Raw genomic sequence first — 57,671 nt, forward strand, 5'->3', positions numbered from 1 at the left:
GCGAGGGAGATGCATGAGCGCGTCAACAAGAGCTTCGATTCCCTCTCGGACCCGGCTCATCGCCTTGCCAATGGCATTCGATTCTTCATTCGCCGAGCGCACGAAGACTCCCAGTGGGGCGCATTCATCCATAAATTCGCCATGAGCAATGCCTCGTTGCGCGAAATGTTCAGCAGCCAAGCGACCAAGGATCTTCTGAGCGGGCTTGGCACTGGGCGCTACACGTTTGCGCAGGAGCAATTGCTCTCAGTACTGACGCTGATATCGAGCAGTGTGCTCGGCTCGATTTTCCTGGTACTGGAAGGTCACAGAACGTGGCGCGAGTCGGGCTCTGATACCGCCGAACTGGTACTGCGGGCATTGGGTGTGCCGTCAGAGGAGGCTCGTGCGTTGGCGACCAAAGAGTTGCCGGCACTTCCAACTCTCGACTGAGCTCCTAACTGACTTAATTGGCTAAACCCCTGGATTTTCAGGGGTTCGGGACAGCTTTGCCCTAAAAAACCGGAAAACAACAATGAACAACAAAATCGAATTGCACCGGTTGGCGACACAACAACCTGCCCGGCATCCGCAGCCGACGGTAAAAGCCCAGGATCTGACTCACCTGATTTTCCAGCGGCCGGACTTGAATGAGGCGGCGCGTTTCCTGACCGACTTCGGCCTGACGGTAAGTCGGCAGGACGCCGATACGCTCTATCTACGTGCCACCGACGCCACTGCATATTGTTACCGTGTCCAACGTGCTGAACATGCACGTTTTATCGGGTTCGGACTTGCCGTGCAGTCCCTGGAAGAACTGGAAAAGCTCACTCGAATCCCGGGTGCGTCTTCGGTCGAGAAATCGGAACATCCCGGTAACGGGTATTGCGTCAGGCTGACGGATCCGTCCGGTTTCATTGTGGAAGCCGTCTGCGACCAGATGCCAGGCAAGACGCTGGCACATAGAGCTCCTTTGCACTGGAATCTGGCGCACGAGCAGCCACGAATCAACGCCACGCAACGCCCGCCGATTGCTCCCCCTGAAGTCCTCAAGCTTGGCCACATCGTCATTGAAGTGGCTGAGTATCAAGCGACCTGTGCCTGGTATACGCAGCATTTCGGGTTTATTCCCAGCGATGTGCAGGTACTCCCCGACGGCACGCCTATCGTCGCTTTCATGCGCCTTGATCTCGGTGACATTCCCGCGGATCACCATACGCTCGCGATTGCGCAAGGGTTCATGGCCACCTACAGCCATAGCGCCTATGAAGTCGTCGATGCAGATGCCATTGGTATGGGGCAGCGCGTCTTGCGCGAGCGCGGTTGGGCGCACTCATGGGGTATCGGCCGGCACATTCTGGGCAGTCAGATCTTCGATTACTGGCAAGACCCTTGGGGTGACAAGCACGAGCATTACTGCGACGGGGATATTTTCACGGCCACTCGGCCGACGGGCATTCACCCGGTGAGCCCCGAGGCAATGGCGCAGTGGGGGCAGCGCATGCCCAAGAGTTTTACCAAACCCAAGATGAGCCTGGCCAATCTGATTCTGCTGATCCGCAATCTGCGACGCAGCCCGGACCTGACCATTCGAAAGTTGGTAACACTCATGCGGATGTTCGGGTAGAGCTGCCGCCATGTCGGACAACTCCACCCGGTTTGGCCGGCGGGACCTGCTTAAAGCCGGCGCTTTGATTGCTGGCAGTGCGTGGGTCTGCACCGTTGCCAGCCCCGTTTCAGAACAACACCACAGTTCCCGCGCCACCGAACGCGGGACAAACGCCGCTCCAGGAGTACCTTCAATGTCTGCTGTACACGTAGTCCGCTTTGAATTTCAGAACGGTATCCACTGGGGCGTGCTTCGCCAGGGCCGTATCACAGTCATCCCCGGTGTTTTTGAAACCACCGGTGACTTCATTCGCCAGAACAGTATCGACGACCTCGCGCAACTCAAAGGTACGGAGCTTGCGGAGGGCGAAGTAAAACTGCTGTCGCCGGTGACCCGTAACCAGCAGTTCCTCTGCCAGGGTGCCAACTATCGTCAGCACATGATCGAGTCGGGCATGGACCCGGATGCGAAGAAATTCAACATGATCTTCACCAAGGCGACGAGTTGCCTGGTGGCGGCTGACAGCGACCTGATCAAGCCGCGCCACGTGCGCTTCCTTGACTACGAGATCGAACTGGGCCTTGTGATGAAGCGCTCGGTCAACGGCGCTGTTGCTGTCACCGACGCCAATCTGCATGAGTTCATTGCAGGCGTCGTCATTGTCAATGACTACTCGGCGCGTGACATTCAGATTCCCCAGATGCAGTTCTACAAGGGCAAGAGCTACCGCACTTTCGGCCCGGTCGGCCCGTACCTCTGTCTGCTGGATGCCAAGGACATGCATTACCTCAAGGCACTGCAGCTGAAGCTGACGGTCAACGACCAGGTGCGACAGAACGACAGCACGGCCAACCTGGTTTACGGCCCCGCTGAAACCCTGACCGAACTCTGCGCCCTGCAAGATCTCGCCGCTGGAGATCTGATTGCCACCGGTACGCCTGCCGGCTGCGCTCTAACGATCCCTTCGCCTGGCAAAATGCGCATTGCAGCCCTTTTGCCAGAGGCCACCAAGTGGAAACTTTTCCTCAAGGCGCAAGAGGGCCGGACGCAGTACCTCAAGGCCGGTGACGTGGTTGAGGCGCGCATTCGCAGCGCCGATGGTGTGATCGACCTCGGTGTGCAACGCAACCGAGTCGTGGGGGAAGTCTGATGGTGGTGCAGACCCTGAGCGACATCGAACATCTCGAACGAGTCCCCTTGTCGGAGCGTGGCCTGGCTTGCAGCACTTATGAAGCGCTGCGTCAGGCGGCCGAGCGCACCCCCCAGGCGCCGGCGCTGAGCTTCTTCGCCGATGCCGCCGATTTCAAGCGCACCTGCGAGTGGAACTACTCCCGGCTCTTTGCGGATATCACCCGCGCGGCAAATGCCTTCGATGACCTTGGCATAAAGCCGGGCGAGGTGATTGCCTTTGTTTTGCCCAATCTGCCGGAAACCCATTTCACGATATGGGGCGGGGAGGCGGCGGGGATCGTCATGGCGATCAATCCTCTGCTCGAGGCCACGCAGATGGCTGGCTTGTTGAATGCCGCGAAGGCATCCGTGGTGGTGACACTCGCGCCGACTCCAGGCAGCGATCTGTGGCCAAAACTGGCTTCGCAGCTGGATCAGTTACCCGGGATCAGGTCTGTCGTTTGGGTCAGCATGGAGCCCTATGTCGACGAACCCGTGCGTGGGGTCCTGAAAGCCGTGGCACTGAAGGAACGAGACTTACACAGCGATATTGCGATCCACGATTGGCAATCGCTGATGAATGCTCAGCCGCACACCCACCTCAAGAGCGGTCGGCAAATCCGCCAGGACGAGTGCTGCTCCTACATCTGTACGGGCGGCACCACCGGGCTTCCCAAGATCGCCGCGCGTACCCACGGCTCGGAAGTCTTCAACGCATGGGCTATCGCCGCTCACATGCAGCCACGCAGTGGTGTCCAGGTCATGTTCTGTGGCCTGCCGCTATTTCATGTCAATGGCCAGCTGGTGACTGGACTGATGCCTTGGATGCAAGGCGACCATGTGATCCTCGGCACGCCTCAGGGGTATCGTGGCGAGGGCGTGATCCCACGATTCTGGGAGATGGTCGAGCACTTCGGTATCAACCTCTTTTCCGGCGTGCCAACTGTCTATGCAGCACTTTTGCAAAATGAATGGCAGGGCCGGGATCTGTCCAGTCTTCGCTATGCAATCTGTGGCGCCGCACCCATGCCGGCTGAGCTTTTCCGGGAGTTCGAGCGCCGTACCGGGCTAAAGATTCTTGAAGGTTACGGCCTCACCGAGGGCGCCTGCGTTTCCTCGATCAATCCGCCCCATGGCGAGCGCCATATCGGCTCCATCGGGATACGGATCGCCTACCAGAATATGCGCGCGGTCTTGCTCAATGATTCTGGAGAGTACCTGCGCGACGCCAGCGTGGATGAGATCGGCCTCATCACGATCAGCGGTCCGAACCTGTTCAATGGCTATCTGGAGGAGCGTCATAACCAGGGCCTTTGGATCGATATCGACGGCCAGCGCTGGTTGAATACGGGCGATTTGGGTCGCCAGGATGCGCAGGGTTACTTCTGGCTGACCGGCCGCAAGAAGGAGTTGATCATCCGTGGCGGCCACAACATCGATCCCAAGCAGATCGAGGAGGCTCTGCAGGCGCATCCCGCCGTCGCCCTGGCCGCTGCAATCGGCAGCCCCGATGCCTACTCGGGCGAGGTGCCGGTCGCCTACGTTCAACTGCGCCCGGGCCAAGTTTGCAAAGCCGAAGAGCTTGAGGCGTTCGCTCATTTGAACATCAGCGAGCGGGCAGCCGTTCCCAAGCGCATTGAAATCCTCGATGCATTGCCACTGACTGCCGTGGGCAAGATATTCAAGCCCGCTTTGCAGCAGCGGGAGATTGCCAAAGTAGTCCTGCAGGAAGTGGAACGCCTGGGGCTTTCGGATATTGCTGTCGAGGTCGTGCAGGACAATCGTCGCGGGCAAGTTGCCTGCGTCAAGGCCGGAACTGGTCAGGAAGTCCTGGCTCCGCTCCTGGGCCGTTACAGCTTTCAAGTTGAGTGGGTTAATTGAGTTTCTGATTCGCATCGGTAGTACAGCAATGATGCCCTAGTGCTGTTCAGCCAGGGCCTTTTACACAACGTCGATCAACTCCAACCGGCACTGGGAAGTGCACAGGACGGCGAAGCCTTGCCTGCGTGTAATCAACAAAAACAATAAACAAGAGGTGGAAAATGCAGCTGAACAACCGTGCGATCCCGTGTCTCTGCGCTCAGCGAAAATGTGCTGTATGGATTAAATTCACCAGTGCCATGGCACTCCTCAGCGCCTCTACAATGGCAGGCGCCAATGGCATTGGCCTTAACGAACAAAGTGCCAGCAGTGCGGGGACTGCGTATGCGGGAAGGTCGTCATCCGCGCTGGACGCCAGCACCATCTTTGGAAATCCTGCAGGCTTGACCAAGTTGAAGCGTAGTGAGATTTCCGGCGGCGCCGGGATCATCTCGGCGAGCGACGACATCAGTGATGCGCAGAGCAGTGCCTCTGGAACGAACAAGGGGGACTCGGTACCTTTGGGGGGCGTGCCCTTCGCCTATATGTCGACGCCGCTTGACGATCGTTTTTCGATTGGTTTGGGTCTCTATGCCCCGAGTGGTCTGATCAATGATTATGAGGGCTCTTTTCAGGGGCGCTACCATGGTTCCTATAGCACGACCAAGGAAATAACCCTGCAGCCGACCATTGCCTATCGGATCAATGATTACGTGTCCATTGGTGGTGGACCGACCATAAACCATTTCAGTGCAAAGCTTCAGAATTACCTGGCTACCGGCGCCCTGAACAACGGCGAGGACACACTGGTCACCATCAAAGGCGATGACACGGCCATTGGCTACAACATCGGCCTCATGGTTGACTTGAGTGAGGCAACTACCTGGGGGATTACCTATCACTCGAAGGTGAAGTATGAACTCGAAGGGCATACCGAGGTTTCCGGCTCCCCGAGCGTTATCCCGCTGGACGGAAAGTATGACAACAAGATCGATATCACGATGCCCGAATCCGTGGACACGTCCATCACCCATCATTTCGATAGTCGCTGGACGGGATACCTGGGAGCCACCTGGACACGTTGGAGCCGGATCCAGAAGGTCGAGGCAGTCAACAGCGGTCTTACCCCGCTAGGCCAGGCGGCTGGCCTGGGACGTGTCACCGAAGAAATGAACTGGCGCGACACTTGGGCCGCCGCAGTTGGCGCATCCTATCAATTGAACCAACAATGGCTGTTGCGTGCAGGCTACGCCTATGACCCGTCGCCCATTAGAAATGCCGATCGCAGCGTGCGTGTTCCGGTTGGGAATCGCCAGGCCGTGACCTTGGGTGGCGCTTATTCGCCGAATGCCGATCTGACGATAGACTTTGCTTATGGTTATCTCTGGGATTCCAAAGTCTCGGTAAAGCAGTCGAACAACTCCGGTCTTCAACCTGAATACAGCGCCAACTACGAAAACAGTGCGAATGGCATTTCAGTGCAGGCAACCTATCGGTACTGAGGTAAGCGCGAGATCTATCGAGGGGAGACGCGCCAGGGGATGGGCTTCCAGTTCGCCGAATGGCGCGGCGAAGTGCTGTTGCTGCAGGGGGCTAGCAGGCTGCAGTGCTCAGGCAGTCTGCATCAGGCTGCGCAATTGGAGAATCGCCTGCGCAATCGGGGAGGTTGGCAGGCAGGGCAATCGCTAGCTTAGGGCCCATCCAACAACAAGACCTCGCTTAAGGAAGGCTTATGCAATTCAGGCTTGCCATCTCCCACCGTGTGCCCTGCGCCTTTGAGTCGACTAAGGGAAACCTTTAGCCGGGTTGAAGTTTTCCCCCCAACGGATGCTGTTCATCTCGATATCGGCGCGGCGCCTACTCACTTACCTTGGGTAGACAAGAGGCGTGTCGTCTTGGCGGGCTGTTCCACTGAGCCCGCCTGGCGCTTTACCCCATAACAACAATAGGTCTGACAATGCTCGAACCCATCGTCCTTTATATCCCTGATGCAATCCGCCTTGCTGCTCAAGAGGGCTCGGTGTTCGGCTGCCGGCATTTTTAGTTTTAGTTCGAATCTGCTCCTATAAATACAGTGCCCAGCACATACAGATGTGGAGAAGTTAGATGTATCAGGTAAAGCAATTTTGCCGTGGGCTCGGTATTGCCGGCGTGTTGGGAATTATCTGTTCGCCATTGACAGCCTATGCCGATGTTGTTGATGACAGTCACTTGAAAGTGGATACGCGAAACTTCTACTTGCACCGTAACTACACCAATACCAATGCGCCGGTTTCTGAAGTGCATAGTTGGTCCCAGGGTTTCGATGCGCAGTTTACCTCCGGTTACACCGATACGGCCCTGGCAATCGGCCTTGATGTGGATGCGCAGTACGCCGTTCGCCTGGATTCGTCGGGCAATGACGGTTCGCTGCCGTACAGCGTCCGCGACCAGCAGACGGCCGATGACTACAGTCGCGCCGGTGCAACCTTCAAGATGCGCTACAGCAAGACCGAGTTGAAGGTTGGTGACCTTCGTCCACAACTGCCGGTGGCGTACGATGACACCAGTCGGCAACTGGATACGATCTATCAAGGCGCCGTGGTCGAGTCCAGGGAAGTCGATGGGTTGACGATGACCGGTGGCCGGTTCTGGTCTGCCGTGACACGGGAATCTTCCAACCACGAGAAGCTGTACAAGTTTGGTTCCACCGATAATCTCGACAGTGACGGCCTGGACTTCGGCGGCGCAACTTACGACATTACCAAGAACCTGCAAGCCAGTTATTTCTACGGCGTGTTGCACGACATTTATCAGCAACACTATTTCGGCCTGATGCATATGGCTGACCTGGGCAGTGGCTACAAACTTAAAACCGACTTGCGCTACTTCAATAACAATGAAGATGGCAATGCCTTGAACGGTGAGATCGACAACCGTTCCTACGGTGCCTTGTTCACCTTGCTCAAAGGCGCCCACATGTTTGGCCTCAGTTACCAGCGCATGCTCGGTGACAGCGTGTTCCCGACGATGAACGGTTTTATCCCGCAACCTTACCTGGTGCACTGGTCATCCCTGGGGTTTGTCCGCCCGGATGAAAAGTCCTGGGGGGCGCGCTACAGCTATGACTTTGCCGGGATGGGCGTGCCTGGGCTGAAGCTCTACACCCGCTATATCAAGGGTACCAACTGGGACCGTGGCAACAACCTGAGCGACAACCAGGAAAGCGAACGCTTTCTGGGGCTCAGCTACGTGGTCCAGAGCGGGGCGCTGCAAGGCCTGGGGCTGGACCTGCGCAACATCGACGTGAAACAGAAATACGGCTACGACTACAACGAATTCCGTGTCGCCACGACCTACACCTGGAAGTTCTGGTAAGCCCGGTCCACCCGGGATTTGCCCCCATAACAATAAGAGGCCTGACCATGTTCGAACCCTTTGTCCTTTGCATCTGCCCCGCAACTTTCCAGTCGTTGTTCTGCGCACCGCTGCGCGCATGAGCGGATTCCAAGAGGAGCAAACACTAGTGAATATCCAGGTCGATAACGCGGTCCTGCAGAAGAAGAAAACCTACATTTACGAGTGGTACGTGGTCGGCCTGTGCATGATCGCCTACATCTTTTCATTTGTGGATCGGCAGATCCTGGCGCTGATGATCGAGCCGATCAAAGCCGACCTGCAGATCAGCGACACCCAGTTCAGCTTGCTGCACGGGCTGGCCTTTTCATTGTTCTACGCGTTCATGGGCATGCCCATCGCCTATCTGGCCGACCGCTTCTCCCGACCGAAGATCATCGCCGTCGGCGTCGTGTTCTGGAGCCTGGCGACTGCAGCCTGCGGCCTGAGCAAGAACTTCCTGCACATGTTCCTCGCCCGCATTGGCGTCGGTGTCGGCGAGGCGGCCCTGTCGCCCTCGGCCTACTCGATGTTCAGCGACATGTTCCCCAAGGAGAAACTCGGCCGCGCCGTGGGCATCTACTCGATCGGCTCGTTCGTCGGTGGTGGCCTGGCCTTCCTGGTGGGCGGCTATGTGATCGCGATGCTCAAGGACATGAACACCATCGAGGTCGCCTTTCTCGGCGCGATGAAGGCCTGGCAGCTGGCGTTCTTCGTTGTCGGCCTGCCCGGCATCGTGGTCGGCCTGTTGATCTGGCTCACCGTGCGCGATCCGGCGCGCAAAGGCCTGCAGGTGGATGCGCAGGGGCGGGCCAAGAAGGTCGGGATGGGCGATGGCCTGCGCTTCCTCGCTCGCCACCGCGCCACCTTCACCTGTCATTACCTGGGCTTTTCATTTTACGCCATGGCCCTGTTCTGCTTGATGAGCTGGAGCCCGGCGCTGTACATCCGCAAGTTCGGCCTGTCGCCGATGGAGGCGGGCTACATGCTCGGCACCGTGCTGTTGGTGGCCAATACCGGCGGGGTGCTGTTCGGTGGATGGCTCACCGATTATCTGGCCAAGAAAGGTCATCAGGACGCTGCCATGCGTACCGGCGTCATCGGCGCCCTCGGCATGGCGGTGCCGGCCGTGCTGTTCTCTCAAGTCGATCAACTGTGGCTGTCGGTGACCCTGTTGGTGCCAGCGATGTTCTTCGCCTCGTTCCCGATGCCGGCGTCCACGGCGGCGATGCAGATCCTCGCACCGAACCAGGTGCGCGCACAGGTCTCGGCCGTGTTCCTGCTGATCAGCAATCTGCTGGGGTTGGGCCTGGGCACCACGCTGGTGGCGCTGTTGACCGACCGCTATTTCGGATCGCCCGCGGCGGTAGGGTCGTCGATGTCGCTGGTGATCGCCGGTGCATCGGCGTTGACCGTGCTGCTGCTCTGGCGTGGTTGCCGTCGTTTTCGCGAAAGTTATGCCCGGGAGTATCCGACCCGGGCTTGATTGGTCATAGTCCACGATCGGCGTCTCGGCCTCGCTCCTGTCAAAGGGAGCGGGGCCGAGACGCTCCACGTCAGGAGAACCCTTGATGTTGAATGACGTACACCTGCTGGAACGGCACAGCCTGCTCAGTTCGGCCGATTACCGCGAGATCAAGGACAAGGTCAGCCAATACCTGTGCCCGCACAGCTTCAACGTGCTGCGTGACGAGCCAATCTACACCCGGCTCAACGGCGTATTCTTCGGCGATTCGGCGCTGCTCGACCTGCGTTATGGCGCGCCGGTGGAGATCACCATCGGCGACATTGCCGATCAGTACCTGTTTCGCATCACCTTGCAGGGGCATTGCGAAGTGGCCCACGGGCGGCGCAGCGCGGCGATGCAGTCGGGCTACCTGAGCGTTTCCTCGCCGTTCGCGCAAAGCCGCATCGTCACCGATGGCGAGTGCCGCAACCTGATCCTGCGTGTCGACCGTGATGCCCTGGAGACGCAGCTGCAACGCCTGCTCGGCCGCAGCCTGCGCCAGTCGGTGATCTTTGATGTCAGCGTCGACCACCTGGGCGCCGGCGTCGTCAGCCTCTATCACACCCTGGACTACATCTGCCGGCTCTACGGCAGCGGCGTTGACGGTTCGCGCCTCGCCAGCGGCCTGTCCGAATACCTGATGCAGTTGCTGCTCACGCAGCTGCCGCATAACTACTCCGCGGATCTGTTGATCGATTCGCGCGTGCCGCTGCCGCACCACGTGAAAAAGGCCCGTGACTACATCGAGGAACACCTCGACGAACCGATCAGCCTGACGACCCTGAGCGAACTGTGTGGTGTCTCGGTGCGCACCTTGCAGAACGGCTTCAACCAGTTCCTCCAGCAGGCGCCGGTCGAGTACATCCGCGACCGGCGCCTGGCGGTCATCCACGAGTCGCTCAAGCAGGGCAGGGCCGGCGAAACCGTCACCGATATCCTGTTGCGTCATGGCATCAACAGCTTCGGGCATTTCTCCAGCGCTTATCGGCAACGCTATGGTTGCCTGCCGTCGGACACCCTGCGGCGGCAGAAGCATTGAGACACCTGCGCAATCGGTCATTCGGCTGCGCAATCGGAGGAGTCTGTGGCGGTGCGGCTCGATAGGATCGAGTCTCTGACAAAAAGGAGTATCTGCATGAATATTACCGTGCTGGGTGGTGGTCACGGCTGTTACGCCGCTGCTGTCGAAATGGCTGAAAAGGGGCACCAGACCCGCCTGTGGCGTCGAGATTCCACAGCGCTCAAAGAGCTGCTGGCCATCGGCAGCCTGACCATCAAGGACTACCGGGGCACTCGCCAGTTGTCAGTCGGCCAGAAGGGCGACAAGTTGTCGTTCACCGACGACCTGGCCGAAGCCCTGGGCGACGCGCAACTGGTGATCATCCCGCTGCCGTCGACCTCCCACGAAGACCTGGCCAGACATGTTGCGCCGCACCTGCACGACGGTCAGGTGGTGTTCCTGCCGCCGGGCACCTTTGGCAGTTTCGTGTTTGCCAAGGCCATGGCCGATGCGGGCAACCGGAGCAAGGTCGCCTTCGCTGAAACCGGTACGCTGCCGTACCTGGTACGCAAGCATGGCGCCAGCGACCTGGTGATCAGCGGCTATGCCACCCGCCTGCCGACCGGTGTATTCCCCAGCAACCTGTCCGAGCATGCTTTTGCGGTGCTGCGTGAAGCCTACCCGAGCGTCGAACCGATTGAAGACGCCCTGAGCGGTGCGTTGATGAACGCAGGACCCATCATCCATCCGCCGCTGATCATGATGAACGCGGGGCCGCTGGAGCATTTCGAGGCCTGGGACATTCACAACGAAGGCACCCAACCGTCGATTCGTCGCGTGACCAACCAGCTTGATGCCGAGCGCATGGCCGTGCGTGAAGCGCTGACCTACGGCGCGCCGCACTTTCCTCTCGCCGACCACTACAACACCACCGAAGGTGATGAGTGGATGTACGGTCGCGGTGCCCATGGCAAGTTGACCGACAGCGGTGACTGGCGCGAGGACATCGACCTGCAGAAGCATCGCTACATGCTTGAAGACACCCGCCTGGGCCTGTCCTTCCTGGTGTCCGTCGGCCGCTGGGCCGGTGTGCCCACCCCGGTCGCGCAGGGCCTGCTGAGCATTGCCTCGGTCGTCGCTGCACGGGATCTCTACGCCGAAGGCCGCACCCTGGAAAACCTCGGTCTGGCCACGCTGAGTCGGGCGCAGATGACCGAACTGCTGACCAGGGGCTACAACTGATGAACGCCGCGCTGCCCCAAGTCAGCGTGGTCGGCGCCGGCCGGATGGGCGAGGGCATTGCCCTGGCGTTCATCCATGCGGGCCTGCCGGTCACCCTCATCGATATCAAGGATCGCGCCGAGGATGAGCGGCACGGCTACTTCGAACGTGTGCGCAACAACATCCGCAGCGAATTGCAGATGCTGGTACGCCTCGGCATGCTCCGGCTGGAACAGGCCGACATCGCGATAGCCCGGTTGACGCTGCAATCCAGATACCAGGCCGTAGAGGCATTGCGCAGGTGCGACCTGGTGTTCGAAGCGGTGCCGGAAGTCATCGCGGTCAAGCAAGAGACCTTCGCCTGGGTCAGCGAGCATGTGCCGGTGTCGACCATCATCGCGTCGACCACCTCGACCTTCCTGGTCACCGAACTGAGCGAAATGGTCAGTGAGCCTGCGCGCTTCGTGAACGCGCACTGGCTCAATCCCGCGTACCTGATGCCGCTGGTGGAAGTCAGCCGCAGCGAAGCGACCTGCCCGCAGGTGGTCGAACGGCTGCTGCAACTGCTCAAGCGCATCGGCAAGGTGCCCGTGGTGTGCAACCCGGTGGCTGGCTACATCGTGCCGCGCATTCAGGCATTGGTGATGAACGAAGCGGCACGGATGGTGGAAGAGGGCGTGGCCAGCGCAGAAGATATCGACACGGCGGTACGCGTCGGCTTTGGTTTGCGCTTCTCGGTGCTGGGCCTGCTTGAGTTCATCGACTGGGGCGGCGGCGACATTTTGTACTACGCCTCGCGTTACCTGAGTGGAGCGCTGTCACCGCGTTTCGAGTCACCACAAGTGATCGCCGACAACATGCAAAACGGCCGCAATGGCTTGCGCGATGGCCAGGGTTTCTACGACTACCGTGACATGGACGTGGACGCCTACAAGCAGCAGCGTCTGGGCGACTTTGTCCGCAAGCTGGAGTTGTCGGGGCTGACGCCTGCGTTCGATGGCGCCTTGAAGCAGGCCTGAGCACCAGGGCCCGGAGGCCGGGCCCTGACACGCTTGACGATTTTCCGGTCCTACAGGCAGTACTGACTGGTGGGCAGCACGTCGATCTTGTCGAAATCGATGAAGCGGCTGCAACTGTCCATCATCGCCGCCAGGTTGCGCTGGAATTTCGCTTCGTCGCCCGCCGCATCGAAAAAGGCCATGGGATCGGTCATGGCCGCTGGCGGGAAACATTCTTCGACGATGGCATCGATCCGTGGAGCGCCGTGGGTCAGTGCCGAGACCACCAGGTTTTGCACGTACTGGAAGTTGGCTTGGGTGTCCACGGCCACCGTCGTGTGATGGTTGCGCCAGATGTCCAGCCAGGCCTCGGGAGTCAGGCGTGGAGGGCGGGTCAGCAGGGCCAGTTGGGCAAACCCGTGGGTACGCTCACCGGGTGTTGCAGGAAAGCGGGTATTGGCGATGGCGACCGACTCGCAGACCAGGTAGGCGGCCATGCGCGCCGTTGCCGCGCTGATCAGGTTATCGAAAGGGCGGCGAGCCGGCCCGTTGGCACTGTCCAGCCACAGCGACAGGCTGCCATCGGGCAATGGTCGGTTGTTTTCCTGGCGCAGGCCGGCGGCTGGTTGCACATCGGCATCGGCCAGGTTCAATTGCACACCACGGGCGCCGAGTGCCTGCAATTGCCCGGCGACCTCACTGCGCAGGCGATGGGCGAAGGTTTCAGGACTGACTTGGGTATCACGCCACAGCAGATAGATGACTTTTTCCATAGCTATCAAACTCCTCGTTGCGGTTGATGGATGGAGCGGCGGTCGTGCTGCCTGGTCCATCCGGATGACCGAAAATCCCTGGCGTCATAGTCAATCAAGGTCAGCGTTGGGTAATACCTCAAACAGACTATTGACCCACACTATGAGGGCAACGGCTGACGCTTCTGGTTCGGGCTCGGCGCCGGGCAGGTCCGCAGAACAGCAGCTAAGCTCTCTTGCGCTGGGGCGGCGCTGGAAGTGTTGCCTCGGGATGTCCATTTCCGGCAAGGGAGCCATCCGCCATGAGTGCCGAACAGAGTCATTACAGTCCGCCGACCCTGCTGGTGGTCGATGACACGCCCGACAACCTGATGCTGATGACGGATCTGCTCAAGGATCGCTACCGGGTCAAGGCTGCCAATAGCGGTGAAAAGGCGTTGCGCATACTGCAGGGCGACGCACTCCCTGACCTGATCCTGCTGGACGTGATGATGCCCGGGCTGTCCGGCCATGAAGTGGCGCAGCAGCTCAAGCGCGACCCGCGTACCCGTGACATTCCCATCATCTTTCTGACGGCCATGGCCGACACCGAAGACGAGATCCATGGCCTGGAACTGGGGGCTGTCGACTACATCACCAAACCAATCAAAGCGGCGCTGGTCCTGGCGCGGGTGGATACCCAGCTCAAGCTCAAGGCGGCTGCAGACTTCCTGCGCGATCACAACGACTATCTGGAGAAGGAAGTGGCGCGTCGGACCCGCGAGGTGATTGCGATCCAGGATGTGGCCATCCAGGCCATGGCTTCACTGGCCGAGACTCGCGATAACGAAACGGGCAACCATATCCGGCGGACCCAGCATTACATCAAGGTGCTGGCCGAGCATCTGCGTGCTCATCCGCGCTTCAGTCACTTTCTCACCGAGGACACCATCGAATTATTGTTCAAGTCGGCGCCGCTGCACGACATCGGCAAGATCGGCATCCCCGACCATATTCTCCTCAAGCCGGGACGCTATACCGAGGAAGAATTCGAGATCATGAAGACTCATACAACGCTGGGACGTGACGCCATCCAGCATGCCGAGGATCAGCTCGGCATTCGCGCCGAGTTCCTCAGCCTGGCCAAGGAGATTGCCTACAGTCACCAGGAAAAATGGGATGGAAGTGGGTATCCGCAAGGGCTGGCGGGTGACGACATCCCCGTCAGCGCCCGGTTGATGGCAGTGGCGGACGTCTATGACGCATTGATCAGCCGTCGGGTCTATAAAGCGGGGATGCCCCACGCGCAGGCCGTCGAGATTATTCGTCAGGGGCGAGGTACGCACTTCGATCCCGATATCTGCGATGCCTTCCTCGATTGCCTCGAACAGTTCCAGACCATTGCCGAGCGCTTCGCCGATACCGACCAGGACATGGCCGGCAAGCGGGCTGCTCTGGAACGTATCGGCCAGACTCCGTGAACCCGCCATTGCCCCTTCGTCAGTGTTTTCATCAGGTCCACGAGGATAGTCATGGCCGGATTGCGTACCCTGCTTGAGCGCCTCGCGCTGCTTCACAAACTGATCCTGGGGTTCTCGGCGCTGCTGCTGTTGGTGCTGGTGCTCGGTGTGCAAAGCCTGCGCACCCAGCAATCGCTGAAGCAGGACATGCAGAACCTCTATCTGCAGGAACTGGTCGGCATGGAGCACTTGCAGGAAGCCCGTGTGCAATTGCCCCATATGATGCAAGCACTGCAGCGTGCGGTGGGCACCGACAGCGCGCAGATTCGCGTCGAATCCCTGCAGCAACTGCATGATATCCGCGAAGGCCTGCAGCAGGCCGTGGCCCGCGCCAAAGTGACCTTAAGGCGCGCGGATAATCTGGCGCGCCTCGCCGAGCTCGACCTGCTGCTGCAACAGTTGCAGCGTCATAGCGACCAGGCCTTTCTATCGATCGACCAGGGCCAGCAGAACAAGGCGTTGGTACTGCTCAATAGCAGTGAATTCCAGCAACTTGCCCGGCAGGCCGACGGCCTTTTGTACGCGATCGTCCAGATCAAGGAAGCCTCGATTCGCGACACGGCCAAGGACATTGCCGAGTTTGCCGAACACAGCACCAGGTTGACCTACGTACTGTTGTTCGGTGGTTTGTCGCTGGCGTTGCTGTTGTCCTGGGTCGTCAGCCAGTCGATCCGCAATCCACTGAACCGGGTGCGGGTGGCGGTAGACCAATTGGCCGAGGGGCAGCTCGATCAACCGATTCCCCACACCGACCTGAACAACGAAACCGGCGATCTGGCGCGGGCCATCGCCAAACTGCAGACCGAATCCCAACAGCTTGAGCGCCAGCGCTGGATCAAGGCGCATACCGCCCAATTGCAGGTCGATCTGCAGCAGGCAGAAACCCCGGCCGAACTGGCGCACGTGTTCCTGCAATGCATGGCCAGCCTGCACGGAATCTGCCAGGGGGTGCTGTACAGCGCGCAGGAGGATTCCGGCACGCTGCTGTTGATGGGGCGTTATGCCACCGATTCCGAGCGGCCACCCGAGGCGCAAGTCATGTTCGGCGATGGCCTGTTGGGCCAGTGCGCGGTGGATCGCGTGCCGCGTCAGTTTCAGGCGATGCCGGATCAATACTGGCGTTTGCGCTCGCCCCTTGGCGAGGTCCCGGCCCGTTGCCTGCTGCTGCAACCCATTGTCCGTGGCGAGCGGCTGCTGGGGGTGCTCGAACTGGCCGGGCTGGAGCCCCTGGGCGAGCGTGAACTGCTGCTGTTGCAGGAAGCCACCCCACGTTTGGCCGCAGCCATGGCGATTCTGGAGCGCAATCAGGCGGTCAAGACCCTGTTGGCGGAAACCCGTCGCCAGGCCAATGAAATGGCGGAACAGGCGCTGCAACTGGAGCAGCAGGCGCAGGCACTGGAAACCCAGCAATCGGCGTTGCGCGCCACCGAGGCCTGGTATCGCGGGATTATCGAAGCGGCGCCGGACGGCATGCTGGTGGTCGATGCCCAAGGACAGATCCTGCGCACCAATCGCCAACTGGATCAGCTGTTCGGCTATAGCGCCGGTGAGCTGCTCGGCGAGTCCATCGATCGTTTGGTGCCGTTGGCCAGCAGAGGGTGCCACGAGGCGCTGCGCAAGGGCTTCATGGCCCACGGCGCCACTCGCCAGATGGGGGCCAACCTGGACGACCTGCAAGGCGTGCGCAAAGACGGAAGTCTGTTCTCGGCAGAGATCAGCCTGTCGCATCTGCCGAGCCTGGAAGGGGACGGCGTATGCGTGTGCGCGTCGGTGCGCGACGTGAGTGAACGGCGTCATCTGCAGGCGGCACTCAAGACCAGTGAGGCACAGTTGCGCGCAGTACTCGACAGCAGCCCGGTGGCCATGGTGATCAGGGACGTCGATGGCCGTCCGACCTACTGCAATCCGCAGTTCGACAGTCTGTTCGGGACTCGTCTGGCTGAACTCGAAGGTGCGGATCCGGCGCAGTTCTGGGTCGACCCGCAGGCACACCAGCGCTTTCTTGAAGCGGCAGCGCAAGGTGCAGTGCTGAACTTCGAGACCACCCTGCAGCGCGCTGGAGGCGAGCGCTTCGACGTACTGGTTTCGGCCGTCACGATGACGCTGGGGGAGCGGGGCATGGGGGCCAACTGGTACTTTGACATCACCGACCGCAAGACCGCTGAGGCCGAGGTGCAGCGCGCGCGGGAGGCCGCAGAAGAGGCGACCCGGGCCAAGAGCAACTTCCTGGCCACCATGAGCCACGAGATCCGCACACCGATGAACGCCATCATCGGCATGAGCTACCTGGCATTGCGAACCGAGCTCGACCACCGCCAGCGCAACTACATCGAAAAGGTCCATCGCTCGGCGGAATACCTGTTGGTGATCATCAACGACATCCTCGACTTCTCCAGGATCGAGGCCGGCAAAATGCACCTGGAGCACATTCCCTTCCACCTCGAGGCCGTGCTCGACGGCTTTGCCAGCATGATCGGCCTCAAAGCCGAGGACAAAGGCCTGGAATTGCTGTTCAACACCGATGCCGAGCTGCCGACCGCCTTGATCGGCGACCCGTTGCGCCTTGGCCAGGTGCTGATCAACCTGGGCAACAATGCGACGAAGTTCACCGAGCAGGGCGAGATCGTGCTCGGCGTAGAGCACCGGGGCGCGGCAGGAGAGCAGGCGCAGCTGCATTTCTGGGTACGCGACACCGGGATCGGCATGAACGCCGAGCAATGCTCGCGCCTGTTTCAACCCTTCAGCCAGGCCGATAGCACCACCACCCGCAAATACGGTGGCACCGGGTTGGGCCTGGCCATCTCTCGGCATCTGGTGGAATTGATGGGCGGGCGCATTTGGGTAGAGAGCGAGCCGGGCCTTGGTTCCACTTTCCATTTCGAGGTGAGCCTGGGGGTGCAGCGCGACAGCCATTTACGGCGCATGGTGACCGCCGACGAATTGCTGGGCAGCCGTGTGTTGGTGGTCGATGACAACGCCAGCGCGCGGGAGATCCTGTCCAGCATGGCGCGCAGTTTTGGCGTGGAGGTGGACGTCGCGCAAAGCGGCCGGGCCGCACTGGCCATGCTGGTGGACGCCGAAGCGAAGGTGCTGCCCTATGATCTGGTGCTGATGGATTGGCGCATGCCTGGCATGGACGGCGTGGAAACGGTGCGGCAGATGCAGGCCGCCAAACTGGCGCAAACGCCGTCGGTGATCATGGTCACGGCGTTCGGTCGCGAGGAAGCCCGCGAAGAGGCCAGTCGGTATGGCATTCATTTGCCGGTGGTACTGACCAAACCGGTGACGCCGTCCACTTTGCTTGAGGCGCTGGGCACGGTGCTCGGCAAGATCCCCCAGGCCAATACCCGGGCCAGCTCGCGACTCGGCCAGAGTGCCAGCGCCATGGCCAGCCTGCGTGGCGCGCGACTGCTGTTGGTCGAAGACAATGAGCTGAACCGCGAGCTGGCCTGTGAACTGCTGGAGAGCGCCGGGATCGAGCTGTGCCTGGCCGTTCACGGCGCAGAAGCGCTCGACAAACTGGAGCGTGACGCTGACTTCGATGGTGTGTTGATGGACTGCCAGATGCCGGTGATGGACGGTTATACCGCGACCCGCAAGATACGTGAGCAGCCACGCTGGGCGAATCTGCCGGTGATCGCCATGACTGCCGACGCCATGGCGGGGGACCGCGAGCGGGCGTTGGCCTGCGGCATGAACGCCCACATCTCCAAACCCTTGAACGTCGACGACATGTTTGCCACGTTGGCCAAGTGGATACATCCGCGAGCTGACCGAGGCGCGATGTCGGCCGACGTTTCGCCGGTCACCACGGAGTCAGCGGCGAGCCTGCCAGCCAGCCTTCCCGGCATTGATTTGAAAGCGGGCCTGGGCACCTGCATGGGCAAGGTCGAGCTCTATCTGCGCCTGCTGCGCAAGTTTCGCTCCAGCCACCAGGCTTTTTACGCCGAGTTCCTGGCTGCCCGAGGCCAGGGCGATCGTTCGACGACGGTCAGGCTGGCCCATACCCTGCGCGGAACGGCGGGCAACATTGGTGCCGTTGAAGTGGCGAATGCAGCCGCCGCACTGGAGCAGGCGTGTCTGAACGATGGGACGAGCGATGGGGTGGAGCAGGACCTGGCTGACCGGCTGGTGGAGGTCGAGCGTTGCCTGACAACGGTGCAGGAAGGCTTATCGGTGCTCGGCGAGCCGACGTCGTGCGCAGACTCATCAAGCGTGCCACCGGGCAGCGAATGGCACGCGCAATTGGCCCACGTCCGGTCTCTGCTGGCCGAGAGCGACACCCAGGCGCTGACGGCCTTGCTCAAACTGCAGGGGCTGGCTTCAGACCCGCGGATGACCGAGCAATTGCTTCGGGTTGTGCGGCAAGCGGAGTGCTTCGATTTTGATCAGGCGCTGGAGCTGCTTGAAAACCTGTCCTGAGGAATCAACGCAACTTCAGCGGATCGACCATCTGCGCCGCGATGGCCATGCCCACCAGGTCCGGCAGCGTGTTGGCCTGCATGCGTTTCATGACGCGCGCGCGATACAGATCAACGGTTTTTGCACTTACGCCCAGTTGCTCCGCGATTTCGCGGGTGGTGTAACCCTGCACCAATGGCAACAGGATATCGCGCTCGCGCGGGGTCAAAGTCAACAAGCGCGCCTGCAAGGCTTCGTGGCCCTGGTTGCCCGAACGGTTGGCGGCACAGTTGCTGAGCGCCTGTTGCACGCTGTCCAGCAACAGCTGTTCGTTGTAGGGCTTCTCGATAAAGTCATGGGCACCGGCCTTGAACGCGCGCACCACGATCGGCACATCCGCATGCCCGCTGACGAAGATGATGGGCAGGTTCAGTTGGCGCACACGCATTTCTTCCTGCACGTTCAACCCGCCCATACCGGGCATGCGAACGTCCAGCAGCACACAAGCATCGAGGCTTGCATCGCAGGCATCGAGGAACGCGACGCCACTGGTAAACGGCAAGGCCTTGAGCCCGACCGACTCCAGTAACCAGACCGTCGATTCGAGCATGCCCTGGTCATCATCGACCACGTACACAACGTGCTCCGTTACACCTGCCATTACCTGATTCCTATTGTTGTTTTGTTGGGCCGGCAAGCGGCAAGCGGCAACACATCAGCAGCCCGACAGGCTGGCGCCGGGCATTCAATTCGCCACCGAAACCTTCGATGATGCTGCGGCTCATGGACAGACCGAGCCCCAGGCCATCGGCCTTGCTGGTGTAAAACGGGGTAAATATCTGTTCCAGTTCCGGCTCGCTGACGCCCGGCCCCTGGTCTCGCACACTGATTTCCACGCAGGCGCCACTGCCATGCTCCACGGCCATCACGATCACAGACGGTTGCCCGGGATGTTGCTCACGGTTGGCATCGATGGCATTGCGCAACAAATTGAGCAGCACCTGTTCCAGTAACACGCGGTCGGCATAAACGGGTGGCAGATTATCCGGCAGTCGATCCTCGATTGTCACTTGGCAATTACTCGCCTCCCAGGCACACAAACGCACGGCTTCGCGGGCGACGTCGGTCAAGTTCAGCGCCTGCATGCGACGCTGTCCCTTACGCAAAAAGGAGCGTAACCGTCGGATCACTTCGGAGGCATGGGTGGCGTGATGGGTAATGCGTTCCAGGCCCTGGGTCACTCTGGCAGCGGCCTGGGGATTGGAATCCAGCGTTTGCAGATAGCGCTGGCTTGCATTCGCATAGTTGACCACGGCAGCCAGCGGCTGGTTGATTTCGTGGGCGATCCCCGAGGCCAGTTCACCGAGAGTGACCAGCCGTGCGGTGTGTGCCAGTTCGTCCTGATGACGGCGCTGTTGCACTTCCCGCAGCTCGCGCTCGGTCATGTCGCGCGCGACCAATGAGTAATAACGCTCACCGCCGGCGGAACGGTGTGCCAGCAGTACCAGCGACACCGGCACCGATGTGCCCCCGCCCGGTGGTTGCAAACGCGCATCGGTGCTCCAGACACCGTCGCGCTCGGCGCGCTTCCAGCCATCGCGTTGCAGGCGCGCAAGGTCGCCGCTTGCGAACAACGTGGCCAGGGCCGGCATGGGTTGTTGCTCATCAATCCCGAGGATGCGTCGCGCGGCTGGATTGAGGTAAGTGACCTGGCCCTCGGGAGCGATGAACAACACCGGGTCAATGTTGGCCTCGACCACTTCGGCCAGGCGTCGCTTGTTCTCCTCGGCCTGCACCCGGGCCGTGATGTCCCGGGATATGCTGACGATTTCGACCACCGCCCCGGTGTAGGTTTCGCGGATCGCCCGGCTGGCGGTTTCGAACCACAGGTAGTGGCCGTCGCGATGGCGAATGCGATAGGTCATGGTGTGATAGCCATCCTGCTCCAGCGCATCGCGCGCGCGCTGCACCAGAGCGGCCAGGTCCTGGCTATGAAACAGGCCCTGGGCCATTTGCCCGCGCAACTCTTCGGGCCAGTAACCGAGCAGGGTCCAGGACGCCGGTGATGCATCGATAACGCGACCTTCGGGGGTGTGACGGGATATCAGGTCAGTCGTGTTTTCGATGATCAGCCGGTACAGCCGTCGTGCGGTGGCCGCTTCACGCTCCGCCAGCACTTGCGCCGTGGCGTCGCGGCAACGGGCGAGCACTCGGTTGTCCTGGGGATCGGGAATGAACGTCCAGATCAGTATCTGCGTTTCAAACTGAGCCTCGACACCTTCGACGGCGCGTTGCTGGTCCAGGCAGGCACGCACCAGCACCCGATGATTGACCGGTAAAAAGCCCAACACATCGGTCAGTGACTTCTCGGCGAGCAGCGCCATCAGTGCCGCGTTGAACTCCAGCGGTCGACCTTGCGCATCGAGCAACAGGCTCGGTTGCGGATCGTGACCCAACAGTGGCGAACCACGCAGCAGGCCGTTGACGCTGCTCAGCAGCGTCGTCAGCAAATCCTGCACCCAGCCCAGCCAATCGAGACTCACGCCCTCGCGCACTTCCACCAGCAACAAGCCCGGCTGCCCCGGCTGCAAGGCCAGATCAAATACCTGGCCATGGCTGATCGCGGCCCGGCGCAACCGGCCGGACAACCAGCAATCGAGTTGACGGACTTGAGCCAGGTCCAGGCGGCCTGCCTCGACCAGATGCTCGAAGAGCAACTGGTCGCTGGCCAGCGCCGGGTCGCCAAGTCCCGGCGGCAAATGCTGGGCGGCGCCCTCATGGCTGTAGATCCGCGCATTGGGCTGCCAGCTCAGGTAAACCGCCCGCTGCACCTCAGGGCAATCCTGCAGCGCCCGACACAACGCATCGGCCCGGGCGGCCAGAGACACACCCTCGCGCTGCAGGCGCAACCAACTGTGCAATCGAACGGGCGTCAGGGTCATTGCGGGTCCACTTTCTCAGGGAAACCAAGCATATACCAGCCTTGGAGCGTTGGCGGCATTGATTCGGACTTAATAGAAATAGATATAGTACAAGTACTATACGACGTAGGTTCTACTTCCATATTGATGACGCGGTGTTATATAAAGTCATCCGGACTTTGAAGGTGACTGCGGCGACTACGCTGCAAGGTCAACCATAGAGCTAACAATCAGCCATCGAGTACCCGCACATGTCTATCTATGACCAAGGCCTTGGCCCTTCGGCTGTCAATCACATTGCCTTGTCTCCGCTGAGTTTCATCGAGCGCACCGCCAGCACTTATCCCGATCACCTCGCCGTAATCCACGGTTCGATTCGCCGCACCTGGGCGCAGACCTACACCCGTTGCCGACGCCTGGCCTCGGCGCTGGCCGGTCGCGGTATCGGCAAGGACGACACGGTGGCGGTGATGCTGCCCAACATTCCCGAGATGCTTGAAGTGCATTTCGGTGTGCCGATGATCGGCGCCGTGCTCAACCCGCTCAACGTGCGCCTCGATGCCGAGGCGATCGCATTCATGCTGCAGCATGGCGAAGCCAGGGTGTTGATTACCGACCGCGAGTTCCATGATGTGATCCAGGCGGCGCTTGGCATGCTGGATCACCCGCCTTTGGTGATCGACGTCAATGACCCGGAATACGGTGAAGGTCAGGCCGCGAGCGACCTTGACTACGAAGCGCTGTTGGCCGAAGGCGACCCGGCATTCGACTGGCAATGGCCGGGCGACGAGTGGCAGGCCATTTCGCTGAATTACACTTCAGGCACCACCGGCAACCCCAAGGGCGTGGTCTACCACCATCGCGGCGCTTACCTGAGCGCATTGGGCAACCAGATGACCTGGGCCATAGGCAACCATCCGGTGTACCTCTGGACCCTGCCGATGTTCCATTGCAATGGCTGGTGCTATCCATGGACCATCACCGCCCTGGCGGGTGTGCACGTTTTCCTGCGCCGGGTCGATCCACAGAAAATCCTCACGCTGATCCGCGAGCATCAGGTCACTCACCTGTGCGGTGCGCCGATTGTGCTCAATGCACTGGTGAACATGCCCGAATCAGCGAAAGCGGCCATCGATCACCCGGTCAATGCCTTGGTCGCGGGCGCAGCGCCACCGGCCAAAGTCATCGGTGCCGTCGAAGAGATGGGCATCAAGGTCACCCATGTGTTTGGCCTGACCGAAACCTATGGCCCGGTGACGGTCTGCGCCTGGCACGCCGAATGGGATGAGTTTTCCCTGGAGGAGAGGGCGCAGATCAAGTCGCGACAGGGCGTGCGCTACCCGACGCTGGAAGGCTTGATGGTCGGCGATAGCACAACGCTGGAGCCAACCCCGCGTGACGGCCAGACTATCGGTGAGATTTTCATACGCGGTAACACCGTCATGAAGGGCTACCTGAAGAACCCGAGCGCCACTGCCGAAGCGTTCGAAGGCGGCTGGTTCCACACCGGTGACCTGGCCGTCTGGCATCCTGACGGTTACGTCGAAATCAAGGACCGGCTCAAGGACATCATCATCTCGGGCGGCGAGAACATTTCCACCATCGAACTTGAAGGGGTGCTCTATCGCCACCCGGGTGTGATGGAAGCAGCCGTGGTCGCCCGTCCCGATGAGAAATGGGGCGAAACGCCCTGCGCCTTCGTCACCTTGAAGGCTGATCACCAGGACGTTCGCGAGGCTGACATCATCAGTTTCTGTCGTGAGCATCTGGCCGGATTCAAAGTACCGCGCACGGTGATCTTCACGCTCTTGCCAAAGACTTCCACAGGCAAGATCCAGAAGTATGTGTTGCGCGAGCGGGCCAAGGCGCTCTGACCCGATCTGACATTGCATCCATCTGGCAGCAGGTGTTTGACCTGCTGCTGCGGGTTCGTGCAGGCCGAGTTCGGCTGTGCCCTGCCCATGACACAACCGTGCCAACGAGGTTTACGTTATGCCCGAATTCAAAGTCCCGCTGCGCGACATGCGCTTTGTGCTGCACGAAGTGTTCGATGCTCCGGCCATGTGGGCGCGCCTGCCGGCCTTGACCGACAGCATCGACACCGATACGGCAGACGCCATTCTCGAGGAGGCGGCCAAAGTCACCTCGCACCTGATTGCGCCCCTCAATCGCAGTGGCGACGAAGAAGGCGCGCAGTGGCATGAAGGCCGGGTCACCACCCCCATCGGTTTCAAACAGGCTTACGCAACCTACATCGAAGGCGGTTGGGTGGGACTGTCCGGCAACCCCGGGTTTGGTGGCATGGGCATGCCGAAAATGCTGGCCGTGCAATTCGAAGAGATGCTCTACGGCGCCAACTCAAGTTTTGCGCTGTATTCCGCATTGAGTTCCGGTGCCTGCCTGGCGCTGGACGCCCACGCCAGCGATGCCCTGAAAAACCTCTATCTGCCGCCGATGTATGAAGGCCGCTGGGCCGGCTCCATGTGCCTCACCGAGGCCCATGCCGGTACCGACCTGGGGCTGATCCGCACCCGCGCCGAACCTCAGACTGACGGCAGCTACAAGATCACCGGCAGCAAGATTTTCATCACCGGGGGCGATCAGGACCTGACTGAAAACATCGTTCATCTGGTACTGGCCAAACTGCCGGACGCGCCTGCTGGCCCGAAGGGCATTTCGCTGTTTGTCGTACCTAAAGTCCTGGTCAATGCCGACGGTTCCCTCGGCGCGGCCAACGCCGTGAGTTGCGGTTCGATCGAACACAAGATGGGCATCAAGGCCTCGGCCACCTGCGTGATGAACTTCGACGGCGCCAGTGGCTGGCTGGTCGGTGAAGAGAACAAAGGCTTGGCGGCGATGTTCACCATGATGAATTACGAACGCCTGTCGATTGGCATTCAGGGCATCGGCTGCGCCGAGGCGTCTTACCAGAGCGCCGTCACCTATGCTCGCGAACGCGTTCAAGGTCGGGCTCCCACCGGTGCCTTGGCCCCGGACAAACCGGCCGACCCGATCATCGCTCACCCGGATGTGCGGCGCATGCTGCTGGGCATGAAAGCCATGACCGAAGGCGGTCGCGCATTCGCCTGCTATGTCGGGCAACAACTGGATCTGTCGAAGTTTTCCGACGATGCCAGCGAGCGCGATTGCGCGCAGATCCTGGTTGCGCTGCTGACGCCAGTGGCCAAGGCGTTTTTTACCGACACCGGCCTGGAAAGCTGCATCAACGGCCAGCAGGTTTTCGGCGGCCATGGCTACATTCGCGAATGGGGTCAGGAACAATTGGTCCGTGATGTGCGCATTGCACAGATCTACGAAGGCACCAATGGCATCCAGGCATTGGACCTGCTCGGACGCAAAGTGCTGGCCAACGATGGCGTCGCGCTACGCCTGTTCGCTCGGGAAGTGCGCCACTTCGCGCTGCACCACGAAAGCGCGTATGGCAGCGAACTGCTGAAGGCCCTGGAACGCCTGGAGGGCCTCAGCAACTGGCTGCTGGAGCGGGCCAAAGCCAACGCCAACGAAGTCGGCGCAGCCTCCGTGGAGTACCTGCACCTGTTCGGCTATGTCGCCTACGCCTACATGTGGTCGCGCATGGCCGCCGTGGCCCGGTCCAGACTTGACCGGGACCCGCCGTTCTACGCTGCCAAACTGGCCACCGCCGAGTTCTACTTCGCCCGCCTGCTGCCACGGACGCTGAGCCTGGAAGCCAGCATCCGCGCCGGCAGTGCACCCCTGTACGGCCTTGCTGACGAACAGTTCTGACGATTGAGCGTTGCGCGGCGCCTTGCCACTCCCCGGGCCCGCGCTTTTTATTCACTGGCCCTCTCAAAGTACGGCAGGAAAGCCTGATGAATATGCAAACAAGTACAACGCAAGGTCACTTGAACTGGGACGACATGCGCTTCTTTCTCGAGGTCGCTCGTGCCCGCACCGCCAGCGGTGCAGCCCGCCGCCTGGGGGTGGACTACACCACGGTAGCGCGACGCATCCGCGCCCTGGAGCAGAGCCTGGGCGCCATGTTGTTCGAGAAATCGCGAACCGCGGGCTTCGTGCTGACCGTGGAGGGGCAGCGCCTGGTCTGCCACGCCGAAACCCTGGAAAGTACACTGCTGGTAGCCTGCGAACAGGTTTTCGGCACCACCGGAGGGCTTGCCGGGCACCTGCGCATCGGCTGTACCGAAGCCTTCGGGTCCTGTTTCATCGCAGCGCAGATGAGCCACTTCCTCGAGCACTACCCGAATATCTCGGCGGATATTTTGCCGGTCCCGCACTTCGTCAACCTGTCACGGCGTGAGGCGGACATCGCCATCACCCTGGAACGGCCCGAGCGCGGTCCGTACGTGTGCTCGCGGCTGTGCGATTACCGCTTGCGTGTGTATGCGACGCCGGAGTACCTGGCCAGTCATCCGCCGATTGGCTGTCGCGAGGATCTGGCCGGTCACCCGTTCGTGACCTACGTCGATGATCTGGCCTTCAGCTTCAAGCTGCTCTACCTGAACGACCTGATGCTCGGCGCGCGCAGCCGCCTGCGCAGCACCAGCGTGGTCGCCCAGTACCATGCGGCTCTGGAAGGGCGGGCGCTGGCGATCCTGCCTTGCTTCCTCGCCGGTCCCGACCCGCGCCTGTGCGAGGTGCTGCCGGATCAGGTGGAGGTCACGCGACAGTTCTGGATGTACTACTGTGAGGACCTGCGCAACCTCAAGAGGATTACCCTGGTGGCCGACTACCTGCGCACCTGCGCGGAGCTCAATCGTCCGCTGCTGATGGGCGAGTCACACGAGATGGTCTACCCGCCGTTGCTCTGAGTTGCAGGTCTGGCCATCGATTGGACCCTAAAAAAATAAAAATCAGGTGTCTTTATGCTTCTCGAACATGCGTTGTTAACCGATGCCAGCGGCAAGCCGATTCACCAGCATCACAAAAGTTTTTCAACCGAGTGGGATGAAATCAGCGACTGGTCGGATCGCATGTATATGCCCTACCGTGTGGCACCCAAAGGGCAGGCCATCAAGCCGCACGCCACCATGCATTCGTCCAGGATTGGCGAGTTGACGCTGACTCGTTTTGCCTATGGCGTGCCGGTGAGCGTCGATGAATTTTCGCCCGAAGCCGGGAATGCGCTACTGCTTACCACGATTCGCGGCAATGCCCGGCACTGGACCCGGCGTTCCGTCACCGAGGATACGGCAATGGGTGAATCATTCGTTGCCGATTGCAGTCGTGTCGATTACCGGATCGACCTCGACCCTGATCACCTGCAACTGAATCTGACCATTCCTCATGCCGTATTGGAGCGGATGGCGCTGCAGTGGTTTGGGTTCGTGCCCGATGATCAGTTCTGGAGACACAAGTGCGTCATCGGCGGAGTCGGATCAAGCTGGCTGAGTTTGCTGGAGTACACGGTTCGTTGTATTGCCGAAGCTCCCGCACACATGGCTGAAGGGCGTATGGGTACTCACCTGGAGCAAAGTCTTTGCGTTCATATGCTGCAAGAATGGGCTGGCCGCGCCGGGCGGGCAGGGCTTGATTTGAATAGTCCACTGAACCGGATTGCACCCCGTTATGTCAGGGCTGCCGAAGAGTTCATGAGTGCCAATGCTGCGAGCCTGCCGACGATGGGTGAGATTGCCAGTGCGGTAGGGACCAGTGTGCGGACATTGAGTGGTGCCTTCGCGCGTTTTCGCGGCATGACGCCCGGTGCGTTCCTGCGTGAGCAGCGATTGCAGGGGGCGCACCGCGATTTGCTGGCGGCGGACCCGCAATCGGGAACCACCGTTTCGGCCATCGCCTTTCGCTGGGGTTATCTGAACCTGGGTGAATTCGCGGGGATCTATCGCAAGCGTTTCAGTGAATTACCCTCCCAGACCTTGCAGCGCCGGCTGCGCTAGCGATTGGAGGCGGTACGAGGGCACCGAGAGCGGTGTCCAGCCCGCTCTCGGTGCCATTCACTGTGGGTCAGAACACCCACAACAGCCTTAGGTTAACCCGCTGGTTTTCCTTGAAACCGTTGTCGACCGAGACGTCCTGGCCGTAGTTGAGCAGGGCCTGGAAGGAGGGGGTTATCCAGTATGACGAGCCGACACGGTATTTGCTGGTGTCGGGTTCATCGTTCTGATCCTGACCGTCAATGCGCGTCTCACCACCCCAGAGTCGAGACGCACCGACATGCACCGAAAGCTTTGGTGTCACGGCGTACCTCAGGTAGGTCTGGGCTTGCCACTGCGGCTTCTGGCGCAACGTCAGGTCTTGACTCGTGAGGTCGTCATTTTTGCCAAAGAAGGTCACATCCGCGGTGAGGTCCAGGGAAAGTTTTTCAGTGAGACCGGTCACATAGCCTGTCTGCAATGTCATCTTCCAACGGTTTTCGCCAAGGTTGAGTGCATCGTTGCGGTCATAGTTACCGGTCGGCACGTACAGGTAGGGTGCAATACCCCAGTAACGATTTTTCGCCGGGTCATTCACGAGCCATAGAGTGGACGCCAGAATCAGATCGCCCATACCACTGGTTTGTCCCAGCGAGTCGTTATCGCGTGTTCCTTCCAGGCGACCGAAGGGCAGCAGGAACTGTGTATTGATCGTGTAGTCGCCCAACTGCTGGTAATGCGCGGCGCGCAGTATGCCGATATCCGAGTCGAGCCCCGCTTTGATCGCAACCTTGTGACCATCACTGTAAAGCGACCGCCGCTGCGCATGCTGCAGGTATAGCAAACCGATATTGCTGCCGGCTGGTAGCGCAGCGGTATATTCGCCGGCGTCCACATCGATGGCCTGGGCGTTGCCCGCCAGAATCGCCAGCACGAGGCTGGCACCGATCGTTGAAGTGTCAAGTGCGCGCACCAGGGGCCGAACGCGCGCAGGGGTACGTGTGGAGATCTCCATGAATCACCTGTTTTGTTTTTGTTGGTTTTTGGAGAGGAATTTTTTCGTGCAGCATCGCCTGGAGCCCCGGGGGGCTCTCATGCGATCTGCATCGAATCAGTGCCGGGTCAGCGGGTCAGATAGCGGTAGGCCGCCGTTTCGAAATCCAGATAGGCATTGACCGAAACGGAATCGGCGAACGGCAATATCTGGGTGGCCCAAAAGCCGCCGATGCCGTTCTTGCGGTCGATCCAATAGAAAAGATTGGCCAATCCGGCCCACGCCAAAGAACCCGCAGGGCGACCGGTGGGGGCGTCTTGATCGTTGATCATGAAACTCATCGCCCACGACTTGGGCATGCCCGGAAAGAACTCTGCGGTATTGGTGAGACTGGGGATAACGCCGGGGAGGGCTTTTACTTTCAGGTTTTCGAGACCATTTTTTTCAGCGAAACAAATCGTTTCCGGTTTGAGAATCCGTCCGTGATCCCCCTGTCCATCGTTAAGCCAGGCACGGATAAACTGACAGTAATCCTTCACGGTCGAATACAGGCCATGGCCTCCCATGTGCACTTCGGGGGCCTGTGGCAGGATGAAATCCTCGAGTGCGCAAAGCGATCCATCCTCTGCGCGTTGGTGCAGGCTGGCTCGCCGCTGGAGCATCGACGGGGTCATGGTAAAGGCGGTATCGGTCATGCCCAGCGGCTCGAAAATACGCTGCTGCATGACTTCACCCAGACGCTTGCCGGTAATGGCCTCGACCACCAGGCCGGCCCAATCCATGTTGGAGCCGTATTCCCACTGTTCACCCGGCTCAAACAGCAAGGGTGTTTGAAGCGCCGCCAACGACCCGCTGATGATGCTGGGTTGTCCTTGTTCCTGGGCTAGTCGGTTGTAGTTTTCGTTGAAGAACTCATAACCCAGACCTGCCGTATGAAGCAGAAGCATTCGAGTGGTGATGTGTTTTCTGGGGGCGCGAAGGCGAGGCGTTCCGTCGCTATCAAACCCCTCGAGCACCTTCAGTTCGCCGATCATCGGCACATAGTTCCTGGCAGGCGCATCGAGATCCAGTCGGCCCTCTTCGAACAACTGCAGCACCGCCGTGGCGGTTATCGCTTTGGTCGTGGAAAACATGGCGAAAACGCTGTCGGTCGTCATGGCAGGGGCTTGACCCTGCGTCCGTTGACCTGACGCACCCTCATAGACCAGACCGTCACGCCCGACTAATGCCGCGACTACGCCTGGGACGCGCTGCGATCCAGCCGTGGCAGCATCGAGCAAGTGGTTGAGTGATGATGTAAAACCTGGATTCATTATTTTTATTCTCCTTACACCCGACCCATAGCCCGCTGGGCTGGAGCTTATGGTGGGGTGTGCAGTGGCAGGACTGATTGGCCCGACGTGATGCGATGAACATCGGGGCCAGTGGAGAGTAAGAAAATAAAATCCGAGGGTTTGTCGGGTGTCGGCAGAGGGTGTCGGAATCAGGTACTTATTTAAGTGCCTGGGAGGAGGGCGATGCGTGAACGACTGCCGTCTCAGTTGCCCGCAATGCACCCTGCAGGGTACTCATCACCATCTCATGCAGCAGCTTGCGGCGTGCTCCAATGCCGGCCTTGGGCTGCCCAACCCAGGCCGGTAGTTGATTGAGCAAGGACACGATGCCGCTAACGGTCGCGCGCCGGGTGACGCTAGCCGGTTTACCGGTGAGTTGGTCTATGGTCTCCACCAGATGCTGCTCGTAGCGTCGGCGCAGGGTCAGAATCGAGGCTTGCTGTTCGCAGCTCAAACAATGGAGGTCGTACTCAGCCAGGCGGAAATGCGCGGCCATACGCTCGTGGAGCCGCAGGTGCGCCTCAAGCAGGCCGTGCAGTCGTACAGTGGGGGCGGATTTGCGACGGGTCACCAGGCTGGCGCCGTCAAGCAACGCTTCGTAGAGCTCCTCGATCAATTCAAACAGCAGTTCCTCTTTGCTATCGATGTGGTTGTAGAGGGAGCCGGCGGTGATCCCCAGGCAAGTGGCCAGGTCGCGCATGCTGACTCGGCTGAAACCATGCCTGGCGAACAGTTCGACAGCCTTGTGCCGGGTTTCCAGGTAACGCGTGTTGCGTTCTTCGTCGACAGGCACGGCAAAAAGGGTTTTGGAGGGCTGCATGTGACTCATCGACCTCATACGCGAAACTGTCCCAATAGCCGATTGAGCTGACCCGCAAGTTGGCCCAGTTCCTGGCTCGCCTCGTTGGACCGGTCTGCTGCCTGGGCACTTTCGTGGGCCAGGGAGGCTGCGCGGGTCACGTTCTGATTGATGTCTTCGACCACGTGTGACTGCTCCAGGGTGGCGCTGGCGATCGAGGCGTTCAGTTCAGTGACATTGCGTAGTGCGCCGAGTACGTGGTGCAGGCTTTCAGCCGTTTGGTGGGCCTGTTCCACGGTTTGTCGAGCGGCTTGGCTGCTGGCATTGATGACATCTACTGCAGCTTCCGAGTTGCCGTGCAGGCGTTCGATCATGTCCTGGATTTGCGCAGTGGACTGCTGGGTGCGCTGGGCCAGCAGGCGCACTTCGTCTGCTACCACAGCGAAGCCGCGACCCTGTTCGCCAGCGCGCGCCGCCTCGATGGCGGCGTTCAGGGCCAGCAGATTGGTCTGCTCGGCGATGGCGCGGATCACTTCCAGCACGCTGCCGATCTGGGTGCTTTCCCGGGCCAGGCTCTGGATCACCTCGACGGCCTGGCCGATGGTATCGGACAACTGGTCGATCTGGAGCAGACTGATGTCGATGTTGTGCTGGCCTCGACGTGCCTGTTCTTCGGCCTGGCGAACTTCGTTGGCAGCGTGCTCGGCGTTCTTCGCCACTTCCTGCACGGCGTAGGAGACCTCGTGGATGGCGGCGGCCACCAGTTCCATCTGCTGCGATTGCTGCTGGCTGTGGTTGTGGCTATCGGCGGCGATTTCACCGAGCGACTTCGAAGCCTGGTCCAGGCTGTCAGCGGACTGTATGGACTGACCGATCACGCCGCGCAGCTTGTTGGTGAACACGTTGAAATGGCCGCTCAAGTCTGTCAGTTCATCGCGCCAGCGGTTATCCAGATTGCGGGTCAGGTCGGCTTCGCCGCTGGCGATGTTCTCCATCGCATCGACCACCCGCGCCAGTGGCGAGGCGATACTGCGGGCAATCAGCAGGATCAGCGCACTGAGCAGCAGGGTGATCGTCAGCAATATGACGCAGGCCTGAATCAGCTGGCGGCGGAACTCGACGTGCACGTCGTCTATGTAGATCCCCGAGCCGACAATCCAACCCCAGGGCTTGAACAATTCGACGTAGGAAACCTTTTCCACCGGCGCGTCGGAACCCGGTTTTGGCCAGCGGTAGTGCACCAGGCCGGCGCCATCACGTTTGGCCGTGGCGACCATTTCGTCGAACAGCGCCTTGCCGTCCGGATCGAGTGTACCGGCCATGCGCTTGCCCTCGAGCCCGGCGTTGGGGTGCATGATCATTCGCGTGTCGAGGTCTTCGAGCCAGAAGTAATCCTCGCGGTCGTAGCGCAAGTCGCGCATGACCGCGATGGCCTGCTGCTGCGCCTGCTCACGACTGAGGCCCTGGCCTTCCAGGCTTTGGAAGTGACGCAGGATGCCGCTGGCGGTCTCGACCACGTGGCGGGTTTTCAGCGCCTTGGCGGTATAAAGGTCGTTATAGCTCTGCTTGAGCATCAGGCCGGCGAGTATCAGCAGCATCAGGATGGATGTCAGCAAAATCAGCCACAGACGGCGGCTAATGGAAATATTGCGCAAGCCGGGCATGGGCAGCTCCACAAGGGGCAAGACAGGGAAAAGCCGGACGCGGCAGTCGCGTCCGGCTGGAGGAGGTCAGAGCGCGTAGTGGCTCAGTTCGCGGGCGATCAGCAGGCGCTGGACTTCACTGGTGCCTTCGTAGATCTGGGTGATGCGCGCGTCGCGGTAGTAGCGCTCTACCGGGTAGTCTTCCAGGTAACCGTAGCCGCCATGGATCTGCATGGCGCTGGAGCACACGCGCTCGGCCATTTCCGAGGCGAACAGCTTGGCCTGGGAGGCTTCGGACAGGCACGGTTGCCCGGCGCTTTTCAGGCGCGCCGCATGCCGGATCAGCAGGCGGGTGGCGTTGAGTCGGGTGTGCATGTCGGCGAGCAGGTTGGACACGCTCTGGTGCTCGATGATCGGCTTGCCGAACTGGATGCGTTCGCGGGCATAGCCCAGGGCAGCCTCGAAGGCGGCGCGGGCGATACCCAAAGCCTGGGCGGCGATGCCGATGCGGCCGCCTTCCAGGTTGGACAGGGCAATGGCCAGCCCCTTGCCGCGTTCACCCAGCAGGTTGGCCTCGGGGATGGTGCAGTTGTTCAGAGTCACCGCGCAGGTATCGGAGGCCTTGATGCCCATCTTGTGTTCGCTGCGGTCGACCACGAAACCGGGGTTGTCGGTCGGTACCAGGAAGGCCGACAGCCCCTTCTTGCCCAGTTGCGCATCGGTCACGGCGAAGACGATGGCCAGCCTGGCGCGCTTGCCGTTGCTGACGAACTGCTTGGCGCCATTGAGTACCCATTGACCGTCGCGCAGTTCGGCACGAGTGCGCAGGTTGTGTGCCTCGGAGCCAGCCTGTGGCTCGGTCAGGCAGAAGCAGCCGATCGCTTGACCGCTGACCAGCAGCGGCAGCCAACTGTCCTGCTGCGCGGGGGTGCCGTATTTCAGCAGGGGGCCGCAGCCTACCGAGTTGTGGATGCTCATCAGCGCGCCGAGGGCACCGTCGCCGGCCGAGATTTCTTCCACCGCCAGGGCGTAGGCCACATAGTCGGTGTAGCTGCCGCCCCAGGTGTCCGGCACGACCATGCCCAGCAGCCCCAACTCGCCCATCTGCGCCACCACGGCGTCATCGATCCAGCCGGCCTTCTCCCAGGCCTGGGCATGCGGCGCGACTTCGCTGCGGGCGAAGTCGCGCGCCATGTCGCGGATCATGCGTTGTTCTTCGGTCAATTCGATATCGTGCATTGCAAAGTCTCCTGCCGATCAGGCGGTGCGTACGGGCTTGCCGCAGGTGCGTTGAAACTCGTTGAAGAAGGCCTGCACCCGGGCAGGTTCCAGCTCTGCCAGGGTTGGCGGGTTCCAGCGTGGGCGCTTGTCCTTGTCGATGATCAGGGCGCGCACACCCTCCATCAGGTCGCCCTTGTCGAACCACTGGTAGTCCAGGTGCAACTCCAGAGCGAAGCACTCGGCCATGCTCAGGTAACGACCACGGCGCAACAACTCAAGCGTCGTGGCCATCGCCAGTGGCGAGCGGCTGTCGAGCAGTTTCACCGTCTGTTCGGCCCAGTCTTGCAGCTCAGGGCGTTGTTCTCGCTGCAGCGCGGTACGAATGGCCGGGACATCGGGCAAGGCGAAGTACTCGTCGATCGCCTGGCGACAGGCCTTGAGCTCGGACCCGGCAAGACGCTCTGTAGCCATGTCGGCAAGCAGGTCCTGCAAGTCTTCGTCGGGCGCAGCGGTCCAGTTCAGGTGGTCCAGACAGGCATCCAGCTCGGCCAGCCGTTCGCTGGGCAGGTAGTAGTCGGCAAGGTTCGCATAGAGGGCATCGGCGGCACGCACCTGGCAGCCGGTGATGCCCAGATAGGTTCCCAGTTCCCCCGGCAGGCGCGGCAGGAAATAGCTGCCACCGACATCGGGGAAAAAGCCGATGCCGACTTCCGGCATGCCCATCCGCGTGCGCTCGGTGATCACCCGCAGCGAGGCGGCCTGGGCCAGGCCCATGCCGCCGCCGAGGACGAAACCATCGAGCAGCGCCAGCACGGGCTTGGTGTAACCATGCAGGTATTCGTCGAGGGCATACTCTTGCTCGAGGAACAGCTCGTGCTGGTTGTCGCCGGCCTTGTAGCTGTCGTACAGCATGCGAATGTCGCCGCCGGCGCAGAAGGCCTTTTCACCGGCGCCGCGAATGGTCACGGCGACGATCTGCGGGTCTTGTTCCCAAGCCCACAGGTGCCGGCATAGCAGGCGCACCATGGGCAGGTCCAGGGTGTTCAACGCGCTTGGCCGATTCAGTGTCAGGTGGCCGACGCGGTTGCGTACGCTGGCCAGCACCGGGGCTTGCTGCTCGCTCATGCTCAGGCTTCTCCGCGGAACAGTTGGATGATGGCGGAGAAGTCCAGGCCGCCATTACCTTGCAGGCTGAAGGTCTGGTACAGCTGCTGGGCTACAGCACCGAGCGCGACCGGTTGACGCGCGTGCCTGGCTGCTTCGGTGGCCAGGCCCAGATCCTTGAGCATCAGGTCGCTGCCAAAGCCGCCGCTGTAGCCGCGTGAGGCCGGCGCGTTTTCCAGTACACCCGGGAACGGATTGTTGACCTCCGAGCTCCAGCAGCGACCGCTGGAGGTATTGATGATCCCGGCCAGCACCTTGGCTTCCATGCCCAGGGCCACACCCAGGGCCATGGCTTCGGCGACGCCGACCATGGAGATGCCGAGCAGCATGTTGTTGGCGATCTTGGCCACTTGGCCGTTGCCGGCTGCGCCGCAGTGCACGATGTTCTTGCCCATGGCCGAGAGGATCGGCAGGGCCTGGTCGAACACACTGTCCGGGCCACCGACCATAAAGGTCAGGGTGCCTGCCGCCGCGCCGCCGGTGCCGCCGGATACCGGCGCGTCAAGCATTGGGTTGCCTTGGGCAAGGGCATATTTGGCCACCTCGCGGGTGCTCAGCGGGTCGATGGTCGAACTGTCGATAAGCAACACGCCTGGGCCGATATTGGCCAGCAGGCCGTCCTTGCCGCGATAGACCTGCTTCACGTGTTCGGCGGTCGGCAGCATGGTGATGATCACCTCAACCCTGGCCTTGGCCACGGCGGCGGGCGAGTCGGCGGCGCTGGCGCCGGCCTCCACCAGGACGGCGACCGCCTGGGGGAAGGGATCAAAGACGGTCAGGCTGTGGCCAGCCTTGAGCAGGTTACGGGCCATTGGGCCGCCCATGTTGCCGAGGCCGAGAAATCCGATATGCATGTTGGCTACCTTTTACGATTGGGGGCAGTGGCGCAGGAAATCCTGCGCGCGCTTGTCGTCGGCCGACGCAAGGCGCCGGCCGGCAAAGGTCATTTCAGGGTGATGGTGGTGTTCACCGCGCCGCTGGTGTCGTCCTCGTCGAACCAGCGCTGGGTGATCGTCTTGGTCTGGGTGTAGAAGGTCACCACTTGTTTGCCGTAGGGACCCAGGTCGCCCAGCTTGGAGGCGCGCGAACCGGAGAAGGAGAACAGCGGGACCGGTACCGGGATTGGCACGTTGATGCCCACCTGGCCGACGTCGATCTCTTCCTGGAAGTGACGGGCGGCAGCGCCGGAGCGGGTGAACAGGGCAGTGCCGTTGCCGTTCGGGTTGGCGTTGATGATCTCGATTGCCTCATCCAGGTTGGCGGCGTGCATGACGCACAGTACCGGGCCGAAGATCTCTTCGCGGTACACGGACATTTGCGCCGTGACGCCGGAGAAAATGGTCGGGCCAACGAAGTTGCCGTCCTGGTAGCCCGGCACGCTCGGGTTGCGCCCATCCAGTTCAAGCTTTGCACCTTCTTCGATGCCACTGGCGATCAGGCCGTTGACGCGGTCCAGGGCGGCGCAGGAAATCACCGGGCCGATGTCGGTGCCCGGCTCGGTGCCACCGTTGATCTTAAGGGTCTTGGTTCGCTCAATCAGGTCCGGTAGCCAAGCCTGCGCTTCACCGACCAGGATCACCACGGGCAGAGCCATGCAGCGCTGGCCGGCGGCGCCGAAGGAGGCGCCCAGCAGGTTGTTCAGGGTCTGCTGCCGGTTGGCATCGGGCAGGACGATGGCATGGTTTTTCGCGCCCATCATGCATTGCGCGCGCTTGCCGTTCTGGGTGGCGCGGTTGTAGACATGGGTGCCGACCTTGGTCGAGCCGACGAAGGACACGGCCTTGATATCCGGGTGGTCGCAGATCAGGTTCACCGCGTCGACGCCGCCGTGGATGACGTTGAGTACACCCTTGGGTACACCGGCCTCCAGCGCCAGTTCCACCAGGCGCATGGTCACCAGCGGGTCCTGCTCGGACGGCTTGAGGACGAAGGTGTTGCCGGTGGCAATGGCCATCGGGAACATCCAAAGCGGGATCATCGCCGGGAAGTTGAACGGGGTGATGCCGGCGCACACGCCCAGCGGTTGCAGCAGGGTGTAGGTGTCGACGCCGTTGGCCACGTTGTTGGCCAACTCGCCCATCTGCAGGTTGCCGATGCTGGCGGCGTGCTCGACCACTTCCAGGCCGCGGAACACGTCACCTTCGGCATCCGGCAGGGTCTTGCCTTGCTCGGCGGTCAGCAGGGCGGCCAGTTCCTTGATGTTCTCGCGGATCAGTTGCTGGTACTTGAGGAAGACACGGGAACGGGTACCGATCGGGGTCTTGCGCCAGGTCTTGAAGGCTTGCTTGGCGCTGGCGACGGCGGCGTTCATTTCCTCGGCGGTGGCGAAGGGGACGCGGGCCAGGACTTCCTGGGTGGCCGGGTTGACTACGTCGCGCCACTGAGTGCTGCGCGATTCGACGAATTCGCCGTTGATGAGAAGCTTGACGCTTGGAATGCTGGAAGAGGTCATTTTCAGTTCTGCCTACTTTCTTTGGGTCGAGTTAAGCCACTCGGCCTGGATGGCCGAGCGGTCGGATTTGGATTCAGAAGGGCCGGCGTACCGGCCTGGGTTCAGCCCTTGAGTTGCGGGAAGTCTTCTTCGAAGTATTCCTGCGGGCCACGTGCGTCGCCCTGACGGCGCTGCGTTTCCATTTGCCGCAGTTCCACCCGGCGGATCTTCCCGGAGATGGTCTTGGGCAGCTCGCTGACAAATTCGATGCGCCGTACCCGCTTGTAGGGCGCCAGGTGCTCGCGGGCGAACGCGAAGATGCTGCCGGCCAGTTCGTGGCTGCCCTGGGCTTCATGGGCCAGGATCAGATAGGCCTTGGGCACTGCCAGGCGCACCGGGTCGGGGCTTGGCACCACGGCCACTTCCATCACCGCCGGGTGCTCGATCAGCGCGCTTTCCAGCTCGAAGGGGCTGATGCGGTAGTCGGAAGCCTTGAACACGTCGTCGGCGCGGCCGACGAAGGTGATGTAGCCCTCTTCGTCGATCTGCGCGGTGTCGCCGGTGCGGTAGTAGCCGTCGCGCATCACTTCGGCGGTCTTTTCCGGGCTGTCCTCGTAGCACAGCATCAGGCCGAGCGGGCGCACGTCCAGCGGCAGGGCCACTTCGCCTTCGTTACCCGGCACGCCATCAGGGTCGAGCATGGTCACCCGGTAGCCCGGCAGCGGACGACCCATGGACCCCGGCTTGAGCCGCTGGCCAGGCGTGTTGCCGACCAGGGCGGTGGTTTCCGACTGGCCGAAACCGTCGCGCAGCAACAGGCCCCAGGCGTGCTGGATCTGCTCGATGATCTCCGGGTTGAGCGGCTCACCGGCGCCCACCAGTTCACGCAGGCGCAGGCGTGTCTTGTAGCTGGCCAGGTCTTCCTGGATCAGCATGCGCCACACGGTAGGCGGCGCACACAGGCTGGTGACGCCGTAGCGTTCCAGCACGCCGAGCAGGGCTTGCGCGCTGAAGCGTGCGGTGTTGTGGATAAAGATGCAGGCACCGGCATTCCATGGTGCGAAGAGGCAACTCCAGGCGTGCTTGGCCCAGCCCGGTGACGATATGTTCAAGTGCAGGTCGCCCGGCTGCAGGCCGATCCAGTACATGGTCGATAGGTGGCCGACCGGGTAACTCTGGTGACTGTGCAGCACCATCTTCGGCTTGGAGGTGGTGCCGGAGGTGAAGTACAGCAGCATCGGGTCGGTGGCGAGCGTTTGGCCCTCGACTTCGAACTGTTCGGAATATTCGCTGGCAGCGCTGTGCGGGGTCCAGCCTGCGGGGGCCGGGCCAACACAGATGCGGCTGCAGCCTTCACCCAGGCCGTCGAACTTTTCGACATGAGCGGCGCCGACCACCAGATGACACACATGGCCACGCTCGATGCGATCACGCAAGTCTTCAGGGGTCAGCAGGGCGGTGGCGGGGATGACCACGGCGCCGAGCTTGAAGGCGGCCAGCATGGTTTCCCACAGGGCGATGTCGTTACCGAGCATCAGCAGGATGCGCTCTCCGCGGCGCACGCCCAGGGCACGCAGGTGATTGGCCACCTGGTTGGAGCGCGCGGCCAGCTGCTGGAAGCTGTAGCGTTGTTCGCTGCCGTCCTCTTCGACGATCCACAGGGCATTGGCCTGGTTGCCCTCGGCCATGGCGTCAAAGTAATCCAGAGCCCAGTTGAACTCGGTCAACTGTGGCCAGCGGAAATCACGCACAGCTGTGGCGTAATCGGTGCGGTGTTCCAGCAGGAAGTCTCGGGCGGCGAGGAAAGGTTGGCAGTTGTTGTTCATTGGAGTCTCCCGAGACGCGCGCGGGTACCTGAACGTGGGGAGACGACGGCAAGCAAGAATGGCTTCACGGTGGGTGCCCTGTTTATTTTTATTGGGACTGACCTGGTTCATGACCAAGCGGTTGAATCGAGTATAGGCAGGCATAAATCAAATAAGAATGCTCAAAAAGTCTCGTGCGTTGTGCAAAAAAACACAGGCTGGCGGCATCCCCGATGCGCCAGAAATGCACAAGGCGGGTGCTGCCCGCACCGTCAAGCGATGTGAGCGGCACCCGCCTTGTGCGGGGCCTTACCAGAGCGCCAGGGTATAGCTGAGGATCAGGCGGTTCTCGTCGAGATCGTTGCCGAAGTGGGCGGTGCGCACCGTAGCGTTGCGCCACTTCAGACCGAGGTTTTTCAGCGGGCCGCTCTGCACCACGTAGCCGATGTCGGTGTCGCGCTCCCATTCGCGACCCTCAGGCCTGCGGGCGCCCAGATCGATGCTGTCGCCGGCCAGGTAGCGGGTCATGAAGGTCAGGCCGGGAATGCCGAGCGCCGCGAAGTTGTAGTCGTAGCGCGCCTGCCAGGAACGCTCGTCCTTGTTGGCGAAGTCGTTGATCTGCACGAAGTTGACCAGGTAGGCGTCGCTGCCATTGACGTAGGCAAAGCCGGTGTCGCCACTCATGCGTTGGTAGCCCAGACCGAAGGCATGGCCGCCGAGGGCATAGGTGAACATGGCGCCGAAGGCGTTGTTGTCGATGTTGCTGTTACCGTCGTCGGTGGAGCGGGCGTAGCGCAGGTCGCTCTTGAGCGTCTGGCCTGGGCCCAGCGGCAGCACGTGGACCAGACTGAACTGGTGTTGGTGGTAGAAGTCGTCCAGGCCGCCGTAGTTGTAGCCCGTGTTCAGCCGGTCGTTCCACTGGTAGGCAAGGCCGGCGAAATTGAAGGCGTCACTGCGGGCCTGGCCACTGACAATGCCCTTGGCGCCGGTGGTGGTGATCGCCATTTTCTCGTAGTCCGAGGAGTCGCGCTGGTTGACCCGATCCACGCGCCCGGCATCAACGCTCAGGCCTTTGATCTCCTGGACGTTCAACTGCCCACCGCGGAATGTTTGCGGCAACAGGCGCGAGTCATTGGCCAACAGCACCGGCAACTTCGGGGTCAGGGTGCCGAGCTTGAGCACGCTGTTGGACGCTTTGAACTTGGCCGTCAGGCCCAGTTCGCCATACTCGTCCTTGGCGCGTTTGGGCGGCTCGTTATCGCGCTTGAGCAGGCCGGAGCCGGAGCGATCGGGACTGGAATCGAGCTTGACGCCGAGCTGGCCAAGAGCGTCGATACCGACGCCGATCATGCCGTCGGTATAGCCGGATTCGTAGCGCAGCAGGAAACCCTGGGCCCATTCTTCTTGCTTGGACTGGGCGGCATTGGCCTGGCGGAAGTCGCGGTTGAAATAGAAGTTGCGCGTTTCCAGCCTGGCCGTGCTGTCTGCGAAGAAATCGGCGTGAGCCTGTGCGGCGAGGCCGGTGCCGGCCAGGAACAGGGTGAGGGTGGTGGGTTTCATTGGTTGCCTTTTGTTGTTTTTGTTGTCGACGAGCCGCTCCCGCGCCGCTTGGCGTTGGCGAGGGAGGGGCGCTTCTGGGGTGTCCTGCGCCGAGCGGCGCAGGTCGGGCGTAAAAAAGCGCGAAGCAAAGGAGCGGACTCGCGCTCGGGGTGTCAGCCCCGGAAAAAGCAGCGTCAGTGACTGCTGGCCATGGCAGCTCCAAGGCCGGTCTGGGCACGGACGAACTGGTCGGCATAGGCGGCGCGCTCGCGGTCGGCGCGTTCGCTGCGGTCAAGCCTGGAAGCGACCACTATGACCAGGAAGGCCAGTGGCATGGAGAACAGCGCCGGCTGGTCGTAAGGGAAGAGCGCCTGGGCATGCCCCAGTACGCCGACCCACACCGACGGCGAGCCGATCACCAGGGCCAGTGCGCTGACCAGGCCGGTCAGGCCGCCATAGAGGGCGCCGCGGGTGGTCAGGCCGCCCCAGTACATGGCCATGATCAGTACCGGGAAATTCGCCGAAGCGGCGATGCCGAACGTCAGGCCGACCAGGAAGGCGATGTTCTGCCCCTCGAACAGAATGCCGAGGGCAATCGCAACGATGCCCAGGCAGATGGTGGCGATGCGCGACACGCGCATTTCCTGTTTCTCGTCGGCGCAGCCCTTCTTCAATACCGACGCGTAAAGGTCATGGGAGATGGCCGAGGCACCGGCCAGGGCCAGGCCAGCCACCACTGCGAGAATGGTGGCGAAAGCCACGGCAGAGAGGAAACCGAGAAACAGGTTGCCACCCACCGCCTTCGCCAGGTGCATGGCCACCATATTGCTTCCGCCAATCATGGCCCCGCCTAGCTTGCCATCGACGTAGTACTGAGGATCGGTGCCGACGATGACGATGGCGGTATAGCCCAGGACGCAGACCACCAGGAAGAAGAAACCGATAAACACCGTGGCGAACAGTACGGATTTACGCGCTTCCTTGGCATTGGGCACCGTGAAGAAGCGCATCAGGATGTGCGGCAGGCCGGCAATGCCGAAGACCAGTCCAAGGGATAGGGACACCGCGTTGATCGGGTCGGCCAGCAAGGTGCCCGGGCCCATGATCTGCACGCCGCTGGCATGCACGGCCACAGCCTGGGCGGCCAGCGTCTCGAAGCTGAAATCGAAGCGACTCAGGGCCATCAGCACCAGGGTCGTGCCGCCTGCCAGGAGCAGGACCGCCTTGGTGATCTGTACCCATGTGGTGGCGAGCATGCCGCCGAAGATGACATAGACCAGCATCAGCAGTCCGACTACCACCACCGCCGTGCGGTAGTCGAGACCGAACAGCAGTTTGATCAGTTGACCGGCACCGACCATCTGCACCACCAGATAGCAGCACACCACGGTCAGCGATCCGAGGGCGGCGAAGCTGCGCACGCGGGTTTGATCGAGGCGGTAGGAGACGATGTCGGCGAAGGTGTAGCGCCCCAGGTTGCGCAAGCGCTCGGCCATCAGGAAGGTGACGATGGGCCAGCCGACGAAGAAGCCGATGATGTAGACGAAGCCGTCGTAGCCCTTGGCGAAGACCAGGCTCGACAGGCCCAGCAGAGTTGCCGCCGACATGTAGTCACCGGCGATTGCCAGGCCATTCTGGAAGCCGGTGATGCCGCCACCGGCGCTGTAGAAGTCGGCGGCGGAGCGGGTGCGTCGTGCCGCCCACCAGGTGATCAGCAGGGTGGCGAGGACGAAGACGAAAAACATGCCGATGGCGTGCAGGTTGAGCGGTTGCTTCTGCGCAATGATGGGCTCGGCATGGGCCAGCACAGGGCTGAGGGCGAGAAGGGCGGACAGGCGTTTCATGCGCGGGACTCCTGCAGGATCTGCGAGCTGAGTACGTCGAAGCGGGTGTTGGCGCTGTGCACGTACCAGGCGGTGAGTAGCCAGGACAACAGGATGATCGTCACGCCGATTGGCATGCCGAGGCTGAGGTGGCTGCCGTCGTAGAGCGGCAGGTGCAGCCAGGCAGGGGCGAAAGCCACCACCATGATGAAGCTGTAATAGATAGCCAGGACCGCGCCGCTCAGCGTCCAGGCCAGCAGTGCACGCTGGCGCGCGAGGCGGTGGAACTTGGGGTTGGCCCTGACCAGTGCACAGGTCTGGACGTGGTTCGGATGGTCGGTCGTCATGGTGCGGCTCCGCATTTCTAGTTGTTTTTGTTGTTCGGCCTTTTGAGGGGCGTACGGGTACCCGGGCAGCGACCCGATGCGGGACGCCACCTGAATGCTGATGTGCTGGAGTTATTGCCGCCCGGATGACCTTGCGGTGGAGAGAGGGCGGTGCAGGACGGCGGACCCGATCCGCGGCGCGGCGAGCAGTGGATCGGGCCAACGGCAGACGAGAACCGTGGCCGCGATTGCGCTGTTGCGCAGCTGTTTGAGTCCGGCGTGCAAGCCGGTGTTTATCCATGCGCTCATGCTGTCAGCCCTCGGTATTTATTATTGGGGTGGGGGGCTTTCCTGGCCTGAAAACGACGCTGGCCAAGTTGGGTGAGATGCGAGTATATAAGTGCATATTTCCCATATGTATTGGCAGAAAAGCCCGATGGATATGCAAAAAAGCACAACGCAGAACCCACTGAACTGGGACGACATGCGTTTCTTCCTCGAGGTCGCCCGTGCCCGCACCGCCAGCGGTGCAGCTCGCCGCCTGGGGGTGGACTACACCACGGTGTCGCGGCGCATCCGCGCCCTGGAGCAGTGTCTGGGTGCTCTGTTGTTCGAGAAGTCGCGAACCGCAGGTTTTGTCCTGACCGTGGAGGGGCAGCGTCTGGTCAGCCACGCCGAATCCCTGGAAAGTACGCTGCTGGTAGCCTGCGAGCAGGTTTTCGGCACCACCGGGGGGCTCGCCGGGCACCTGCGCATCGGCTGTACCGAAGCCTTCGGGACCTGTTTCATCACTGCGCAGATGAGCCACTTCCTCGAGCACTACCCGCATATCTCGGCGGACATTTTGCCGGTCCCGCATTTCATCAACCTGTCACGGCGCGAGGCGGACATCGCCATCACCCTGGAACGACCCGAGCGCGGTCCGTACGTGTGCTCGCGGCTGTGCGATTACCGCCTGCGTCTGTATGCGACGCCGGAGTACCTGGCCAGTCATCCGACGATTGGCTGTCGCGAGGACCTGGCCGTTCACCCGTTCGTGACCTACGTCGAGGATCTGGCCTTCAGCTTCAAGCTGCTCTACCTGAACGACCTGATGCCCGGCGCCAACAGTCGCCTGCGCAGCACCAGCGTGGTGGCCCATTACCACGCAGCCCTGGAGGGGCGGGCGCTGGCGATCCTGCCTTGCTTCCTCGCCGGCCCCGATCCCCGCCTGTGCGAAGTGCTGCCCGGTGAAGTGGAGATCACGCGGCAGTTCTGGATGTATTACAGCGAGGACCTGCGCAAGCTGAAGCGGGTCACTCTGGTGGCCGAGTACTTGCGTGCTTGTGCGGAACTGAATCGCCCGCTGCTGATGGGTGAGTCACGTGTGATGGGCTATCTACCGTCACCCTGAGGGTGGAGTTGTGCAGCCAGAAGTAAAGCGAAGTAGTTGGTCAGAGGTGTTTTCGAAATCAGAGGCTACTCACACCACCGCAGTCAGCTATGAACACTCAATCGTCATGGTTTTACTGCGTGATCATTGTCAATGTGGGGAGCGTCCGCCGGTTTCTTCTGCGGAACGATAAAACTCACTGTCGTACTGGTGAGGATTTTGTGAGTCGGGTCGGCCACTTCAAGCAGAACCTTGTGAGTGCCGGGCGTCAGTCCAACCAGGATGATCGGGTCTTCGCTGGTGTGCGCCCATGTGCCTTTCCAGTCGTCGACCGTCACGTGGAGGTGGCCGAGACGTGGTGATACTTCAACAGCTGCTTTGCCAAATACCGGCATGATCCTGGCGTGTTCTGTTCGATACTGGATAATGACAACACCGCGGGCGAGTGGCTCGGCAAGCGGCGGGTAGGCAATGAGTTTTGGCGCAGTCTCGGATGCCAATGGAAGTATTGCCGGTGGGGAATCGGTGTCTGCTACCCCTTGTCCGTACACAGCTGTGCAAAAGAAGACACCCAAAGCCAGGGCCAATAGATTTCCGGGAGCGAGGGACATGGTTTTTTTCCCGCGTGATTTCATTCAAGCCTAGATCAACCCGAGTATCTCCCAGTGTTTATTTGAAACTGGAATCACTCACGTATTTCATCCGTGCCATCCAGGCATGTTGACCATGGACGACTCAGCGCTTGTAACGCAGCGCGTCCACCACTACGCCGAACGCTGAAGAATGCTCACGGCGATTGGGGTAGTAAAGGTGGTAACCGGCAAAAGGCTGGCACCAGTCTTCGAGTACCCGCACAAGGCTTCCGTCGGCAAGCTCCCTGGCTACCATATCTTCTGGCAGGAACCCCAGCCCGCATCCGGCGACAGCAGCGCGCAGGATCGGCACGCTGCTGTTGAACGTCCATTGTCCTTCGACACGTGCCTTGAGTTCGTGACCGTCCTTCTCAAAATCCCATTGCATCAGGCTCCCGTGGGTGGGCAGGCGCAAATTGATGCAATTATGTGCGGCCAAATCCCTTGGCTCTTTCGGATACGGCCGCTGTTTGAAGTAGTCGGCAGACCCCACTACGGCGATGCGCAACGGGGGGCCGATCGGGACGGCGATCATGTCCTTGGCCACCTGATCGCCCAGGCGCACACCCGCGTCGTAGCGCTGCGCGACGATGTCGCAGAGGGCGTAGTCGACGGTGATTTCGACCTTGATGTCCGGGTAGTCGGGAAGCACCTTCGACAGCTTGGGCCAAAGGATGTTGTTCGCCGCATGTTCGGAGGCTGAAATCCGCACGTTGCCTGCCGGGGTATCGCGAAACTCGCTGACCGCAGCCAGTTCAAGTTCGATTTCGTCGAAGCGCGGCGCCATGGACTGATACAACCGCTGGCCAGCCTCTGTGGGGGATACGCTGCGCGTGGTTCGGGTCAACAGGCGAACGCCGAGCCTGGTTTCGAGAGCGCGCATGGTGTGGCTCAGCGCGGACTGCGAGACGCCCAGCTGTGCGGCGGCGCGAGTGAAGCTGCCTTCGCGGGTAATGACCACGAAGGCTTGCAGATCGTTGAGATTGGCGCGAGACATTGATGAGAGCCTCTCATGCGGAGAGCGGGATTATTCCATGTAATCAGGTTCCGCATGGATGCGCGACCCCAACGAACCAATCACAAGGTTCTTGCGTAGAACGGCGTCAACTTGCCGAGTGCAGCGTCCACATACTTGGGAACCCAGTAGGTTTCGATGTGCGTAGCGCCGTCGATGATGAACAACTCCTTGTCCTTGGTACCGGTGGCCTTGGGGAACGCATCCTGGGTCATGTACAGGCTGTCGGCCTTGCTGCCGGCGATCATCAGCAATGGCTGATTGATCAGTTCGATCTGGTTGGTGGCGTCGAAGCGCATCAGGTCCAGCAGGCTGCTCGTGGTGTATTTGAAGGTTGAGTCAGGGTGGGCATGGGTCTTCCAGTAGTACTCATAACCCTGGCGATACAGCTCGAACGGCAGTTTGGCGATCTGCTCATCGGTGAGGTTGGCATCGCCCGAATAGAGCACTTCACCTCCGGCCGCTTCCTGGGCGCGGGCAGCGGAAGCCTGTTGCAGGCGTTGCTTGATGGTGTCCAGTTGCGAGTCGTTGTAGCCATTGCGACGCACCCGGCCAGAGTTGAACATGCTCACGGTCGCCACCGACTTGAATCGCTTGTCGGTTTGCGCGGCGGCCAACGAGTAGCCACCGCCACCGCAGATGCCAAGCAGGCCCAGACGCCTGCCGTCGACGCCAGCATACTGGGTGATGAAGTCCGCCATGCCGTGGATATCCTCGATGCGGTACGCCGGCTTGTCGATGCTGCGCGGTTGTCCGCCACTTGCGCCCTGATACGCGGCATCGGCGGTAATCGTGATGTAGCCTTGTTCGGCCAGTCGCTGGGCATACAAACCGGCGACTTGCTCTTTCACGCCGCCATTGGGGTGCGCCACCACTACCGTCGGATAAGCCTTCTTCGCATCGTAGTTGGCAGGGGTGTAGACGTTGGCAGCGATGTCCAGGCCATTGAGCTTGTAGGTGACCGGATGGATGTTGACCTTGCCGGGTTCATTCTTGGTAATTGCACCGTCGTAAGCCAAGGTGAACGGGTTCTTTTTGTAGTCGGCGGCGCCGGCTTCGCCAGCAGAAATACCGACCATGGCGGCCATCAGCGAGGCTTTCAAAATTGTATTTCTCATAAGTGTCTCCGAAGCATTAAAAGGCGCGTTAAAAAATGTGCTGAAGCCGTCAATCCAGATGCTTTTCTGTCAGAAACCCGGACACCAGGTCCGCGATCTGCACGTTGTTCAGATCCGACATGGGGAAGTGGGTATTGCCCTTGATGCCAATCTCCGGCAAGTGGATCAGCCTCACGTTACCGCCGTGTTTGTTGACGGCATCGCGCCAAAGCCGGGCCATGGTGAGGCGGGCGCGCCAGCTGTCCTGGGCGGGCAGGTCGACGGCTTGCTCCGGGATGTTGTCGCCATAGAGGATCAGGACCGGAATGCGCGTGAGCGCCATGAACTGATCCATCGGCACCGCTGCGCCTTGTACCGTGTCGAACGCGCTGGGAATCGGCGCGGGTACTTCACCCTGCGGGAAGACGAAGCTGCTGCCCGGCTCGAAAGCCACGATGGCCTTGACCTTGTTGTTCTTGATCGCCGTCAACCAACCAGGCCCGCCACCCTGAGAGTGCGTGAACAGGATGCCGGGGCCGATTTTGTCGAAGACTGCCGACACGCCATCGGAGACCACGCCCATGTCGAACGGACCGGTGTTTGGCGTCATCGCGCGGAAGAACTGGTCGCGCGTTTGCGCATCCCGGGCAACCTGCACACCCTCGAAATAGTTGGGCCACAAGCCGATACGGAACTGGTTGAACCAGAGCTGCTCGTCCGGGACAGGCTTGACCGTTGCTTCGACCATGCTGCGGCCGGCATCACCACGGCGCGGCTGGTCGATCAGATACACGCCGAACTGGCGCCGCAGAAAAATATTCTGGAAGCCTTCGCGGCCATCCGCGGTGGTTTCCCAGGTCTTGGAAAACTGGCCTGCGCCGTGCCACATGACGATGGGCAGTTTTCGCGCATCGACCGGGATTTGGTAGAAGGTGTAGGCATGGTCGCCGTGGTAAGTCTGGCCGTCAGGATTCATGGGTTTGCGCGGATTGAACGTGCCCGGTGCGGTGATCATCGTCCCGCCGGCGGCGAAGCTGCCTTGCTCCTGAATCATCAAGGGAGCAGCGGCAGTGGCATGGCTTGCACAGGCGGCAAGCACGCTCAGCAGGGTGATGTTCAGCAGGTTTTTTCCAGTCTTCATGTTCAACCTCCCGAGGCAGCAAGTGCCTGTGTCAGGGCAGTGCTTGCACGTTTGGCGGATTGTTCATCGCCGTGCTCGGCCAGTACCTCGATGACTTGGCGCAATTGCTCCACGCTCAACCCAACCCGCAGGCTCGCCCCCATGTGCGAGCGCAACTGCGACTCCACACCCGGCGTTGCGGCCAGAGCGCCGACGGTCGCCAGCTCGCGGCTTTGCCAGTCGAGGTTGTCGCGCTCGAAGATGTCGCCGAACAGGTGGGTTTGCAGAAACCGGTTGATGACCGGGGCAAAATCGAACACCGGCCCCTTGACCGGCCCCCCGGAAATTCGGGTTTGATTAGCCGTTCCTGCCGCGAGCAATGCCTCACCGGTTGCAATGGCACGGCTGGGTTCGCGTCCAGGCGCATCCTGGATGCCGCGTTGTTGGCGCGCTTGCACCACCGTCATCAGTTCATTCAACGCATTGAGGCTGCGCGGGAAGCCGACATAGGCGTAGAGCTGCACCAGGATTTCCTTGGTCTCGCTGACCGTCAGGCCGGCGTCCAGGCCTTGGTTCAAGGCAGCGTTGAGCCTTGGCATGTCACTGGTCGCCATGAACGCTGCGATCAGTGGAATGGCCTGTTGCCTGGCAGACAGCGTTTGTACCGCAGGTTGTGTGCTGGTCATGGGTTGCGATGCCTCGGCGTTCTGAGTGGCCACACCCGACATCAAGCCAAGGCCCAGACACAGGGCTATCAGCGCGGGGAGGGCACCGGTCTTGCGATGTGCAATCGGTGTATCAGTGGTCATCGTGAAAGCTCCATCCATTGCTCATCACTGCCTTGGCAGGCGGTGTTCGAGTGAGGTTGATCTACAACAAACAGCTACAAGCCCTGCGCGGGCGATTGACCTTCGTACTGCGCATCCGAGACTTTTTCCGCCCAAGTGACAGCCTTGCCGTCCTCGGCTTCGGCGATGGCGATGTGAGTCATTCCGTTGGTGGCCGTCGCGCCATGCCAGTGACGTGTTTGCGGCGGGATCCAGACAATGTCGCCCGGACGGATTTCCTGACGTGGGCCGCCCTCTTGCTGCACATAACCAACCCCGGCGGTGACGATCAGCGTTTGCCCCAGCGGATGGGTATGCCAGGCCGTGCGGGCGGCGGGTTCGAAGGTCACCGTGCCACCGCCGATGCGAGCAGGGGAATCCCCCTTGAACAGGCCATCAACCCGAACCGTGCCGGTGAAGTTTTCCGCAGCGCCCTTGATGGAGGGCTGGGAGCCGGCGTGGGTAATGCGGATCTCGTTGGAGGACTGGGCGCAGGCTTCCCCGGCCATGAGCGATAAGGCCACCAATGGGGCGATCAAGGGATTCATCAATGTTGCTCCTAAAGGCGGGTCAGCCAACTGCGAGGCAGCCGCCGTGGGTGTTGAAGGGGAGATGGCTTTCCCTCTCAGGTCGTGGGCCGTCAGGAACGAGCACACAACGGGCGGGATGGTTTCACCCCAAATTCCCGCTTTTGATGGTCAGGCTGCACGTCAGTGGTATCGGCTGGGTGCAGGACCGCTGGGGAAACAGTAAGCGAGCTAACGGATGAGCACTAGACGGGTAAATCGGCAAGGGTTCATGAGGCTTATTCATCAATCCGGGCAAGTGCACCATGTCACTCAACATCGCCGGAGAGTGTTTGTTTAACGGTGTTTAAGGTTACTTCATGCAAGCTACAAGACCTTGCGCCGTTGCCTACGGTTACGCCAGAATCCGCCGGCTTGTGCGCCTCGGGGGCCATCGGTAACTTGATTCGCGTCACTGCCCATCAGTGATCGGGTTTAGTCGCCTGTTGGTAATTGAAGTCGCACAAGTGTCCGTCAGACAGGTATTTACACCTGTATTTGATGGTGGCTGTGCGCAGGGCACCTTCGGGTGCGCCGGCTTCTTCAATTCCCCGGTCGACTAACCTGCGTACAGCTGCCACCCCTTCGTTTAGTCGCGAAGTGGTGACCGCATCACTCAGGAATTGAAGATCATGTTCAAGGTAACGCCAAACCCACCGGAGGTTGATCCGGTCTCCCCACATGAACCCGACTCAACCAGGCTCAACGAAGCCGCCCCCGATTTTCACATCCCCTCGATTGCCGATATCAAAGCCACACCGCGCACACCCGGTACCCTGTTCACCGTGGACCCGCAGGCGAGTCCCGAAACCTTGATGGTTTATTTGGTCGAAACCCTCGCGTCGGTCGATGTGATGGTCCATCAGTTGGTGGATCACCTGGACGGGGGGGCGCGCAATGCGCTGCTGGGGATTTCCAACAGCGTGATGCTGGCGGAGATCACGGCGAATCGGGTGCTGGATCAAATCGACCCGTAGGAGCGAGCCTGCTCGCGATGGAGGGTAACGATGACGCGGGAAACCAGACGGACCGTGGCGCCCTTGGGTTTTTCGCGAGCAGGCTCGCTCCTACAGGGGGCGGGATGTGGTTTGGAAGTGAAAGCAATGGACCCGCCAGGGTGGCGGGTCCGAAGGGGGATCAAAGCTTCGGCAATTGCCCGATGCGGCCCATCATTTCGGTCACGATCTGCAAGTCCAGCAGGAACTGCTCGGTGGTCTTGAACTCGTTATCGTTGTGACCGGTGTATTTGACGTCCGGCATGGCCAGGCCGAATTGCACGCCGTTGGGCAGTTCATGCACGGAGGTGGCGCCGGCGGAGGTGCCGAACTTGTGTTCCATGCCGAGGTTTTCGCTGGTCACAGCGAGCAAGGCTTTGACCCATTCACCCTCGGGGTTGCGATACATCGGCTCGGCGATCGACAGGTCGAAGGTTGGTGCGATGCTGGTCTTCTTGCTCCAGGCGTCCAGCTTTGCGGCGATTTCGGACTTGAGCACATCCGGCGTCTTGCCCTTCGGCACGCGCAGGTTGACTGCGAGTTTGAAGGCTTTGTCATCCATCCCGACATAGGTCAGGGACGTGGTCAGCGGGCCCATGAATTCATCGGAAAAACCGACTCCCAACTTGCCACCCAGGTAGTCCAGCCCCCAGTTGTCGGCGGCGTAGCGCGCGGCGTCGGTGATCTGGTTGTGCTTGAGCGCGACCTTGCCGTCGAGGCCATTGATGAAGTCGAGCATCCTGGCCACCGGGTTGACGCCGGACTCGGGCTCGGAGGAGTGGGCGGACACACCGGTGACCGTCAGTTTGACGTCCTTGCCGTCGACCTTGGCGGCGACCGCGAAGTTGCCGCCGTTGCGCTTGGCATACTCGGTGCCGGCCTTTTGCAGGCTGGCGGCCAGTTCGGCGGGCTTGTCGGTCACCAGGGTCGCAACCGATGTCGATGGGATCTGGTTGGTGGCCAGGCCGCCGGTCATCGAGGTGATCTCTGCGCCTTTGCCTTGCGCGGTGCGCTTGGCGAAGCTGGCCATGACCGTGCCGTAGCCTTTCTCGGCGATCACCACCGGGTAGCCGCCATCCAGCGCCAGGTTGTAGTTGGGTGTGGGGTTGCGTTCGAAGTAGTAGGGGATGGCGTCGCCCGTGGTCTCTTCGGTGGTGTCGACCAGCAGCTTGAAGTTGCGGGCCAGCGGCAGCTTCTCCTCCTTGATGATCTTCATGGCGTAGAGCGCCACCACGATGCCGTTCTTGTCATCCTCGGTGCCGCGGCCATACATGCGATCGCCGATCAGGGTGACCTTGAACGGGTCGAGGCGGGTGCCGTCCTGCAGCACCCAGTTTTCTGGCGTCACCGGCACCACATCGGCATGGGCGTGAATGCCCACGACTTCATCGCCGCTGCCTTCCAGGGAGATCTCGTAGACGCGGTTGTCGATGTTGCGAAAGTTCAGGTTGAACGCCTGGGCCAGGCCCTTGATCTTCTCGGCAATCTTGAGGAATTCGGGATTGTCGTGCTGGTCGACACCGTCCACGCGCACGGTCGGAATGGCCACCAGCTCCTTCAGGGTTTCGGTGGCTGCGCTGCCGTATTTCACCCGGGCATAGAGGCCGAGCAAACGATGGATTTCGTTTTGTTGCCCGGCAGTAAGCGTCTTGTTGTCGAGGAAGGCACGGATGGCCGGGCCGAGGTCGTCGGTCTTGGCGATATCGCTCTTGGCCAGGCTTCCCAGGAACTGCCTGAAATCCTTGACCGATGCATCACTGAAGGTCTTGAGGATGATCGCGTTCTGTTGCGGGGTGATGTTGGCGTGGGCAGCGGTGGTGAACGACGAAAGGCTGGCGAGCATGAGGGTGGTCGCAGCCAGGTGCTTGAGGGAGAAATCCATTGCTGGGGGCATTCCTTTGCAGGCGGTTCGTAGGAAATATCTGATCGACTGATCAGAAACATCTCAAAGCTAACACCGCGAGCGTGTGAAACGGGAGACCCTGAAGTGGGATCTGTCGCACAGAAATGCAAAAGCGGCGCAGAAATGAAAAACCGCTCTATCAATGCTTACATTCCGCCATCACCACTTTGCAGGTACTTGGCGTACCGCCGGATCGGCCGGAATAGCGTATGCAATTACTCAGGGATTTCTGGCGAGCCATGTCCAGGGTGTCGCCCCAGGCGAGGCCTCCTTCGCCGACAGTGGGGAGGGCTTTTGCATAGCAGGTCGAGCCGACGCTGGGGGCAGAATGCTGAGCCGTGCTGGCTTTGCCTGAACAGCCGGCTATCAGCGCCAGATCGACGGCGAGCAGGGATAGCAGGATCCACGACGAGCATTGGCGCACAGTGTGTCCCGTCATCCCGGTTCCCCTGTAGCAAGAGGCGCATTTGAGATCGTACCTGGCCGGATCAGGGCTGGGGCACTCTCTTACTTGAGCCTATCCTTGCGGCATCGATCCTGCTGCTCCTTTCGTCCGCTTTCCCAGGTTCGGTGTGTCTGGTCGTCCGAAAGCCGGGCCGAGGTCGCTACAGACCACTGAACATGCTGATGATCACGGCATTGACCAGGTCAATGAAAAAGCCACACACCAGCGGCACGATCAGGAAGGCCTGGTGCGCCGCGCCGTACTTTTGCGTCACGGTCGACATGTTGACGATGGCCGTTGCCGTGGAGCCGAGGGCAATCCCGCCGAATCCGGAAGCGATCACGCTGGCTTCGTAATTGCGCCCCATAAAGCGGAAGACCACAAAATACGTATAGGCGACCGTCAGCAGGATTTGCAGGGTCAATGCGCAAAGAATGAACATCAATGCGCCGCTGAGTTGCCATAGCTGAAGACCCATCAGGGCCATGGTCAAAAACATGCCCAGACAGATATCGGAGATCAGCGACAGGCCCAGGCTGGCACCGCTCCAGGTTTTCAGTCGCTGGTCACCGACAAAGGCCAGAACGAGGTGGTGAATGACGATGCCGGCGAACAGGCAGCTGACAAACTTGGGCAGGGTGATGCCGGCATCGACCAGCAGCAGGTTGAGTCCATAGCCGAGCATCAGGGTCAGGTTGAGCCACATCCAGGCCCAGAGCACGTCGTAGTAGTCCAGCGCCTTGCTCGGTTGTTGCTCGAGAATGCCGACTTCCAGCTCCGCATCCCTGGACGGCGTCAGTTGATAACGGCGTATCAGCTGGTTGGCGATAGGGCCGCCGATGACGCAAGCGGCAATCAGGCCGACGGTGTTGCTGGCGATGCCCAGTTCGTGGGCGTTGCTGATGCCCAGTTTTTCGACGAAGAGCGGTGCCCAGGCCAGGGTCGTGCCCACCCCACCCGTGAGGGAAATGGAGCCCACCATCAAGCCCGCCTTGGGATCAAGCCCAAAAGCCTCGGCCACGCCCATGCCCAGCGAGTTCTGCAGCAGAATGAACACAGCGGCGAGTAACAGCAGGATCAGCAGCGGGCGCCCGCCCTTGAGCAGTTGGCGCATGTCCGACTTCAAGCCGATGCCGGCAAAGAAATAGAGCAGCAGGGTGTCGCGAATTTGCAGATCGAATTCGATCTGGATATTCAGGCCAAAGTAAAGCAAGGACGTAACCGCCGCACAGACGAAGCCGCCGACGACCGATTCGGGGATACAGTATTGACGGAGAAAGGCGTTGTGCTGGACGAGGGTTTTGCCAAGGAAAAGCAGGAGGATGGCAAGGGTAAAACTCACGAGGCCGTGAACCTGGAAGAGCTGTGAAGTCATTTAAGGCCTACCTAAAACTGAAAAGTCATTATCAGGATTCGGTCATTCAATGTTTAGACCTGGATCAATGAACGGTCGAAACAGCCTTGCTCGTCCAGATGGCTTCCCAATCATCAGGTGCGTCTGTACGCCAGGAGTGAGGACAGCCTAGCCTGAAGGGGAACCCCCATCCGGGTTGGCATAGGCCGCCATCACGGTCCCGATGGCCAGTCAGACGGTGACGTCAGCGCTTGATCAGAGAAATTTTCGTTCCCTCGATACTGACCCCCGCCATTAACCCTTGCTGGTCGAAGATAAACGCGTAGGCGTCGTCTTTGAGCGTCGAGCTGGACAGGTTCTTCGCAACCCCTTCATCCACAAACACAACTGTTGGCCCGACACCGATTTCCCAGCCCTTGGTTTTGGCGACATAGTCCACGGCTTTATCGGTCATCAGGAAAACCACATAGCCGTACGACTGGGCGCCGGCCTGCAGCCCCCATGAACCGCTGACAGAGTTGTAGTAGTTCTCGACTTTCGTGCCCTTCATTAAAACGCCTTCGCCATAACTGCCGCCGAATACAAGTCCCGCCTTGATGATGTTCGGGAAGACCAGCACAGCCTTGGCCTGGTGCGAGATGGTTTCGGAGAATGGATTGGTCTTGTAGAGCGTCTGCAACGCTTGTCGAGCGTCGGCATTCAGATCCTCGGCGGTGGCCGCTGCGGCATTGTTCAGGAAACCGGCCGATGCCAATGTTGCAATCGCGAGGAAGAACGACAGGAAGAACTGCATTGATCGAGTCATTTGCGTACTCCACTGAGGGAGCAGGGGATGAGAGCAGCGGCAAGTGCCTGCGTCACGCAGGAACCGAACCCGCTGAGGTTATCCGGCGCACCCTGAAATGTGTGAATTGCAGGCTGCGCTCGTGAAAGAACTGGGCTCTGGGCCACTGATCGTTTGCGCTGCCATCAGCTGTTATGACCACTGCGTATCGGCCGGGTTCGCTGTCAGTTTTGCTTCTGGCCGATGGTTTTCCGCCTCGCATGCATTCGCGACTAGAATTTCACTGCCAATCATTCTTGAGCAAGATCAGTTTTTTCGCCCTCCGGGAACCAGATATGACAAATTCTCAAGATAAAGCCGAATCCGACGCGGATTTAGCTCAAATGGTTATAGGGCTAGGGCCCTGCACTTATCTGTTGTTGCTCTTGCTAGGGTTGATCCTCCTGTTTCCCTTTCTTGAGGAGGGGCTGATTGCTCGCATGTTGCTCGGCATTCTGTTTTCGGCCGTGCTGCTCGTGGGTGCTTTCGCCACCCGGCAGACCCGGCGGGGCTTCATCCTCAAAGTGTGCCTGGCGTTGCTTGGGATTTGTCTTCAATGGGCGGCCTTGTGGACCGAGAGTGTCGCGACGCTTGAACTTGCCGGGATCACCTATGCGGCGTCACTTGCGGTTTCGTTCAGCGGAGTGCTTCGCTACCTTCTCAAACGCGGGCCAATTACAGCCGACAAGCTTCATGGCGCGCTTGCGGGCTACATCATGCTGGCCTTCGCTTGGTCCTTCATCTATGCCCTGGTCGAGATTTCCGCCGCGGGCTCATTCGGCCCCGGCAACTTCGATTTCAGACAACCCGGCACTTTCTTCAAACTGATCTATTTCAGCTTCACGACGCTCACGACCACCGGTTACGGGGATGTTATCCCGTTGACCAACCACGCCCGCTCACTGGTGATGGTCGAAGAATTTTCAGGCGTCTTTTACGTGGGGGTCGTGATAGCGCGGCTTGCCGGCATTTATCCGTCGCATCAGGCCAGGTGACGCCCGATTTGCCTGGGCCACCACCGGCCTTCCGCTGCCCCGGTATTTATTGGGTCAAATGACTTTAACGATCCATGGATTACCGGAAACAGGCTTGAGTGCTGACGAGCTGAGGAATTGAGCGGTCCATGCACTTTTATAAAGCGCCATGCCTAACAACGTGCACCAGTCGGAAGCGCCGCAAAGCGCTATCGCCTGCGGTAACTCCAACGTCGTGACAATCCCCCCTGGCTCAAGAGTCAGTGTTTCCAGATAGTTGAAGTCTCTGTGTCGCTGGCTGGCACAAAGGCTGCAAGGCTGACTTCAGGTCCACCTGGAACGCATTCGTGTGGACAGCCCCCTCGGTCAACGACGATCGATTGGCCGGACAGGTCGTGGGCAGCATCGGTGGATCAGGCATAGATGCCTGGTTTGTACACCGCAAAAGAACAGGCAAAGACGCCTGGAACCGAAAGGTTTCAGGCGTTTTTTTTTGCTTTTAAAACCGTGATTGGCTCGGGCTGGGTGCTTTCTATGAATTCCAATGTTGCCACGTTGAACAAGATGCAAACGCTGATCGTGATCGGTAATGGCATGGTCGGACATCATTGTGTCGAACAGCTGATCGAGCGGGGAGCGCTTGAACATTACCGGCTGCACGTCTTCAGTGAGGAGCCGATGCGCGCCTATGACCGTGTGCATCTTTCCGAGTACTTCTCCGGTCGTGATGCCGAGTCGCTGGCGCTGTCCGATGCGTCGCTTTACCAGACGCCCGGCGTTACGCTGCATTTGGGTGTGCCGGTATTGGAAATCGACCGCGCCCGTCGCCAGGTGGTCACCTCGCAAGGTTGCGTCTCGTATGACAAATTGGTTCTGGCCACCGGTTCTTATCCGTTCGTTCCGCCAATCGAAGGCGCCGAAGGTGAATCGCGCCTGGTCTATCGCACCCTGGAAGACCTCGATGCCATTCGGGCTGCGGCGGCCAATGCCCGGCGCGGCGTGGTGGTCGGCGGTGGCTTGCTGGGGCTGGAAGCCGCGAACGCGTTGAAGAGCCTGGGCCTTGAAGCCCACGTGGTGGAATTCGCGCCGCGCTTGATGCCGGTACAGCTGGATGACCTCGGTGGCCAGGCGCTCAAGGCGCAGATCGAACGATTGGGCGTCGGTGTACACCTGTCCCGCGCCACGCAATCGATCAGTGCGGGCGAGCAGTACCGCTATCGCATGAATTTCGCCAATGACGAATTCCTCGAAACCGACCTGATCGTGTTTTCCGCCGGTATCCGCGCTCAAGACGCGCTGGCTCGTCGATG

At 60.7% G+C, this 57,671-nt stretch carries 45 protein-coding genes (2 of these 45 running past the window's edge); 20 read left to right on the plus strand and 25 right to left on the minus strand.

The genetic code is table 11. The features are described from left to right. From KGB29_RS06305 to KGB29_RS06350, 10 genes are all read left to right on the plus strand, one after another. On the plus strand, positions 1–432 hold the 3' portion of the coding sequence (locus KGB29_RS06305) for a TetR/AcrR family transcriptional regulator (RefSeq protein ID WP_150813926.1). Its footprint begins 183 nt before the window's first position; 432 of the gene's 615 nt are visible here — the last part of the coding sequence; its start codon lies off the left edge, out of view; it ends in the stop codon at positions 430–432. Between the two features lie 82 nt (positions 433–514). Then, positions 515–1,606, plus strand: coding sequence for a VOC family protein (locus KGB29_RS06310; protein WP_150813927.1), 1,092 nt, complete (start codon positions 515–517; stop codon positions 1,604–1,606). Positions 1,607–1,781: 175 nt separating this feature from the next. Next, on the plus strand, positions 1,782–2,738 hold the full coding sequence (locus KGB29_RS06315; RefSeq protein WP_150813928.1) for a fumarylacetoacetate hydrolase family protein: 957 nt from the start codon (positions 1,782–1,784) through the stop codon (positions 2,736–2,738). Next, on the plus strand, positions 2,738–4,639 hold the full coding sequence (locus KGB29_RS06320; protein ID WP_150813929.1) for an acyl-CoA synthetase: 1,902 nt from the start codon (positions 2,738–2,740) through the stop codon (positions 4,637–4,639). Before KGB29_RS06315 ends, KGB29_RS06320 begins: the two co-directional genes overlap by 1 nt. Positions 4,640–4,800: 161 nt before the next feature. Next, positions 4,801–6,120, plus strand: a complete 1,320-nt coding sequence (locus tag KGB29_RS06325; RefSeq protein WP_150813930.1) for an outer membrane protein transport protein — start codon at positions 4,801–4,803, stop codon at positions 6,118–6,120. 604 nt (positions 6,121–6,724) lie between these two features. Further along, the gene (locus KGB29_RS06330) at positions 6,725–7,975 is read left to right on the plus strand and encodes an OprD family outer membrane porin (RefSeq protein ID WP_150813931.1); all 1,251 of its coding nucleotides are present in this window, start codon (positions 6,725–6,727) and stop codon (positions 7,973–7,975) included. 148 nt (positions 7,976–8,123) lie between these two features. Then, a complete protein-coding gene (locus KGB29_RS06335; protein WP_150813932.1) occupies positions 8,124–9,479 on the plus strand; it encodes a spinster family MFS transporter in 1,356 nt (451 codons plus the stop codon). An 85-nt stretch (positions 9,480–9,564) separates the two neighbouring features. Further along, the gene (locus KGB29_RS06340) at positions 9,565–10,539 is read left to right on the plus strand and encodes an AraC family transcriptional regulator (protein WP_150813933.1); all 975 of its coding nucleotides are present in this window, start codon (positions 9,565–9,567) and stop codon (positions 10,537–10,539) included. A 96-nt stretch (positions 10,540–10,635) separates the two neighbouring features. After that, the gene (locus KGB29_RS06345; RefSeq protein WP_150813934.1) at positions 10,636–11,742 is read left to right on the plus strand and encodes an NAD/NADP-dependent octopine/nopaline dehydrogenase family protein; all 1,107 of its coding nucleotides are present in this window, start codon (positions 10,636–10,638) and stop codon (positions 11,740–11,742) included. Further along, complete coding sequence (locus KGB29_RS06350; RefSeq protein WP_150813935.1) at positions 11,742–12,740, plus strand: 3-hydroxybutyryl-CoA dehydrogenase; 999 nt, start codon at positions 11,742–11,744, stop codon at positions 12,738–12,740. Before KGB29_RS06345 ends, KGB29_RS06350 begins: the two co-directional genes overlap by 1 nt. A 50-nt stretch (positions 12,741–12,790) precedes the next feature. On the opposite strand, the gene KGB29_RS06355 is transcribed toward KGB29_RS06350, so the two are convergent. Then, positions 12,791–13,492: an EthD domain-containing protein gene (locus tag KGB29_RS06355; RefSeq protein WP_150813936.1), complete on the minus strand. Its 702-nt coding sequence runs from the start codon at positions 13,490–13,492 to the stop codon at positions 12,791–12,793. Positions 13,493–13,773: 281 nt separating this feature from the next. Here KGB29_RS06355 and KGB29_RS06360 point away from each other — a divergent pair, with 281 nt between their 5' ends. Beyond that, a complete protein-coding gene (locus tag KGB29_RS06360; RefSeq protein WP_150813937.1) occupies positions 13,774–14,931 on the plus strand; it encodes an HD-GYP domain-containing protein in 1,158 nt (385 codons plus the stop codon). Positions 14,932–14,982: 51 nt separating this feature from the next. Beyond that, on the plus strand, positions 14,983–19,392 hold the full coding sequence (locus KGB29_RS06365) for a response regulator (RefSeq protein ID WP_150813938.1): 4,410 nt from the start codon (positions 14,983–14,985) through the stop codon (positions 19,390–19,392). Between the two features lie 4 nt (positions 19,393–19,396). On the opposite strand, the gene KGB29_RS06370 is transcribed toward KGB29_RS06365, so the two are convergent. Next, positions 19,397–20,032 carry a response regulator transcription factor gene (locus tag KGB29_RS06370; protein WP_102672425.1) on the minus strand — a complete coding sequence of 212 codons (636 nt, stop codon included), beginning with the start codon at positions 20,030–20,032 and terminating at the stop codon, positions 19,397–19,399. A gap of 10 nt (positions 20,033–20,042) precedes the next feature. Continuing rightward, a complete protein-coding gene (locus KGB29_RS06375; RefSeq protein WP_150813939.1) occupies positions 20,043–22,313 on the minus strand; it encodes a PAS domain-containing sensor histidine kinase in 2,271 nt (756 codons plus the stop codon). A 230-nt stretch (positions 22,314–22,543) separates the two neighbouring features. Between KGB29_RS06375 and KGB29_RS06380 the strand changes: the two genes are divergently transcribed. The 4 genes from KGB29_RS06380 (at position 22,544) to KGB29_RS06395 (ending at position 28,183) form a co-directional block, all read left to right on the plus strand. Next, positions 22,544–24,166, plus strand: a complete 1,623-nt coding sequence (locus tag KGB29_RS06380; RefSeq protein ID WP_150813940.1) for an acyl-CoA synthetase — start codon at positions 22,544–22,546, stop codon at positions 24,164–24,166. 118 nt (positions 24,167–24,284) lie between these two features. Beyond that, entirely contained in the window at positions 24,285–26,057 is a 1,773-nt protein-coding gene (locus KGB29_RS06385) for an acyl-CoA dehydrogenase C-terminal domain-containing protein (protein WP_150813941.1), read from the plus strand. An 86-nt stretch (positions 26,058–26,143) separates the two neighbouring features. After that, a complete protein-coding gene (locus KGB29_RS06390; RefSeq protein ID WP_150813942.1) occupies positions 26,144–27,100 on the plus strand; it encodes a LysR family transcriptional regulator in 957 nt (318 codons plus the stop codon). A 54-nt stretch (positions 27,101–27,154) separates the two neighbouring features. Continuing rightward, positions 27,155–28,183 carry an AraC family transcriptional regulator gene (locus KGB29_RS06395; protein ID WP_150813943.1) on the plus strand — a complete coding sequence of 343 codons (1,029 nt, stop codon included), beginning with the start codon at positions 27,155–27,157 and terminating at the stop codon, positions 28,181–28,183. A 67-nt stretch (positions 28,184–28,250) separates the two neighbouring features. Here KGB29_RS06395 and KGB29_RS06400 read toward each other — a convergent pair whose 3' ends face one another. The 12 genes from KGB29_RS06400 to KGB29_RS06455 all read right to left on the minus strand — a co-directional run bounded on the left by KGB29_RS06400 (position 28,251) and on the right by KGB29_RS06455 (position 43,259). Continuing rightward, complete coding sequence (locus KGB29_RS06400; protein WP_150813944.1) at positions 28,251–29,174, minus strand: transporter; 924 nt, start codon at positions 29,172–29,174, stop codon at positions 28,251–28,253. A gap of 107 nt (positions 29,175–29,281) precedes the next feature. Further along, positions 29,282–30,466, minus strand: coding sequence for a serine hydrolase domain-containing protein (locus tag KGB29_RS06405; RefSeq protein ID WP_218543894.1), 1,185 nt, complete (start codon positions 30,464–30,466; stop codon positions 29,282–29,284). A gap of 178 nt (positions 30,467–30,644) precedes the next feature. Continuing rightward, on the minus strand, positions 30,645–31,325 hold the full coding sequence (locus KGB29_RS06410) for a TetR/AcrR family transcriptional regulator (RefSeq protein ID WP_150813946.1): 681 nt from the start codon (positions 31,323–31,325) through the stop codon (positions 30,645–30,647). Beyond that, positions 31,322–32,950, minus strand: coding sequence for a methyl-accepting chemotaxis protein (locus tag KGB29_RS06415; RefSeq protein ID WP_150813947.1), 1,629 nt, complete (start codon positions 32,948–32,950; stop codon positions 31,322–31,324). Before KGB29_RS06415 ends, KGB29_RS06410 begins: the two co-directional genes overlap by 4 nt. Positions 32,951–33,016: 66 nt before the next feature. Continuing rightward, positions 33,017–34,168 carry an acyl-CoA dehydrogenase family protein gene (locus KGB29_RS06420; protein ID WP_150813948.1) on the minus strand — a complete coding sequence of 384 codons (1,152 nt, stop codon included), beginning with the start codon at positions 34,166–34,168 and terminating at the stop codon, positions 33,017–33,019. Positions 34,169–34,186: 18 nt separating this feature from the next. Beyond that, positions 34,187–35,275 (minus strand): enoyl-CoA hydratase/isomerase family protein, encoded by a 1,089-nt coding sequence (locus KGB29_RS06425; RefSeq protein WP_218543893.1) that lies wholly within the window; start codon positions 35,273–35,275, stop codon positions 34,187–34,189. A 2-nt stretch (positions 35,276–35,277) separates the two neighbouring features. After that, the gene (gene mmsB, locus KGB29_RS06430) at positions 35,278–36,168 is read right to left on the minus strand and encodes a 3-hydroxyisobutyrate dehydrogenase (protein WP_150813950.1); all 891 of its coding nucleotides are present in this window, start codon (positions 36,166–36,168) and stop codon (positions 35,278–35,280) included. Between the two features lie 89 nt (positions 36,169–36,257). Then, entirely contained in the window at positions 36,258–37,766 is a 1,509-nt protein-coding gene (locus KGB29_RS06435) for a CoA-acylating methylmalonate-semialdehyde dehydrogenase (protein WP_150813951.1), read from the minus strand. 101 nt (positions 37,767–37,867) lie between these two features. Next, on the minus strand, positions 37,868–39,571 hold the full coding sequence (locus KGB29_RS06440) for an AMP-binding protein (protein ID WP_150813952.1): 1,704 nt from the start codon (positions 39,569–39,571) through the stop codon (positions 37,868–37,870). Between the two features lie 288 nt (positions 39,572–39,859). Further along, positions 39,860–41,110, minus strand: a complete 1,251-nt coding sequence (locus KGB29_RS06445; RefSeq protein WP_150813953.1) for an OprD family porin — start codon at positions 41,108–41,110, stop codon at positions 39,860–39,862. A 173-nt stretch (positions 41,111–41,283) separates the two neighbouring features. Next, positions 41,284–42,933, minus strand: coding sequence for a cation acetate symporter (locus KGB29_RS06450; protein ID WP_102672730.1), 1,650 nt, complete (start codon positions 42,931–42,933; stop codon positions 41,284–41,286). Then, a complete protein-coding gene (locus KGB29_RS06455) occupies positions 42,930–43,259 on the minus strand; it encodes a DUF485 domain-containing protein (protein ID WP_090456027.1) in 330 nt (109 codons plus the stop codon). The genes KGB29_RS06450 and KGB29_RS06455 overlap by 4 nt, the downstream gene beginning before the upstream one ends. 394 nt (positions 43,260–43,653) lie before the next feature. On the opposite strand from KGB29_RS06455, the gene KGB29_RS06460 reads away from it, so the two are divergent. Further along, entirely contained in the window at positions 43,654–44,631 is a 978-nt protein-coding gene (locus KGB29_RS06460; protein ID WP_090456025.1) for a LysR family transcriptional regulator, read from the plus strand. Positions 44,632–44,735: 104 nt separating this feature from the next. On the opposite strand, the gene KGB29_RS06465 is transcribed toward KGB29_RS06460, so the two are convergent. The 6 genes from KGB29_RS06465 to KGB29_RS06490 form a co-directional block, all read right to left on the minus strand. Next, positions 44,736–45,221 carry a DUF6130 family protein gene (locus KGB29_RS06465; protein ID WP_150813954.1) on the minus strand — a complete coding sequence of 162 codons (486 nt, stop codon included), beginning with the start codon at positions 45,219–45,221 and terminating at the stop codon, positions 44,736–44,738. Between the two features lie 124 nt (positions 45,222–45,345). Continuing rightward, complete coding sequence (locus KGB29_RS06470) at positions 45,346–46,239, minus strand: LysR family transcriptional regulator (protein ID WP_150813955.1); 894 nt, start codon at positions 46,237–46,239, stop codon at positions 45,346–45,348. Positions 46,240–46,319: 80 nt separating this feature from the next. Next, positions 46,320–47,375, minus strand: a complete 1,056-nt coding sequence (locus KGB29_RS06475) for an alpha/beta hydrolase (RefSeq protein ID WP_150813956.1) — start codon at positions 47,373–47,375, stop codon at positions 46,320–46,322. A 49-nt stretch (positions 47,376–47,424) separates the two neighbouring features. Continuing rightward, positions 47,425–48,495 carry an alpha/beta hydrolase gene (locus tag KGB29_RS06480; RefSeq protein ID WP_150813957.1) on the minus strand — a complete coding sequence of 357 codons (1,071 nt, stop codon included), beginning with the start codon at positions 48,493–48,495 and terminating at the stop codon, positions 47,425–47,427. Positions 48,496–48,497: 2 nt separating this feature from the next. Next, the gene (locus tag KGB29_RS06485; protein WP_150813958.1) at positions 48,498–49,283 is read right to left on the minus strand and encodes a carboxymuconolactone decarboxylase family protein; all 786 of its coding nucleotides are present in this window, start codon (positions 49,281–49,283) and stop codon (positions 48,498–48,500) included. 74 nt (positions 49,284–49,357) lie between these two features. Next, a complete protein-coding gene (locus KGB29_RS06490) occupies positions 49,358–49,849 on the minus strand; it encodes a cupin domain-containing protein (RefSeq protein WP_150813959.1) in 492 nt (163 codons plus the stop codon). Between the two features lie 650 nt (positions 49,850–50,499). Between KGB29_RS06490 and KGB29_RS06495 the strand changes: the two genes are divergently transcribed. After that, complete coding sequence (locus KGB29_RS06495) at positions 50,500–50,844, plus strand: DUF6124 family protein (protein WP_150813960.1); 345 nt, start codon at positions 50,500–50,502, stop codon at positions 50,842–50,844. A gap of 160 nt (positions 50,845–51,004) precedes the next feature. Here KGB29_RS06495 and KGB29_RS06500 read toward each other — a convergent pair whose 3' ends face one another. The 4 genes from KGB29_RS06500 to KGB29_RS06515 form a co-directional block, all read right to left on the minus strand. Then, positions 51,005–52,744, minus strand: coding sequence for a dipeptidase (locus KGB29_RS06500; RefSeq protein ID WP_150813962.1), 1,740 nt, complete (start codon positions 52,742–52,744; stop codon positions 51,005–51,007). 160 nt (positions 52,745–52,904) lie between these two features. After that, a complete protein-coding gene (locus tag KGB29_RS06505; RefSeq protein WP_150813963.1) occupies positions 52,905–53,204 on the minus strand; it encodes a DUF4189 domain-containing protein in 300 nt (99 codons plus the stop codon). A 166-nt stretch (positions 53,205–53,370) separates the two neighbouring features. Next, positions 53,371–54,585, minus strand: coding sequence for a sodium/glutamate symporter (gene gltS, locus KGB29_RS06510; protein WP_150813964.1), 1,215 nt, complete (start codon positions 54,583–54,585; stop codon positions 53,371–53,373). Positions 54,586–54,808: 223 nt separating this feature from the next. Continuing rightward, positions 54,809–55,369, minus strand: a complete 561-nt coding sequence (locus KGB29_RS06515) for a YSC84-related protein (protein ID WP_150813965.1) — start codon at positions 55,367–55,369, stop codon at positions 54,809–54,811. A gap of 314 nt (positions 55,370–55,683) precedes the next feature. Here KGB29_RS06515 and KGB29_RS06520 point away from each other — a divergent pair, with 314 nt between their 5' ends. Together KGB29_RS06520 and nirB are read left to right on the plus strand one after the other, a co-directional pair. After that, positions 55,684–56,382, plus strand: coding sequence for a potassium channel family protein (locus KGB29_RS06520; RefSeq protein ID WP_218543891.1), 699 nt, complete (start codon positions 55,684–55,686; stop codon positions 56,380–56,382). Positions 56,383–56,895: 513 nt separating this feature from the next. Continuing rightward, positions 56,896–57,671, plus strand: the start of a protein-coding gene (gene nirB, locus KGB29_RS06525; protein ID WP_150813967.1) for a nitrite reductase large subunit NirB. Its footprint extends 1,786 nt past the window's final position; 776 of the gene's 2,562 nt are visible here — the first part of the coding sequence; it begins with the start codon at positions 56,896–56,898; its stop codon lies beyond the right edge, outside the window.

Origin of the sequence: Pseudomonas sp. BF-B-30 (assembly GCF_019956305.1) — a bacterium.
Taxonomy (GTDB): Bacteria; Pseudomonadota; Gammaproteobacteria; order Pseudomonadales; family Pseudomonadaceae; genus Aquipseudomonas; species Aquipseudomonas jessenii.

What these genes read in the sequence shown, in the direction of transcription:
- KGB29_RS06420 (WP_150813948.1), bottom strand. Translation starts at nt 34,168, where the DNA reads ATGCACGATATCGAATTGACCGAAGAACAACGCATGATCCGCGACATG.
- KGB29_RS06425 (WP_218543893.1), bottom strand. Translation starts at nt 35,275, where the DNA reads ATGAGCGAGCAGCAAGCCCCGGTGCTGGCCAGCGTACGCAACCGCGTC.
- KGB29_RS06490 (WP_150813959.1), bottom strand. Translation starts at nt 49,849, where the DNA reads ATGAATCCCTTGATCGCCCCATTGGTGGCCTTATCGCTCATGGCCGGG.
- KGB29_RS06345 (WP_150813934.1), top strand. Translation starts at nt 10,636, where the DNA reads ATGAATATTACCGTGCTGGGTGGTGGTCACGGCTGTTACGCCGCTGCT.
- KGB29_RS06415 (WP_150813947.1), bottom strand. Translation starts at nt 32,950, where the DNA reads ATGCCCGGCTTGCGCAATATTTCCATTAGCCGCCGTCTGTGGCTGATT.
- KGB29_RS06405 (WP_218543894.1), bottom strand. Translation starts at nt 30,466, where the DNA reads ATGAATCCAGGTTTTACATCATCACTCAACCACTTGCTCGATGCTGCC.
- KGB29_RS06325 (WP_150813930.1), top strand. Translation starts at nt 4,801, where the DNA reads ATGCAGCTGAACAACCGTGCGATCCCGTGTCTCTGCGCTCAGCGAAAA.
- gltS (WP_150813964.1), bottom strand. Translation starts at nt 54,585, where the DNA reads ATGACTTCACAGCTCTTCCAGGTTCACGGCCTCGTGAGTTTTACCCTT.
- KGB29_RS06315 (WP_150813928.1), top strand. Translation starts at nt 1,782, where the DNA reads ATGTCTGCTGTACACGTAGTCCGCTTTGAATTTCAGAACGGTATCCAC.
- KGB29_RS06475 (WP_150813956.1), bottom strand. Translation starts at nt 47,375, where the DNA reads ATGAGAAATACAATTTTGAAAGCCTCGCTGATGGCCGCCATGGTCGGT.
- KGB29_RS06390 (WP_150813942.1), top strand. Translation starts at nt 26,144, where the DNA reads ATGAATATGCAAACAAGTACAACGCAAGGTCACTTGAACTGGGACGAC.
- KGB29_RS06445 (WP_150813953.1), bottom strand. Translation starts at nt 41,110, where the DNA reads ATGAAACCCACCACCCTCACCCTGTTCCTGGCCGGCACCGGCCTCGCC.
- KGB29_RS06350 (WP_150813935.1), top strand. Translation starts at nt 11,742, where the DNA reads ATGAACGCCGCGCTGCCCCAAGTCAGCGTGGTCGGCGCCGGCCGGATG.
- KGB29_RS06340 (WP_150813933.1), top strand. Translation starts at nt 9,565, where the DNA reads ATGTTGAATGACGTACACCTGCTGGAACGGCACAGCCTGCTCAGTTCG.
- KGB29_RS06355 (WP_150813936.1), bottom strand. Translation starts at nt 13,492, where the DNA reads ATGGAAAAAGTCATCTATCTGCTGTGGCGTGATACCCAAGTCAGTCCT.
- KGB29_RS06375 (WP_150813939.1), bottom strand. Translation starts at nt 22,313, where the DNA reads ATGACCCTGACGCCCGTTCGATTGCACAGTTGGTTGCGCCTGCAGCGC.
- KGB29_RS06310 (WP_150813927.1), top strand. Translation starts at nt 515, where the DNA reads ATGAACAACAAAATCGAATTGCACCGGTTGGCGACACAACAACCTGCC.
- KGB29_RS06320 (WP_150813929.1), top strand. Translation starts at nt 2,738, where the DNA reads ATGGTGGTGCAGACCCTGAGCGACATCGAACATCTCGAACGAGTCCCC.
- KGB29_RS06480 (WP_150813957.1), bottom strand. Translation starts at nt 48,495, where the DNA reads ATGAAGACTGGAAAAAACCTGCTGAACATCACCCTGCTGAGCGTGCTT.
- KGB29_RS06505 (WP_150813963.1), bottom strand. Translation starts at nt 53,204, where the DNA reads ATGACGGGACACACTGTGCGCCAATGCTCGTCGTGGATCCTGCTATCC.
- KGB29_RS06515 (WP_150813965.1), bottom strand. Translation starts at nt 55,369, where the DNA reads ATGACTCGATCAATGCAGTTCTTCCTGTCGTTCTTCCTCGCGATTGCA.
- KGB29_RS06440 (WP_150813952.1), bottom strand. Translation starts at nt 39,571, where the DNA reads ATGAACAACAACTGCCAACCTTTCCTCGCCGCCCGAGACTTCCTGCTG.
- KGB29_RS06465 (WP_150813954.1), bottom strand. Translation starts at nt 45,221, where the DNA reads ATGTCCCTCGCTCCCGGAAATCTATTGGCCCTGGCTTTGGGTGTCTTC.
- KGB29_RS06400 (WP_150813944.1), bottom strand. Translation starts at nt 29,174, where the DNA reads ATGGAGATCTCCACACGTACCCCTGCGCGCGTTCGGCCCCTGGTGCGC.
- KGB29_RS06485 (WP_150813958.1), bottom strand. Translation starts at nt 49,283, where the DNA reads ATGACCACTGATACACCGATTGCACATCGCAAGACCGGTGCCCTCCCC.
- KGB29_RS06360 (WP_150813937.1), top strand. Translation starts at nt 13,774, where the DNA reads ATGAGTGCCGAACAGAGTCATTACAGTCCGCCGACCCTGCTGGTGGTC.
- KGB29_RS06370 (WP_102672425.1), bottom strand. Translation starts at nt 20,032, where the DNA reads ATGGCAGGTGTAACGGAGCACGTTGTGTACGTGGTCGATGATGACCAG.
- KGB29_RS06455 (WP_090456027.1), bottom strand. Translation starts at nt 43,259, where the DNA reads ATGACGACCGACCATCCGAACCACGTCCAGACCTGTGCACTGGTCAGG.
- KGB29_RS06520 (WP_218543891.1), top strand. Translation starts at nt 55,684, where the DNA reads ATGACAAATTCTCAAGATAAAGCCGAATCCGACGCGGATTTAGCTCAA.
- KGB29_RS06395 (WP_150813943.1), top strand. Translation starts at nt 27,155, where the DNA reads ATGCTTCTCGAACATGCGTTGTTAACCGATGCCAGCGGCAAGCCGATT.
- KGB29_RS06460 (WP_090456025.1), top strand. Translation starts at nt 43,654, where the DNA reads ATGTATTGGCAGAAAAGCCCGATGGATATGCAAAAAAGCACAACGCAG.
- KGB29_RS06435 (WP_150813951.1), bottom strand. Translation starts at nt 37,766, where the DNA reads ATGACCTCTTCCAGCATTCCAAGCGTCAAGCTTCTCATCAACGGCGAA.
- KGB29_RS06330 (WP_150813931.1), top strand. Translation starts at nt 6,725, where the DNA reads ATGTATCAGGTAAAGCAATTTTGCCGTGGGCTCGGTATTGCCGGCGTG.
- KGB29_RS06450 (WP_102672730.1), bottom strand. Translation starts at nt 42,933, where the DNA reads ATGAAACGCCTGTCCGCCCTTCTCGCCCTCAGCCCTGTGCTGGCCCAT.
- KGB29_RS06495 (WP_150813960.1), top strand. Translation starts at nt 50,500, where the DNA reads ATGTTCAAGGTAACGCCAAACCCACCGGAGGTTGATCCGGTCTCCCCA.
- KGB29_RS06365 (WP_150813938.1), top strand. Translation starts at nt 14,983, where the DNA reads ATGGCCGGATTGCGTACCCTGCTTGAGCGCCTCGCGCTGCTTCACAAA.
- KGB29_RS06470 (WP_150813955.1), bottom strand. Translation starts at nt 46,239, where the DNA reads ATGTCTCGCGCCAATCTCAACGATCTGCAAGCCTTCGTGGTCATTACC.
- KGB29_RS06385 (WP_150813941.1), top strand. Translation starts at nt 24,285, where the DNA reads ATGCCCGAATTCAAAGTCCCGCTGCGCGACATGCGCTTTGTGCTGCAC.
- KGB29_RS06410 (WP_150813946.1), bottom strand. Translation starts at nt 31,325, where the DNA reads ATGAGGTCGATGAGTCACATGCAGCCCTCCAAAACCCTTTTTGCCGTG.
- KGB29_RS06500 (WP_150813962.1), bottom strand. Translation starts at nt 52,744, where the DNA reads ATGGATTTCTCCCTCAAGCACCTGGCTGCGACCACCCTCATGCTCGCC.
- mmsB (WP_150813950.1), bottom strand. Translation starts at nt 36,168, where the DNA reads ATGCATATCGGATTTCTCGGCCTCGGCAACATGGGCGGCCCAATGGCC.
- KGB29_RS06380 (WP_150813940.1), top strand. Translation starts at nt 22,544, where the DNA reads ATGTCTATCTATGACCAAGGCCTTGGCCCTTCGGCTGTCAATCACATT.